Here is a 45,351-nt window from a genome sequence, read left to right on the forward strand (position 1 = left end):
CAGGTGACTGTACCACCGTGCCGTACAAGCAAATTATCATTGCAACTGGTGAAGGTGCCAAAGCCTCACTGTCTGCCTTTGATTACATGATCCGTTCAGGTGACTAAATAATCTGATAAAAAAAGCCCCAATGATTTGGGGCTTTTTTTATTGGGTTTAGTTTTTAGTCGGTTTATATAAGCCATGATCGACCAGATGTTCACGTAAAATACGGCGAAGTTCCAATACGGCTTCAGGTGTTTCCTGAATGGAATGGCCGCCGGTGAAAATCTTTTCCGATACCGCACCATCCAGATGGGCACTTTTATAAGGCACAATGCCATCGGTGATAACCTCTGGATCATTGCTTTTGGTGACATTTCCCATAATGGAATGGAAAACCAGCCCTTTTTCTGGCGGAATGGTGGCCGTTAATTCCATAAATTTGGATTTTTTACTCAGATCACTTGGGCCATTCTGGATCACGTCATTGGTCAGAGTTTTGACAAACTCCTTAAGGTCCATGTCATCGCTGGTAAGTGTATCTGCCAAAGTGGTCAAGAATGTCGCAGGGAGCTTGATAATCTTTCGGGCTGCCAAGGTAAACCAGCGATCGGCATAATCTGTACCACGATGCGGGGAGGCCAGGAAAATGGCACGATCAAAATTGGCAATCGGTTCCATTTTCAGTCGCTCGCCAATCACCGGGTGTTTGCGCAAACGTGCCTGCTGGCGGCTATTCATCATGGTTAGAGCCTCTTTGGAAATATCCGCATTGCTCACTAAAAGCCGGCTGATAATCCCACCCATACTATGACCGATTAAAACTGCATCCTGTGCAGCTGCATCTTTCGGGTTCAGTGAAGCAAAGGCTTGCTTTAACAGGGCATAGATTTGAAAACGGCTTTCCAGAATCGGCATATTGGTGGAGTAGAACACTTGCCAGACCTGATAATGCTCACGTAATACAGGGTCGCCCATAATATCGTTAGTCACCGCAATCCAGGCTTCAGGACTACTGGCCAGACCATGCACCAGTACAATCACTTTCTTGTTTGGATTATAAGGTTCAAGCATGTAGAGATGCGGCATGGTTAGATGCTGATCGCGGTCAATCAGGGTCAGGTAGGCAGCAGTGCCTAAATTATTTTCAGCTAACCATAGACCATAAGGTGCAGAGAAATTGGCTGCCAGTGAATATTCTTTTCCGGCAATACTTACTTTCTCGACACTATAGGGATCATAAACTTTGACTTCAAAGTTTGGATTATTTAAAACATCATTGATCGTTGCAGCTGCATTCTTGGGTTGAGCAATAATGGTGGCAGCCAGATAACGGGCTTTATGAATGTTCGGGTTAACACCATTGGGGTAATCAAAGCTTAACGGATCAAGAATATATTTATTGTCTCCGTGGGCAGCATTCTCTGATGAAGGGAATACCGCAACGAAATCCGAGCCGAAACCATCCCGACGGTTAATCGCTCTTAAGCCGGAAAAGTTCATGTTATAGCTGGAAATAAACTTCTCAAGCTGCATGTTTTGCAAGCGCTGATAAGACTGGATATCAATGGTATAGGTACTTTTACCAATTTTAATGGTCGGGGTAATGGTTTTAGCCGGATTTCTTAAGCTATGGACATTGACCAGCTTGGTCAAGGCCTGATTATAGAAATCCCGGATCTGAACTTGTCTGTTATCGAAAATACGCTCTTGCGGCTGACGAGCGGTTTTAAATAAATAAGCATAACTATAACGAATGCTCTTATCGAGGGCTTCAAGCTCTTGATCCAGACACTGTTCATAGGTTTTCTGAATTGTTTTTTGTTGTTCTTCGTCCTTATGTTTGCTGAGCTTGCTGACTTTACATTCAGACGAGTCAGACAAACTCATGGCTTTGGAAAGGTATAATTCACTGGAAGTCGATAACAGCTGCTCATCCTGAATCTGCGGAATTTTATGCAGATCTGCAATACATTCATCTGGTGTCTGCATGCATACTTTTGCTTCTTTGCCTGACATTGACAACACATTGAGACTGGCTTCGCTCAATTTCTTCTGGGTCAGAATACTATTACGCTCGTTCGCAATCGTGACATTCAGGTCTTGCTGTTTCAGACTGACAACTTGGCAGCCACTCATTACCATCGCACTGAGTAGGCTAATCGCAAATAAACGTTGATTCGGGGTAAATGCTAGCATTATAAATCAGCAAGTTGGCTGGGAGATGGTAGCTATAATACGAAAATCGAATGTTTTTTCAATCATCCATAAAAAAATAGACTGTACACGACAGTCTATTTTTCACTACAGCATGAGCGAGTAATTAGTTCAATACTTGCCACACATTCCAGCGTTTTCCAGATTCAACTTCCTTGATCAGACGATCAGTGACTTCAGCTTCATCTGGGTAATTGATTTTGTAGTTCTTTAAGGTTTGAAGCGCATTTTTCTTTTGCTCTAACCAGAGATAATTGTTGGCAGCAGAAAGATAAGCTTCCTGAACACCGCCTTTCATCGCCTTATCTAAATAAGGAATCGCTTCACGTTGACCGCCACCTTCAGACAGGCCAAAACCGAACCAGAAGTTTGTTTCAGCATCATTCGGGTTCATTGCCAGAATACGTTGCGCATAGTTCAATGATTTGGTGGTATAAGCGGTACCCAAATCCATATTACGTGCCATTACACTTGCTTTAAAGGCACGTGTCAGAACATCAATAGACGCATTTGGTTTTTCTGCCAAAGCATCCAGTTTTTGTGTGGTTTCTTTTAACTTGGCTTCATAGCCCTTGCGTTCTTGACGGTCAGGGAAGCGAGGTGGATAGTGACGCGCTTTACCTTCAACCAGTTGTAAGAAGTCATCAATCTCGGTCACGTCGACTTCGTTTTCACCAGCAAGAACCGCATATTTAACATTACGTTGTTTGCTGTCGATGGTCGGAACGATCAGTTTATTGATATCTAATGTGGTTGTTTTTGACGGGTCATTCTGTAATGACACCACCATTTTAGTCACAGGCTGGGCTGCAGCATCTTTAAGTGCAACTTCAAAGCTTGGCGGCGCATCATATTTGATTGGATTTAAAGCATAGAACGGTGCGGTTGGTTCTGGCTCTTTGAATACAAATGGCTCAGAAGCTTTATCTTTTTTGACAGGGGCGATGCCACAAGCGGTTAAAAAAGAAGTTGAAAGTACAAGTAATGCCAAAGGCTTAAAATTCATGCTTACATCCATTAATTTTAGTTAAATGAGAAGTAGATCGTTGGTTTCACCAGTCTAGGAAAAGCAAAACCAACTTGCAATGATAAGCTTGTTACATTTCTTATATATCTGCTTATGTTGCCGAAGTTTTGTTCTGTGCTTCGCACTCACGTCTAACTTCTTCAATAATTTTCAATTCTTCTTTACTCAATGGTTGATTTTTAGAACTTTGCGGAGCGAAACTCGGATCCAGTTCCGACAGGCGCTGACACAGCACATTCATCCGCTTTTCATTTTTTTGCATACGGTCCAGAAGGACACGAATACCTTCTAAAATAGGATCAGACTGATCCTGAGTGGTGGCATAAGGCTGGAAGCCAATACTTTCAGCATAGTCACGGCGACTGACTTCATCCTGTTCAACCTGACTTTTATCTTTGAAGATATATCGGGCAGGGTTACCAACCGCAGTCACATTTTCAGGTACTTCTTTCGTTACGACAGCATTTGAACCGACTTTGGCACCTTTATGCACGGTAAACGGTCCCAGAATTTTTGCGCCAGCACCTACCACCACACCATCTTCCAGCGTCGGATGGCGTTTGCCTTTATTCCAGGTGGTGCCGCCTAAGGTCACACCATGATAAAGCGTGACATCATTACCAATTTCAGCGGTTTCACCAATCACCACACCCATGCCGTGATCGATAAAGAAACGTTTGCCAATTTTTGCACCCGGATGAATTTCAATACCAGTAGCAAAGCGACTAAATGAAGAAAGCAGGCGAGCCGTACCCTTATATTCTTTTTTCCACAATTCATGTGCCATACGATGCATGATCAGCGCATGGATACCTGGATAGGTGGTTAGCACTTCCAGCGTGTTTCGAGCCGCAGGATCACGCGCAAACACAGCCTCGATATCTTCTTTAAGCTGTTTAATCATTTGAACGATCCTCCGTGTTTGTCTTTTTCCATGAACCATTGGCCAGTGCCTGAACGCGACTGAAGATGCCGCGTAATAAATGATACTCCATACGATCTAATTGTATCCTGCCAAATAAACGACGCAAGCGTAATGGCAATAAACGCGGATTATTCGGGTCCAAAAACTCGATTTCAGTCAGCATTTTTTCCAGATGAGGGTAGAATTCTTCCATCTGTTGCTGTGTCACCAGCGGTTCATCCCATTCCATGCTTTGCTGTTGTTTCAGTTGCATGTGATCGCTTGGCGTATCTTCAGTCTGGGTATTTTGTTCAAGCGCAGCCATTCTCAATTCATAACAGACCACCTGAATGGCTTGTGCGACATTCAGCACCCCATACTCAGGATTGACCGGAATGGTTAAGTGGTAATTGGCCAAGGCCAGTTCTTCGTTGGTCAGGCCTCGATCTTCACGACCAAACACGATGGCAATATGTTGTGCTTTGCTAGCCGCCTGTAAGGCCTCTTTTGCCGCAGGCCGAACATCAAGCAAGGGCCATGGAATAGTACGACTACGGGCACTGGTGCCGAAGACAATATGACAATCCTGAATGGCCTGTTCTAAAGTCTCAACAATTTCAATTTGTGCAATCAAATCCTGTGCACCCGCTGCCAAAGCATCAATATCGGGATGCGGATAGGTTTTCGGTGCAACCAGTACCAGCTTGGATAAGCCCATGGTTTTCATTGCACGTAATGCACTACCAATATTGGCGGGTAGGGTGGTATTGACCATGACAATACGGACATGATCCAAATGTTTGGACACGTTATTTGAGTCAAACTGGTTCATATATTATCCAGAATTAAGAGTATTGAGAGACTTCTGCCTGATAGAGATCAAGCGCTTCATCCATTGACATATTATCCGGCGGCGGTGCGATGTTTGCCACTTTAGGCGCTTCAGCCACTCTGGCCGCTTTAGATTTCACCTGATATTCGATCGCAATGGCTTCTTTACCGAAATAATCCCGCAACTTGCTGAGCAGCTCATCCAGTGGTGCAACTTTCCATTGCGGGCCAAGTTGTAGCTCGGCAGTTGCAAAACTCTGGTCAAGCTGGATGTGCAGTCCGATATGCTGGCACATATCCACATTACAATAAGGTAGAAGAATGGCCTGCAAATCTTTCGCCAGCGTTTTGCTCATCAGCTCTTGAGCCAGACGAACCTGAATGCTTTGGGCACGTTTCTGGCGAATTTCATTTAGACTGAATGCCTTGCTTAAGCGTGCCATTGGTCGGTCAAAACCTTCACGTTCGTAGATTTCACCTTCAACCACCACCACTTGTTCTAAGCGAACCACCTCTTTATAGCGCTGGAAACGCTCATGGTTGCAACTGATTTCGACACGGGCTGTACCATCATCCAGTGTGATCATAATCCGGTTTGGGAAGTTGGCAATATCGACCACTAAACCTGCAAAAACAGTGGTTACACCGCGACGGGTCGGGGTCAGTTCATTCAGTTTTGCAGAAATAAATGATTTCAATTCCGGGCGATAGACATCAATCGGGTGACCTGTGAGATAAAGTCCAAGCGTATCTTTTTCACCTTTCAGGCGAACTTCATCTGACCAAGGTTTTACTGGTTTGGCCGGTTTGCGTTGAACTTCTTCGACTTCACCAAACAGGTCCATAATCCCTGTTTCACGGTTACTACGTGCTTGCTCGGCTGCCTGTACGGCTTCTGGCAATTGTGCCATCAAACTGGAACGTTCAATGCCGAGACAATCCAGCGCACCGGCACGAATCAGAGCTTCTAAGGTCCGTTTATTGATTTTTTTCAGATCAATACGATGACAGAAGTCGAATAAATCCTTATACGGACCTTCGTTGATGCGTGAGTCGATGACCGATTGCATGGCCTGCTCACCGACACCTTTAATGGCACCCAGACCATACACAATGGTGGCTTCATCGCTGGCATGGAAATGATACAAAGACATATTCACTGAAGGTGGCAGTACTTCCAGTTTATTATTACGGCAGTCATCAATCAGGAACACGATACTGTCGGTATTCTGCATTTCCGAAGATAAAACCGCCGCCATAAATTCAGCAGGATAATGTGCTTTTAACCAGGCGGTGTGGTAGGCAACCAGAGCATAGGCTGCGGCATGCGATTTGTTAAAACCATAGCCTGCGAACTTTTCCATATAGTCAAAGATATGGTTGGCGGTGGCTTCATCAATATCTTTTTTCGCAGCACCTTCAATAAAGATCTGGCGCTGTTTGACCATTTCTTCAGGTTTCTTTTTACCCATGGCACGACGAAGTAAGTCTGCGCCACCAAGGGTATAGCCTGCACAGAACTGTGCAGCCTGCATTACCTGTTCCTGATAAACCATAATCCCGTAGGTCGGTTCCAGCACGCCTTCAAGTAGCGGATGAAGATACTCGAATTCTCCGCCATGCATACGATGGATAAAGTCGGGAATCAGGTCCATCGGACCCGGACGATACAAGGAAACGAAGGCGATAATTTCTTCAAATTTGCTTGGTCGTGCTTCCTTCAACATCTTTTTCATGCCGACGGATTCAAACTGGAATACCGCTGTGGTATTTGCTTCAGCAAACACCAGATAAGCATCTTTGTCGTCTAAAGGGACATTGGAAATGTTCAGGGGGATCTCGGATTTGATCCGTTTATTGATATTCTGAACCGCATCTTCAATGACCGTCAGGTTACGTAAGCCCAAAAAGTCGAACTTAACCAGACCTGCGGCTTCAACATCGTCCTTATCATATTGTGCAACACGGTTGGTCCCATCAGGATCACACAATACTGCCGAGTAATCGGTAATTTTACCCGGTGCAATGACCACACCGCCGGCATGTTTACCAGTATTACGTGTAATCCCTTCCAGCTTGAGTGCCATTTCCCAGATTTCAGCAGCATCATCGTTGTCCGGATTGGACGGGTTGGTGACGATATCCTTGAGCTGCGGTTCCATATCAATCGCAGTGGCCAGATCAACACCCAGTGGCTTGGTCGGTACCATTTTGGAAATACGGTCAGCCAGACCATAAGATTTACCCAAGACACGAGCGACATCCCGGATCGCACCTTTTGCCGCCATGGTACCGAAGGTGGCAATCTGTGAAACCGCTTGACGACCATAATTTTGTGCCACGTATTCAATTACACGGTCACGGCCTGCAATACAGAAATCGACGTCAAAGTCGGGCATCGAGACACGTTCCGGATTTAAGAAACGTTCAAACAGCAGGTCATAACGGAGTGGGTCAAGATCGGTAATTTTTAAGCTATAGGCCACCAGTGAGCCTGCACCTGAACCACGGCCCGGACCGACAGGCACGCCATTATTTTTGGCCCATTGAATGAAGTCCATGACGATCAGGAAGTAACCCGGGAATCCCATCTTGAGAATAATGTCGACTTCATATTTGATTCGCTCATCATACGGTTTGCGAATCTCAGCCCAGTCTTCGTCACGTTCAGCAACCGGATAAAGTACATTTAAACGTTCTTCTAAACCTTCACGAGACAAATGCTCGAAATAGGTGTCGATGGTATAGCCATCTGGAATCGGGAAATCAGGTAAGAAATAAGTCCCGAGCTGTAAAGCGACATTACAACGTCTTGCAATATGGTAAGTATTTTCAATCGCACTCGGAATGTCTAAAAACAGCTCAGACATTTGTTCGCCCGTTTTAAAATATTGTTCAGGGCTATAGTTTTTGGGGCGTTTAGTATCGCCAAGGACATAACCATCCGCAATACAGACACGCGCTTCATGCGCGTCAAAATCTATTTGTTCAACAAAGTGAACATCGTTATGGGCAACAACACCAATCTGATATTTGGCAGCGAGTTTGACCGCTTGCTGAATAAAATCTTCTTCACCGACACGTTCAGTACGGGTTAAGGCCAGATAGACGCGATTACCAAACTTCTCAATCCATGCTTCCAGTAAAGGTTCGGCTTTTTGTGGATTGGAAGAGCAGAGCATTTTGCCCACATCGCTATGTTGACCCAGCATGACAATCAAGTCTTCAGCCTGTTCAAGTATCCACTCTTTTTGTACGCATGGAATACTTAACTGTTGGCCTTCGATAAAACCGCGAGACACAATTTCAGTCAGGTTACGCCAGCCGGTATTGCTCATGGCCAGTAGGGTAGCGCGATGTTCGGCATCGTTGAGGCGAATGACACTGCCTAAAACCGGTTTAATACCTTTTTTTAGGCAGGCTTCATAAAATTTTACTGCGGCATGCAGGTTGGATAAGTCTGTGAGTGCCAGCGCAGGCATCTCATCTTTTACGGCAGCCTTGACCAAATCAGGTATGCGAACAATCGATTCCGTGATCGAGAATTCTGTATGGATACCGAGATGAACAAACCGCATAGAAGGACTATCCTTTTTCAAACCAACGCATAGTTTAGCATGCAAACCGAAAATGGCATGCTTAATATTTTGGCAAACCGTATCTTTGCTTTATTATTTCGCTGAAAAGATAAAAATTAGTTTTTGATTTCCTTACATATATCAATATCGATTTACATCATTGGTTTTATCGCTAGAATGTGATCGCATAAAAATATAGCAATATGAGTTAGATAATGAGATTTAAAAATATTGTGCTTGCAATATTGTTGACCAGCAGTTGGGTAAATTTATCTTATGCCGATGACGCGCCAGCCCGACAAGCTTTAATGGTACAGGCTCAGTCTGGTGATGTGAATGCGCAATATGAGCTGGCCAAAGCCTATTATTTTGCTGAAGGCTTAGAATGGAATTATGATGAAGCCTTGACGTGGTTTAAAAGAGCTGCTGCACAAGGAAATGCGGATGCAATGTACCAGGTCGGTTATATGTATGATCTGGGAGAGGGTATTGAAGAAGATAACCTGACTGCCATGAAATGGTATGCCCAAGCTGCAGAAAAAGGGCAATTACGAGCTCAATATAGTTTGGGTTATCTTTATCTTTCTGATGAAGACGGGGTGGTAACCAACCTTAAAAAGGGCGTGGAATGGATTACGCGAGCTGCAGATGCCGGATTTGATGTGGCTCAGACGACGGTAGGGCGTATGTATGAGGCAGGGCTGAAAGGTCTGCCGCAAGATCTTGGGAAGGCAAGACACTATTTACAGTTGGCTGCTCAGCAAGGCGATGCTACAGCAATGAATGCCTTGGCCTTTTTTTATATTGAAGGGACAGGAGGCGTCGAGAAAGATAATAAAGAGGCTTTGCGGTTATTTAGCTTGGCTTCTGAGGCATCCGGTCTTGCTTCTTTTAGTGCAGGACTGATGCATGAGTATGGTGAAGGAACCATTAAAAACTATAAAAAGGCAGCCGAGTTTTATGAACGTGCCTTAGAGCAGGATAATGAGGAAGGCTGGCAGGGACTTGCGCGTCTATACAAAACTGGTGGTTTCGGTCTGGCCAAAAACCTGAAAAAATCGCAAGAATATGAAAGGATATGGCGGGAAGCTCAAAGCGAGAACAATGCATCGGAATAAATATAAAAAAATCCCCCTTTACTGAGAGGGGGATTTTTTTATTAACGCATTTTTGCTAGGAAGCGACCGAGGCGATTGATCGCTTCGCGCAGCTCATTTTCCGCAGGCAGGAATACCACACGGAAGTGGTCAGGTGTTGGCCAGTTAAAGCCGGTGCCTTGTACCAATAATACCTTTTCAGCTTTTAGCAGATCCAGCATCAGTTTTTCGTCATCTTCAACTGGATAAACCGCTGGATCAAGTTTAGGGAAGCAGTACATTGCGCCATCAGGCTTCACACAGCTGAGGCCGGGAATTTCATTCAGCATTTCCCAAGCAATATTTCGCTGCTCATATAAACGCCCACCCGGGCGAATCAGGTCATTAATCGACTGATAACCGCCTAAGGCTGTTTGAATTGCATATTGTGCTTGGTGGTTGGCACATAAGCGCATTGAAGCCAGCATATCCAGACCTTCGATATAGTCTGCAGCACGTGCTTTATTGCCTGTAATTGCCATCCAGCCCGCGCGATAACCGGCAATCCGGTAGGCTTTGGACAAGCCATTGAATGAAATACACAACTGGTCGCCAGCCAATGCTGCGACAGCGACATGTTCAATGCCGTCATATACGATTTTGTCGTAGATTTCATCAGCAAATAAAATTAGGTCGTGCTTTTTCGCCAATGCCACAATTTGCTCTAACACATGGCGTGGATAAACAGAACCTGTCGGGTTGTTCGGGTTAATAATCACGATACCACGGGTATTTGGCGTGATTTTGCTTTCCATATCCGTGATATCTGGATACCAGTAGTTCTCCGAATCACATTTATAATGAACTGCGGTACCGCCAGAAAGATTTACCGCTGCTGTCCATAACGGATAGTCGGGCATCGGTACCAGCATTTCATCGCCATCGTCCAGCAGACCTTGCATGGCCATCACGATCAGTTCAGACACGCCGTTGCCGACATAGACATCATTCACATGCATATCGAAGATGCCTTTCTGCTGGTAGTACTGGCAGATGGCTTTACGTGCAGGGAAGATCCCCTTTGAATCAGTGTAGCCAATCGCATTCGGCAGGTTTAAAGCGACATCATTAATAATTTCTTGAGGGGCTTCAAAGCCAAACGGGGCAGGATTACCGATATTCAGTTTGATAATCTTGTGTCCTTGCTCTTCCATTTCATTGGCGGCTCGTAGTACAGGTCCACGGATGTCATAACAAACATGCTCAAGCTTAGATGATTTTTTAATTTCTCGGCTTGATGGATGAGACTGGGGAACAACTGTACTTTTAGACATAGCAGGATTCACTTTTGCATATCGGTATAAATAACTTTTAAAGGTTTCCACTGTGACCAGATTAAGATCATGCTGATCTCTCAGCAATTCAACAATCTTTTCATGGGTAAAACCCGATTGTTGATATTGTCTGATGGTTGGCAATAAGTTCTGGAACACCACACTTTTCTTCTGAGACATTTCTTGTCCTATACAACCGTGCGAAACAAGAATATCACTATATTTGCTCACGCAAAAGACAATATTGTTAAAATTTGCTTACTATTAAAATTTAATTTGCTTTCTTTTTGCTATTTTTAGGTTTAGATGCTTAAACTTCAACAAATTATACGATCTGAGACTAGAGTTTTTTTTGCGAATGGCGTAAATATAAAATCTGATCATCAAGATATTTTTAACATCAGAATAAAAGGTGCAGGTTATGGGAAAAGTGAATAAAACAGACCGAGAATGGCAAAGAGAGTTATCCGCAGAGGAATATCGCATCACCCGTCAAAAAGGCACAGAACCCGCATTTACAGGACAATATTGGAATAACAAGCAACAGGGTACCTATGTGTGTCGTTGTTGTGGTGCGGAATTGTTTTCTTCCGATACAAAATACGATAGCGGCTGTGGCTGGCCAAGCTTCTTTAAGCCGATTGATAGTGTTGCAATAGAAGAACATGAAGATTTATCGCATGGTATGGTCAGAACAGAAATTGTCTGCCATGATTGCGATGCACATTTGGGCCATGTGTTTGAGGATGGCCCACAGCCGACAGGACTGCGTTATTGCGTGAATTCGGCATCATTACAACTTAAAACAGATGAGAAGAATGACGAGGAAACTTATCCATGAGTAACATTTATCAGTTTGAAGCTGAGTTGTTAGAGGGAGAAACAAAAGCGCTCGCTGATTATAAAGGCAAGGTCATGCTGATTGTAAATACTGCAAGTAAGTGTGGCTTTACCCCGCAGTTTGCCGGATTAGAAAAACTTTATGAAAAATATAAATCTCAGGGACTTGAAGTATTAGGATTTCCTTGCAATCAGTTTGGAGGACAGGACCCGGGCACCAATAAAGAAATCGGGACCTTTTGCCAGCGTAATTATGGTGTCAGTTTTCCCATGTTTGCCAAGGTAGATGTTAAAGGACCTGAAGCCCATGTGATTTTCCGTTATTTAACCCGTGAGGCAAAAGGGCTTTTGGGTAGTCGTAATATCAAATGGAATTTCACCAAGTTTCTGGTTGGCCGTAATGGTGAGGTGTTGGAGCGTTATGCCCCAACTACTAAACCAGAGGCCTTAGAAGCAGATATTGAAAAAGCTTTAGCGCAGAAATGATCGGGATACCGGTTAAAGGTATAAGTTATTTTGAACTCAAGCGTTGAGTTTTGGAGCCATCCTGACATGCCGTACGTTGAAACACGTAGGGCATGTCAAAGCCGGATCTGTTATAAATCGCATAGCCATCCTACCTTTTCAATCGGGGCTGTTGATGCGGGGCGGAGTCATTTTTCCAGTTCCTTTGCTTCTGAACAGTTGATTCAGGCGGGTAGCATCGTGGTTATTCCAGCCCATGTAGAGCATGCTTGTAATCCTTTACCGCAACAGGTCTGGAGTTACCAGATGATGCATCTTGATGCAACATGGTTCGCTGGGCTGCTTGATGAGCTTCAACAGGAAATGAATCTGCATTTGGATTTAAACACCTCCTATGTGCCGCAATTAAGACCCACGATTCTCCATGACCTCCATCTTTACACTGCATTTACTGCATTAAATCAGTTGTTATTTGATCCTCAGATTTCACGCTTGGAAAAAGAACAATATTTGATTAACACCTTAACCGAAATGCTCATACCGAATTTTCATTGGGAAAATATTGGGGAGGTAGGTTATTTTCAGTCGTATTTACCCCGTTTGATCGAGTGTCTGGCGAGTGATATTGAGGATTTATCGCTCCAGCAACTGGCTGAAAAATTACAGATCAGCCGTTATGCGTTAATTCGGCTGTTTAAACAGTATTTGGGTTTAACCCCACATGCTTATCAATTAAATCAAAAGATCAATCAGGCACGTTTACGTTTGCGTCAGGGCTGTGATCTGGCCCAGCTGGCATATGAGTTAGCGTTTACTGACCAAAGTCATTTCCATCGTGTATTTAAACAATATACGGGGGTAACCCCAAAACAATATGCTAAAAAATCTTAGTGCTCGCAATTTTGTACAAGAATAAAGCTTTAAGCTTTTTTAAGCTGGCTCTCCTTCATCTGGAGAGAGGCTATGGAGCTTTTTTTAACGATTGTTGTGACGCATTTTATTGCTTTGCTGACGCCTGGGGCTGATTTCTTCTTAATTTTAAAAACCTTGATGCAAAGCCAAATAAAGGCAGCACGCTTGACGTGTATGGGGATTGCATTGGGGAATGCCATTATTCTGCTGGTGACTTATAGCAGTCTGTTCTTGCTGGGCAAAGTCAATACCGAACTACTGGTCGTCATGAAATGGTTGGGTGTGCTTTATTTTGCTTATCTGGCAGTTCAATGTTTTCGTGCTGCACGTTCTGCACAGATATTGACTAAAGCCGAACCGGAACATGATGCCGGGTCAACAGAACAGGCACCGTTCAGGCACTTTTTACTGGGTTTGGGTTCGAGTCTGCTCAATCCCAAGAACCTGATGTTTTATTCGGTGTTGGTGATCCTGATCTATCCTCAATACAATGTAATGCAAAATATTCTGGTCTGTGGCTGGATGGTGGGCGTGGTGCTGATCTGGAATCTGGCGATGGTTAAATTGATGAGCGCAACCATGTATCTGTCATGGTTAAATCAGCAGATGCATTATTTGTATTATCTGGCGGGCTGTAGCTTTATCTTTTTTATGCTGGCACTGATATTATCCTGAACATAAAAAAGACGATCATATGACCGTCTTTTTTAACTCCGACCTATTGAGAGGGTTCAATCGATGGAGGCTGGGTTTTCCTGAAACTGTGGATTTTGTGATTAATATCATCAATAAAAGTATACACCACCGGAATCACCAGTAAGGACAAGAAGGTACTGGTAATCAAGCCGCCAATCACCGAAATTGCCATCGGTGCACGGAAACTCGGATCAGTACCAATGCCTAAGGCAATCGGCAACATCCCTGCACCCATGGCCAGCGTGGTCATGATAATCGGACGTGCCCGTTTATGGCAGGCATCCAGCAAGGCATTGAAGCGGGAGTAATGTTTTTCATCTCTGGCAATAATGGCGTAATCCACCAGTAGAATCGAGTTCTTGCTGGCGATCCCCATCAGCATAATCAGACCAATCAGGCTTGGCATCGAAAAACTGCTTTTCGCCAATAGCAGCATCACAAATGCACCGCCAAGCGATAAAGGTAGGGCCACCAGAATGGTAATCGGTTGCAGGAAGTCTTTGAATAACAGCACCAGCACTACATAGATACACAATACGCCGGTTAACATGGCCAGTCCAAAGCTTGAGAACAGTTCCTGCATGACTTCGGCATCACCAATATTGGTACGTTTCACCGTCGGTGGCAGATTCTTCATGGTCGGAAGCTGGTCAACTTTTGCGGCGATATCGCCCAGCGGCTGGTTATTCAGCTCGATGGTAAAGTTGATGTTGCGTAGTCGGTTAAAGCGGTCAATCTGCGATGGACCACTTTCAATATTGACATCGGCAATGGTACCTAACATGACAGGGCCATGACTGCCTTTGACCATTAAGCGTTTCATCAACTCCTGATCCTGACGTGCGGATAGCGGTAGCTTGATCACCACAGGAACCTGACGTTGCGACAGGTTTAACTTGGCCAGATTCTGGTCGAAATCACCTGCAGTCGCTATACGCAAAGTCTCTGCAATATCATAGGTGGTGACGCCTAAATCGGCTGCTTTGGCAAAATCTGGACGAATCACCAGTTCAGGACGAATCAGGGCGGCACTTGAAGTGATACTTCCTACATTGGGAACCGTTCGTAATTCACGTTCAAGGCTCCGTGCGGTTGCCATAAGTGTATCTGGATCATCCCCCGACAGTGCAATCTGATATTGGCTATTGTTACCTGCAAGCCCGACCTGTATACGTGCACCAGGAAGTGGGGCAAGGCGTTGGCGCAGTTCATCTTCAATGTCTTGCAAACTGGCACTACGCTCAGAGCGTTCCGTGGTCTGAATTGTGAGGGTGGCTTTACGCGGTTCACTGGATGCGCCACCTGAAAACGGATCTGATCCTGCAGCACCGCCACCAATGGTGGTATAGATGCTTTTGATTTCAGGATGGTCTTTAATCAGGTTGCGTGCATATTCGGCAGTTTTAAGGGTATCCCCGAATTGAGAACCAGGTGTTAGCTCCAGACGGACCTGTGTTTGACCTGTATCCGGTGGCGGTACAAATCCTGTCGGTAATAAGGGAATCAGCATGACCGAGGCAATAAAGAAGGCAATTGCACCACCTAAGGTGATCCAGCGGTGATTGAGACACCAAGTGACCAGACGCATATAACCACGCATGACTTTGCCATCTTTGGCGCGGTCTTTGGCTAAACGGGCTGTGCCTTGATCAGCCGCCGTTTTGGCATCTGAAGCATCGTCCTGCTGTTCAACTTTGCCGATCCACGGTTTCAGGATATAAGCAGACATCATCGGGGTAAGCAAACGTGCAACCAAGAGGGAAGCAAAAATTGCCAATGCTGCTGTCCAGCCAAACTGAACAAAGAATTTTCCTGCAATGCCATTCATAAAGGCGGTCGGCAGGAATACGGCAATCAGGGTGAAAGTAGTTGCAATCACGGCCAGACCAATTTCATCGGCAGCTTCCATCGCAGCTTCATAGGGGGTCTTGCCCATGCGCAGATGCCGTATGATATTTTCAATTTCTACAATCGCATCATCGACCAGAATCCCCACCACCAGTGACATGGCCAGTAGTGTTACGGTATTGAGGGTAAAGCCAAAGAAATACATGCCAATCATGGCAGGTAAAATGGACAATGGCAGGGCAGTTGCGGCAATAATCGTGGCACGCCAGTCACGTAAGAATAACCACACCACCAAAATCGCCAGAATAGCGCCTTCATATAGCAGCGACATTGAGCCTTCGTAATTGTCAACCACAGGATTGACGAAGTTAAACGCTTCGGTGATCTTGATATCCGGATGTGCCGTTTTCAGTTTATCCAGTGCTTCAGCGACACCTTTTTGAACATCAACCTCACTGGCCCCTTTACTGCGGGTGATTTCAAAACCAATGACGGGTTGTCCATTTAACAGTGCAGCTGAACGTCTTTCGGCAATCCCGTCATGAACCGTGGCCACCTGATCCAGACGAATATGCCGACCATCACTTAAGGCAATATCCATTGCACCAATTTCATCTGCTGTCTTGACCGTGGCAATGGTCCGAATCGATTGTTCACTGCCCCCAATTTTGGTTTGGCCACCGGAAGCATCTTGCTGGACTAAACGCAGTTGACGGGTAATATCGGTCGCCGTTGCATTCAGTGCCAAGAGTTTTTCAGGATCGAGTTCAACATCAACCTGACGTGTCACACCACCTACACGTGCCACTGCACCGACCCCTTTGACCTGGAGCATGGCACGGGCAATGTCGTAATCCACAAACCATGACAGCGCTTCTTCATCCATTTTTGGCGACTGGATGGTATAAGTCAGAATCGGAGAGCCAGACAGGTTAATCTTGCTGACAATGGGGTCGCGTAGATCAGCGGGTAAATCGGAACGAACCTGTGACACTGCATTACGCACGTCATCCACCGCTTCCTGCAAGGGCTTTTCCAGCTGGAATTCTGCGGTGACCGTCACTACACCATCCTGAATATTGGTGTACTGGTTTCTGAGTCCTTGCAGGGTGGCAATCGAGTTTTCGATTTTACGTGCCACTTCGGTCTCAAGTTGTGGCGGCGCAGCACCGGGAAGGGCTGCGGTGACCGTGACCATCGGCAGTTCAATATCAGGGAACTGCTGGATCTTCATCCATTTAAAGCATAATAATCCCGCCAGACCCAGCATAATAAATAACAGGATGCCGGGAATAGGATTACGGATCGACCAGGCGGAGAAATTCATATCATTTCTCCTGTGTAGTCACGAGCTGTTTGGTGAGTGGTGTGTCGGGAATATCTTTGGCAATACTGACCAGATCACCGTCTGCCAAGAAACCTGTACCAGAAGACACTACTTTGACATTCGGGGCCAAATCTAAAATTTCGACCCGATCGCCCAGACGGCGTCCCACACTGACTTTCCGTTGAGTGACACGATTGTTGTCATTGACAATAAACACATAAGAAAAACCATCACGTAACAACAACGCAGTTTGCGGAACGGTTAATGCGGCTTTCTGGCCTAAATCAAATTCACCTTTAACAAACATGCCCATGCGTACAGCCTGCGTGGTTGGAATATCCACATATACCAGTCCATAACGGGTCTGTGGATCAATCACGGGTGCGATCATTCTGACTTTACCTGTCACTGCAGGCTGAGCTGGATCAGGTGAAAAGATATGCGCTGTCATGCCTTGTTTGAGCTTATACAAATCAGAGGTGGTCACTTCTGCGCGCCATTCCAGACGGTGATCGCGAATCAGGCGGAACAGTTCCTGTCCGGTTTGGGCCAAAGAACCGACCGTGGCAGTACGTGCCGAAATGACCCCATTGTCAGGCGAGACCACTCTGGTCTGAGCTAAACGTAACTGATTACTTTCAATCTGTGCCTTGGCTGCATCCAGTTTGGCTTGCGCAGTGGATTGGGAGGTTTGATATTGGGTGGCTTCCTGAGCCGAGATTGCACCTGTATTTTTGAGTTGCTGAATACGTCTATTATTGGTCACGGCATCGGCAAGCACTGCCTGTGCTTCGGCATAACTGGCTTTTGCTGCGGCAAGGTCGGCACGAATGGTGTCGCTGTTAATCTCTGCCAGAACCTGACCACGTCGAACCTCATCACCGACGTTGACATTGACCCGAGTCAGACGCTGGCCTGAGAGTTCGCTGCCAATCACTACTTCTTGCCATGCCGCAATATTGCCATTGGCGGTAAATGTCTGTTTCCAGTTTTGCTGTTGAGGTGATACCACCGTAACGGTCAGCGCAGCTTTTTGTGCAGTAGTATCGGCATTTTTTTGCTGATTCGTCGCTGTAGTTTTTTGAGCAGTTTTAGTCTGCCAAACCACAATTACAATAATTAAAAGTACAACCACGATTGCTAAAATGAGCCAACCCTTTTTCTTTATTTTCTTGGGATTTTGAGAAGTCATCTTTCCATAGTCATCAAGTCTTGATGGCTAATAAGTATAGTGTGAGTTTATTCACATTGATACATTTTAGGCTAGCCCAAAATGATAATGCCTTTTTATAAAGGCAGAAGCCGGTTGGACACCACATTTTTCATGACAATGGTTGAGGTCAGGCGTTGCACATTGGGTAGGGCGGAGAGGCTGTCATCATAGAGCTTCTGGAAACTTGCCAGGTCTTTTGCAACCACATGCAGTAAATAATCCGGATTGCCAAATAAGCGCTGTGCCTGAATGACATTGGGAATGTCGATGACTTTTTCTTCAAAGCTGGACAGGGCGGTTTTATCTCCGTCTTTTAAGGTCACAAAGATAATTGCCGAGAAATTAAGGCCGATTTTTGAGGCTTCAAGATCGGCATGATAGCCTTTGATCACGCCACTTTCTTCCAAAGCTTTGACGCGACGATGACAAGGAGACAGGCTTAAACCGATTCGTTCCGCCAGTTCTGTGATAGATAATCGTCCATTGGCCTGTAGTTCAGCAATAATTTTCTTATCAATGCGGTCCACTTGGAAGAATCTCCCTGTTGGCTTAAAAGAAATAGAAGTATTTAGAATAACATTTTCACCATTAAAGCATATCCTTTCTCAACAATCTTCACCGAATGGTGAAAAAGCAGGCGATTAAAAATAGCGTTGACGATGCAGGAAGGGCTTGGCGTATGGAACTTAGTGTAATTTTTGCATTCTGGTGTGTTTCGATCTTATTTGTGCTAACACCTGGTGCAGATTGGGCCTATGCCATTCTTGCGGGCATTCAAGGTAAATTCGTACTGAATGCCGTGACTGGCCTGATCTTGGGGCATTCTATCGCCATCTTGTGTGTGGCGGCTGGGGTAGGTGCATTATTGCAACATTATCCAATATTGTTAACCACGATGACGATTTTAGGTGCCTGTTATTTATTATGGATGGGTGCAAATTTATTACTTCATCCTGCCACCATTTCCAGTGATCACAATGAAACGCAAACACTCGATTCTGCACGATCATGGTTACTGAAAGGCGTGGGGATTAGTGGGTTAAATCCTAAAGTCTTGCTGTTGTTTTTTGCTTTATTGCCACCGTTTATTCATCCGGAAATGAATTTTGCACCGACTACCCAGATTATGTTACTGGGCATGATTCATCTGTTGAGTTGTGCGGTGGTTTATGTGCTGGTGGGAATTGCCGCCAATAAATTGTTGGCAACGCGCCCACAGGCTGTAAAAGTTGTGAGTCGGGTTTCTGGTAGCTTGATGATAGGCATTGCAGTCATCTTATTTGTTGGGCAAATTTGAATGAATAGGATGCTTTGAACTGAAAATCAGACATTAGAATTTATATTGATTGAATTCAGTCTGTTAATTTTAATAGCCTTAAGTCCGGAAAAATCATGAAATTATAGAATGGCATATATAGATAAAAAATAGTGTAAATCGTATTAATTCTCATTTATTATGCGGTTTTTTAAAGCCGGCTGAAATAAATCATGGGTAGAAAACTTAAACCATTAGTATTGATGATGACATGCGCTTCGATGGGGACAACGGCCGTTTTTGCAGATGAACTACAACAGGGGCAAGCAGCGGATGCAAGCGTGACATTAAATACAATTCGTATTACTGCCAGTGCGGATGCATCAGCAGACGGTTTAATGGAGCCTTTTGCGGGTGGGCAAGTTGCCAGTGGTGGTCGGGTCGGGATCTTTGGTAATCAGAAGAATCTGGATACACCATTCAACTTAACCAGTTATACCAATGCATATATTCAGTCCAAGCAAGCTAAAAGTGTGGGGGATGTTCTACAAGCTGACCCAAGTGTGCGAGTTGCGAGAGGGTTTGGTAATTTTCAGGAATCTTATTTTATTCGTGGTTTTATCTTAGGTTCAGATGATACGGCTTATAATGGCCTCTATTCAATTTTGCCACGTCAATATATTCCAACAGAATTGTTTGAGCGAGTTGAGCTATTAAAAGGTGCATCTGCGTTTTTAAATGGAGCAACACCAAGTAGCGGTGGTATTGGTGGTGCAATTAATCTGTTACCAAAGCGTGCTGGTAATGAACCATTAAATAGAATCACTGTAGGCACAGATTTTAATGGTGGTCAGATTGCAAATGATATTTCTCGTCGTTTTGGTGAAAATCAGGAATTCGGTGTACGTATAAATACGGCATATCGTGGCGGCAATACTAGTATAGACGATGAAAAAGCTTCGCTAGGTCTAGCTGCGATTGGACTGGATTATCGTGGTGATCGCTTACGCTTGTCTGGGGATATGGGCTATAGCAATAACCGCTTAGATGCAACCCGCCCAAATATTACTTTGGATGGTGTAAGTCGTGTTCCTAAACCAATCGATTCTTCAAGTAATTACGCGCAAAAGTGGACCTACTCCAATGAAGAAGACGTGTTTGGTAGTTACCGTGCAGAATATGATTTAAGCGATGCAGTGACTGCCTATGCAGCCTATGGCTTCCGTCATGGGGAAGAAAGCAATAGCTTGGCGAACTTTACACTCAACAATGCAGCAACTGGAGATGGCACCTCATATCGTTTTGATAATGCGCGTGTAGATATGGTCAATACAGGCGAAATTGGCATACGCGCAAAGTTGAATACTGGTACTGTTGAACATAATCTTGTACTTTCAGGCTCAGCTTTTCAGCAGAATAGCCGTAATGCCTATGTAATGGATTATTCAAATACATTTGATGGAAATATCTATAGACCAACGCAGTATGATAAACCTGCCATTTCTTCTTCAGCGCTAATTGGTGGTCAGTTAAATAAACCTACGCTAACCGCTCGTACTCGTTTAAGAAGTATTGCGATTGGTGATAATTTAAAAGCATTTGATGAGCGCTTATCCGTCATGCTTGGGGCACGTTATCAGCAACTAAAACAAGAAAATTATAATTATGATACTCAAGTCATTAAATCTGCTTATGATGATCATAAGGTTACACCAGCATTGGGGGTAAGTTATAAGCTGATGCCTGAATTAGCAATATATGCTAATTATGTTGAAGCGCTTTCACAGGGCTCATCAGCAACGTCAAGTGCTGAAAAAATTGTTACTAACACTGGTGAAGCTTTAGCGCCTTATATCTCTAAGCAAAAAGAAGTGGGATTAAAGTATGAAAGTGAAAACATTGGGGCGACATTAAGTTATTTTAATACGAATCGTCAACGAGGCGTGCTTGTTAAAAATGCTGATGAAAGCTATACCTTTACTAATCAAGGTGAAAACCTGCATCAAGGCATTGAGTTGCAAACCTATGGCCAACTTACCGATACAGTTAAAGTATTAGGAGGTGTGACTTGGTTAGATGCAAAACAGAAAGATACAGAAAATGGATTATATGACAATAATGACGTGATTGGAGTTCCTCAGTTCCAAGCTAATCTTGGCGCAGACTGGCAGTTACCGACCGAGCAAGATATTTCTGTAAACGGTCGCATAATTTACACAGGCTCTAGCTATGCCAATAATGCAAATACGTTAAAAGTAAATGATTGGACTCGCTTGGATTTGGGTGCGAGTTATAAAACTCAGCTTAATCAAATTCCAACGGTATTGAACCTAACCATCAACAATGTATTTGATAAAAACTATTGGGGATCTGTGGGGGGCTATGATGATTCAGGTTATTTAAATGCTGGTCTACCGCGTACCTTTATGCTCAGTGCAAGTTTTGATTTCTAATTTATAGCGCTAAAAAAATCCCCGAATATTCGGGGATTTTTTATTTATAGAATGGCTTTGAGGCGTTTCACTACTTCTTCACACTGGGCTAAATCTGCAACCAGTGCCATACGCACATGACCTTCACCCGGATTGCCTTGTTCCGTCTCACGAGACAGATAACGACCCGGCAATACTTTAATATGTGCTTTTTCCATCAACATCTTGGCAAAAGTTTCATCATTATCCACTTTTAACCAATAATAGAAGCCCGCATCCGGTTTTTGTAATGGCAATACATGACCGAGTTCTGACTGGAACAAATCAAATTTGGCACGGTATTGCTGACGGTTTTCTTCAACGTGCGCTTCATCATTCCATGCTGCGATTGAAGCTAGTTGATTTTGTACCGGCATTGCAGCGCCATGATAGGTGCGGTATTGCAAATAAGGTTTTAATAAAGCCGCATCACCAGCAACAAAACCAGAACGCATGCCCGGTAAATTTGAACGTTTAGAAAGTGAATGGAACACGATACAGTTTTTATAATCGTCACGGCCCATTTCCGCACAAACTTCGAGTAGACCAACCGGAGCCTGATCAAACCAGAGTTCTGAATAACATTCATCTGATGCAATTACAAAATCATATTGATCAGACAGAGCAATCAACTTTTTAAACTGTTCTTTTGACAATACAGTACCCGTTGGGTTGCCGGGAGTGCATACAAACAGTAATGCCGTTTTTTCCCACACTTCCGCAGGAACCGCATCAAAATCACCCAAGTAACCATTGTCTTCGGTACAGTTGATGAAATAAGGTTTTGCACCTGCCAGTAAGGCTGCCCCTTCATAAATCTGATAGAACGGATTTGGCATCACCACATAAGGTGCATCTTCACGCTTAATCAAGGCCTGCACAAAAGAGAAAATACCTTCGCGTGTGCCAGAAACGGGCAGAATATGATCCTCTGCACTGATCTGGTTCAGCTTAAAGCGGTTGCTGAGCCATTGTGCAATACTTTGGCGCAGCTCAGATAAGCCTTTACTGTTTGGGTAGGTCGATAAATGGGCAAAATTATCAATAATTGCCTGCTTTACAAACTCTGGCGCCGGATGTTTCGGTTCACCAATTGACAGGGGAATCAACGGTAAATTGGCAGGTTGTATCTCTTTAAACAGTTGGTTTAACTTTTCAAAAGGATAGGGATGCAATAACGACAAGCTAGAGTTCATTTAAACAGTTACCAAACAATAAAATTTAAGATGGATTACAAATTTGATTTGATGCTTCGTCTAAAGCCGCTTTGAGGGTTTCCACAAAAGTTTTGACTTCTTCATCGCTGAGCAAGACACCATTTTTCTTGGTGACAAAGAAAATATCTTCTGCACGTTCGCCCAAGGTGGCAATTCTGGCCGAATGGATATCCAGACCTTGCAGCATGAACAAGCCACCGATACGTGCCAGCAGGCCGGGTTGATCCAGTGTGGAAATCTCGACCATATGTTGCTGTAAGGTTGGGTTCAGCACGATATCTACGGTATTTTGTACATCAAAGTGACGTAAATGACGTGGGATACGGCGTTGCATGATCCCCGGATACTGGTCGGAATGACTTAAGGCATCGACCAGAGCTGCTTTCACTTTGCGTTCACGTTCTGGGTCAGTCAACAAGGTGCCAAAACGATCCAGTACCAGATAAGTGTCCAGACTGAATGAGGTTGAGGCGGTAATAATACGCGCGTCCTGAACATCCAGATTCATACGGTCTAATACGGCCACCGTTGTGGCAAATAGGTTGGGCTGATCACGAGTATAGATAAAGATCTGCACCGCATCATCTGCTGCATTACGATGTGCACGTAATAACACCAAAGGTTCGGGATTATCGCCGTGTTGCAGAATGGCTTGGGTATGCCATGCAATTTCATTGGCTGATTCTTTGACGAAGTATTCATCGCCCAGCTCTTGCCAGACTTTCTCTACTTCAGCAAGGGAGAAGTCATTGACCAACAGTTCGCTGGCCGCAAATTTGGTGTCTTCAATCAGCATTTGATAGTCGACTGGACGACCCAAGCCCGAACGGATCACATCACGCGCATAGGTATACAGTTGACGCATCAATGAGGCACGCCATGTATTCCAGAGTTTAGGATTCGTGGCATTAATGTCGGCCACCGTCAGGGTATAGAGATAATCGAGATGCTCCATATCCCCGACTTTTTCAGCAAAGTCTTTGACTTCATCCGGATCGGAAATATCTTTTTTCTGAGCCGTCAGTGACATCAACAGGTGATTGTTGATCAGCCATGCCACCAGCTTGCATTCACGTTCGGTAAAACCATGGGTGCGACAGAATTCAATGGCATCGATCGCGCCGAGTTCACTGTGATCACCGCCACGGCCTTTGGCAATATCATGGAAAATCGCAGCCATATATACGATGTCATGGCGGGCAATACGCTGGAACACGGAACTGACCACAGGAAATTCTTTGGCAAATTCAGGTTCTTTGAAACGGCTTAAATTACGGAGTAACAATAAGGTATGCGCATCGACCGTATAAATATGGAACAGATCGTATTGCATCAAGCCGGTGATCTGTCCAAATGCGGGAATGTAATTGCCCAACACACCGTAACGTTTCATTGCCACCATGGTGTTATACAGATGCGGTGAACGGATAATTGACATAAACAAGGCTTGATGTTCTGGATTGTCGCGGAAACGCTGATCAATCCGTTTCGCAGCAAGCACCAGCAGGCGCAAGGTACGGGCACGAATCCCCGTAATTTCAGGTCGATTTGCCAACAGATAGAATAACTCTAAGATGGCAATCGGTTCTTCTGAAAATACTTTATGATGCTGAACCGCAAGTTTGCCGTCGACAATTTTAAAACGCTCATTAATATCAATAATGTGGCGTTCATAATCCGGCAGACGAGGCGTAATCACCGATTCATTGAAATAGGCCAGTAGCATTTCATTCAGGGTTGAGACCTGTTGCGCGGTACGGTAATAGCGCTTCATAAACTGTTCAACGGCAAAATTAACCGGTTGACCTTCTTCACGGACATAGCCAAATTTTGCGGCAATATCGCGCTGGTATTCAAACAAGAGTCGGTTTTCATCGCGTTTGGCTAGACGGTGTAACTGGGTGCGGATTTCCCATAAAAAGCTTTCTGCTTCTTCAAGTACCCCAAGTTCAAACTCGGTAATAAAACCTAAATGCACCAGATCATAAATGCGATTGACACGGAAATGACGTTTGGCAATCCAGCCGATCTGGTTGATATCGCGAATACCACCCGGGGCATTTTTAATATCAGGTTCCAGATTGCTTTCCGTGTTGTTGTGTTGTGCGTAGCGTTTGGCCTGTTCAGCCATTTTGGCATCATAGAAGGTTTGATCCGTCCGTGTCTGTGCCACGATACGACGTGGCCACTTTGCCAGTTGCGGATTGCCTGTGATCAGACGCGCTTCAATCAGCGTGGTCGCAACGGTCAAGTCATTAATCGCCTGTTCAACACAGTTTTGAATGGTCCGAACGCTGATGCCGGGTTTGAAATTACCGACATCCCATAAAGAAGAAATAAAGGTCGAAATGAGTTTTTCTTGTTCTTCACTGATTTCATCCTCAGACAAAATCATGATATCGGTATCTGAATAGGGCAGCATTTCATGACGGCCATAGCCACCCACTGCAAATAGGCCCAATTCAGTCTGGTTTAAACCCGCATGATTCCATAGAAAGATTAGTGCTTCGTCAATCGAGTCGGAACGCGCACCAATCACTTCACGAATGGGTTGCCCATTTTCATAACTCTCCTGTAATTGCTTTTCTACATCCGTTCGCCATTGATTAATGGCTTGAATATCATGATGACTGGTGACGTAGTTCAACAATGGAGATGTATTGATCATGAAAATGGGTCTACTCAATTCAGGTTAAGAGTTAGTGTGTACGCTCACTTGGTCTGCGGCATGTTGGGCCAATTCACGCGCAAGGTCTGTGGTCTCAGCACGTGCAGTAGCAACACCCATACGACGGCGCTTAAAACCTTCCGGTTTTCCAAATAGGCGTAAGTCTGTATCTGGATTAGCTAAAGCAAGATTCAAGCCAGCAAAGCTGAGATTTTTGGCATCCACTCCCGCATAGATCACCGCACTTGCCGCCACACTGTGACGGGCAGTATTCACAGGCAAACCTAAAATGGCACGGGCATGCAGTTCAAATTCGCTTTGGAATTGTGAAGCCAGCGTCACCAAACCGGTGTCATGTGGACGAGGAGAAACTTCACTAAACCAGACTTTATCGCCCTTAATAAATAACTCAACCCCGAAAATACCACAGCCACCTAATGCAACAGTGACCTTATTGGCAATACGCTCGGCTTCTTGTAGCGCAGCAGGCGTCATCGCTTGGGGCTGCCAGCTTTCGACATAATCACCTGCATCTTGACGATGTCCAATCGGATCACAGAAATGCGTTTCAACTTCGCCTGTTTCCGGATTTTTGGCTCGGACAGTGAGTAAGGTAATTTCAAAATCGAAATCAATTTGCGATTCAATAATCACGGTACCCTGATTCACGCGGCCGCCTTGCATGGCATATTCCCAAGCGGCATCCACCTCATCGAAGCTTTTTACACGAGACTGGCCTTTACCAGAAGATGACATCACCGGTTTAACAAAGTTTGGATAACCAATATCGTCACAGGCAGCGCGGAAACTTTCTAAAGTGCTGGCAAAGCGATAAGCCGAAGTCGGGAGGCCAAGCTCTTCAGCAGCTAAACGACGAATCCCTTCACGGTTCATGGTCAGGTTGACCGCTTTGGCCGAAGGAATTACGGTGGCGGTTTTATTTTGTTCAATTTCAAGCAAGACTTCAGTGGCAATCGCTTCAATTTCAGGAACAATCAGGTTTGGTCTGATGTTTTCAATCAGTTGTTTTAATTCGGCTGGATCTGCCATATTCAGGGTATAAGCATAATGAGCGACTTGCATGGCCGGGGCATGATCATAACGATCCGCAGCATGAACCTCGACACCCAGACGTTGTAAAGAAATCACCACTTCTTTACCCAGCTCTCCAGAACCTAACAGTAAAACCTTAAATGCAGAAGATTGAAGTGGAGTTCCAAGAGTGACGCTCATGCGAATAATCCTATCCTGAGTAATTTGTGTTTAAGCATAGCAGAACTTTTTACGGAATTAAGCCCATATATCACAAAAAAACCTGCTTTTTGTCAGACAAAAATAACGGTTAAACAGCCTTTTGATTGATTTAGACATTGACTTGGTAATTTAGTTTTAATTCATCAGCATGCTGCCCACGAATGCCCCAGTTCACTTTTGGTGTTTCAAAAATGGTGATTTCAACGTCGTGGGGAGAGATTCCGCAGTGTTGTTGAATATAAGTAAAAAGTAACCGGATTAAACGTTTTTTTGCTTCATTGCTGCGGCCTTCAAACATGGAGATTTCAATAATCAGGTAATTTTCACTGCGATCTTCTGGATAAATAAAATCACGGGTCGCAAGACTGATAAAACGCTGGAATTTCTTTTCGACCGAGTAATTCAGACTATCTACCAGCGCCTGATGAATGGCATGGGAAAGCTGGTTTCTAAACTGCTCAATGGTGTGCTGTAATGCATAAATTTTAACTTGCGACATGAATGTTTTACTTCCTGATATATTGTTTATTTGACTGTTCACAATATAAAGCAAATAGTTCGCGAGAAAACCATGCCTCTGCATTGAATTAGCCTGCATGCTATGCATGTTAAAATGTCACAATGATTGAGAATTATTCCCAAATTGACTAGCATAATGGCCTTATGTTTCATCGGCGATCTGATATGACGAATCTAAATACGCGTGTAACAGCAATTCTGTTGTGTAGTGCCTTTTTATTGGCAGCTTGTGGTAACTCAGGCGATGAGCCAAAACAGAAGGTAGAGATCAAGCCAGCGCCAAAACTGAATAATGATGCAACCAGCTATGCCAATGCCGCATGGAAACTGATTAATGAAATTGATCCAATTGTTTATAACAAGCAAAAGGCTGAAATTGAAGAGAAGGTCAGAAAGCCATTACGCCAGCTCAGTACCGATTGGCGTATCAATGTCAAAATGACCGATTCGGTGACTGAAGGGAAATATGCGTTGTGCCGTAAGGCATTAACCAGTCTGGATACCTGGGCACGTGATGTTAAAGATAAAGACAATGTATCTGCCCAAAAGCAGGCAGACTATGAGCGTGATAAAGCACAATGTAAAGATGCGATTGATAATCCGGCTTTAGGGAATACCTCTCCAAAGTAGGAGTGAAAAATGTATTTTCGTATCTTATCGGTTTTCTTGATGCTATTTGGTTTACTGGGAATAAATACCAGTTATGCGCAAGTAGAGTTCCATCTTGCCTATCAGCTGCAAATGCCGAAGACCAAGCCTGTACATTTTTCTAATGATAGTTCATTTCAATTTGTTAGTTTGTCTCCCTTTTTTACTGCCAATGAACTAGTCAATGCAAAAGCGATTCTTGTTGATGGAAGCGCAGTTGTTGAAATTGAAATTTCAGCTTCTGCACAGAAAAAGTTTAATCAGTTGGCCAACAAAAATACGCAAAGCCAAGATCAAGGTCTATTTAATCAGTTGATTGGTTTAGGCGTTATGATTGATGAACAGCCAGCAACGGTTATACAAGGAGTTTATAGACCTATTTCAGATCGAAAATTATGGTGTTACCTAGTAGATGATCGCTTGCCCGCCAAGGAGCAATTGCGTCAGGCTAATAATATTGTCAAAAAAATGAAATTGGCCAAAGCTTTACATTGAAATCATCTCATTAGCAATTTATCCCAGCTTGGATTGGTAGCTTTGGATGACAGGATGTTATTTCAATAAAAAAGCGAGATCATTGATCTCGCTTTTTTATGGTTAAAGTCATCAAACAGTTATGAGGTTTTGACTGTTTTTGCGGCTTCCTGTTTGGCTTTGCTTGCTGTGGTGCTGGCTACTTTTTTGCTGTCTGTTGCTGCCTTCATTGTATCATGTTTGGTCGTATCTTTCATTTTCGTCATGTCATGTTTGGCGGTTTGAGTGGTTTTGGCTGCTGCTTTCTTGATTTTTACCACACTTGTTGCAACACATTTACCACCTTTGTGATTTGGTCCTGTACCGCCCTGGAGTTGAGTTCCTTTCGGGCAGGCAAATGCGCTAGCGCTAAGTACGGTAAATAAGCCAGTTGTTAGAATCGTTGCAATTTTTCTCATGATTGTCATCTGCATCGGGTAAGTGATAGTGCTTAGCCTTAATGTAAGCGTTTTGAGGAGAGGAAAGCAGACTGATTTTGTGAAATATTTTAGAGCATGCGTAGCATTTTATAGTGAGAGTTTGTCTTTTAATTTAGGTTTAAGTTTAAAAGCATATTGCAAAAAATGCGGCGCTTATCAATTTAAAATACAAAAGATCAGGTTTACTCTTTTAAATAACCGACTGTGGCCAATTTTCTGAGACCGTCTAAATCGAGTACTGCAATTTTTTTAAAGCCCAACTGAATCACACCTTGCTTTTCAAACTGATTCAGTTCGTGATTGATGGTTTGCCTAGAAACAGTCAGCATATTGGCCAGCTGGTCCTGTGAGATCTGAATGTTGAAGTCCTGAATCGATGAACGGTTACCATAACCTTCCAAAATAAATAACAGCCGCTGCGCCAGACGCTGGCCAATACTTTGGGTTTGAATCGCAATATGTTCTAAAAATACATAGCGTAATTTTTGACTGGTGAGCAGGGCAAAGTAATACCAGTAATAGGGATTTTGTAGCAAGAAATCATGAAGTGGCTGCGCAGGTATTTGTAGTACCACACTTTTCTTCAATGCAATCGCGTCATGCGAGCGGGGTTGCCGGTCAATCAGGGAAATTTCGCCAAACCACATGATCGGTTCAGCAATTGCAGCGATGGCTTCGTTACCATTGACATCGATATAACCCAGACTAATCGAGCCTTCCAGCACACCATAGACCCCATCAAAACGATCTTGTGCGCTAAAAACAGCCGCATTTTTCTCAACAGTGTATTTTTTGCCATGTTCAAGAATAAAATTTTGAAAAGGCTCTGCTAAGTGGCTAAACCATGCGTTTTGTTTTAAATGCTGAATATAAAGCGGCTCTAACACGATTGTTCCTTGTTTAGAAAGATATCCATTTGTCAGCTAAGTGACAACTTGTTCACACTATTTGTTATAGATTAACAGCATAAACGAATGATATGAGGAAAGAAAAATGACAAATCTGGAACGTCTACTCAGCCAGTATGCAGCTTATCATCTGGATCGAAATAATATTGTGACCCATTTTGTGGGTATTCCTTTAATTGTTTTTTCTATTTTGTGTTTAACGGCACGTGCAGGTATCGAAATTTCTGGCTTTTCAATCACATTAGCCATGCTGCTCATCGTAGTCAGTAGTATTTACTATATTTCACTGGATAAGCTGTTTGGTGGCCTGATGTTGATTCTTTTTGTCTTGGCTTATCCCTGGGCCGTAAAAATTGCCGCTTTATCCATGTGGAGCTGGCTAGGGGCCAGTATCAGTATTTTTGTGGTGGGCTGGGTGTTTCAATTCGTGGGGCATTATTTTGAAAAGAAAAAGCCTGCTTTTGTTGATGATGTGATTGGTTTGGCCATTGGACCTTTATTTGTACTGGCTGAATTCGTCTTCTTGCTTGGCTTTCGTAAACCGTTACACCAGCGGATTTTAAAAGAAGCCCACATCAAGCGTGCTGAAATGGATATGAAGCCGCAGACCATATCTTGATGTGCTTAAATCAAATATCCAAAGCCAAGCCAAACAAGCTTGGCTTTTTCATTTATTAGATTTAAGGATTCTAAAAAAGTCATTCAGTTGCTAATCTATATTTATTCAAATGTGGTGGTCAGAATTAAAGAACACATGACAGGAATCTATGAATATTGGTCATTACCTTCCAAATTAAATATTAAATGTCCCGCATGTCAGGCCAGGGCAGATTTTGAATTTGCACGATTGGCAAAGATACATCTGAAAAAAGATGTGGGTTACTTTCAATCTCATTCAGATTTTGAATATGCACGTTTTCAGGACTATTGCGGTAGTTATTGGCATGCTGCATTTTATTATCCGAATCTTTCTAGCAGAATTGAGCAAATTCAAGATATGCCAGAAGGCTATGATTCAACGGCTTGGAACACACGCTATTCGATGCAAAGTCGGGGTGGGGTAATCTGTGAGTCTTGTGGTTACAAACAAAAGCATGAACTGAACTGGCCGAATGATGCCTATTATGTGGTTATGTATAGGCATCAGCCCTTATGGGCATTTCATCGCGAAGCGGCAGTAGAGCTTTATGAGTATTTAAGTGAATCCTTACGGGATCACAAAAATATCGCTATTCTTTCTTTTTATTACATATTCCGACAATCTTTAAGCAAAAAAAAGCGCGTCAATATGTAATTCGACAATTGCAAAAATTATTGAATTAATGGGCTATTAAAATTTTAGTTATTATTGTGCAAATAAAAAAAACCGCCAATAAATTCCTCATTGGCGGTTTTTCTTATCAAAATACTGAATTAAACGTTAAAACGGAAGTGTAATACGTCGCCATCTTGAACGATATAAGTTTTACCTTCCAAACGCCATTTACCCGCTTCTTTGGCACCATTCTCACCGTTAAATTGAATGAAGTCATCGTAGGCAACACATTCAGCACGGATAAAGCCTTTTTCAAAGTCAGTGTGAATCACACCAGCTGCTTGTGGTGCAGTTGCACCAACTTTAACTGTCCAGGCACGAACTTCTTGTACACCCGCAGTGAAGTAAGTTTGTAGACCAAGCAGTTTATAACCAGCACGAATTACTACGTTTAGGCCTGGTTCTTCCATATCCATTGCTTCAAGGAATTCAGCACGATCTTCATCTTCAAGCAATGAAATTTCAGCTTCGATCTGGTTGCAAAGTGGCACAACAATCGCATTTTCTTCAGCAGCGAGCTTTTGTACTGCTTCAAGATGCGGATTGTTTTCAAAACCGTCTTCAGCGACGTTGGCAATATACATGGTTGGTTTAAGGGTCATTAAACCAAAACCACGCACTGCTTTACGCTCATCATCAGAAAGGTCAGCGGCACGTGCCGGTTTACCTTCATCAAGTAAAGGCTGGATTTTTTCTAGCACGGCTTTGGTTGCAAGCGCTTCTTTATCGCCACCTTTTGCCGCTTTAGTTAAGCGTAACAATGCTTTAGCAACGGTATCAAGGTCAGCTAATGCAAGTTCGGTATTGATGGTTGCGATATCATCTAATGGATCAATTTTACCATTTACGTGAATGACGTTCTCATCTTCGAAGCAACGAACCACGTGTGCAATCGCATCTGTTTCACGGATATTGGCAAGGAACTGGTTACCCAAACCTTCACCTTTAGATGCGCCTGCAACCAGACCGGCGATGTCAACGAATTCCATCGTGGTTGGTAAAATACGTTGTGGTTTTACGATCGCAGCAAGTTTGTCCAAACGTGGATCTGGTACGGGTACGATGCCTGTGTTCGGTTCAATGGTACAGAACGGAAAGTTTTCAGCAGCAATCGCTGCCTTTGTTAATGCATTAAATAATGTAGATTTACCTACGTTTGGCAGACCAACAATACCGCAATTAAAACCCATGAAACCACTCACAAATGTGTAATATAAAAAATTGCTGCTGATTTTACATGAAAGCCATGACAAAGTCATGGCTAGAGTGGATGATCCATTCGGGCTTAAACTTTGCGTTTATCCAGTTGTTGGGCAATGTGATCGCCAGTGGCCTGCACCAACATGACCAAAACGATCAGGACCAGAATCACAGCAAGCATCACTTGCATATCAAAACGCTGGTAGCCATAACGATAGGCGATATCGCCTAGACCGCCTGCACCTATTGCACCGGCAATGGCAGAAGAGCTGATCATGGTGACAATAGTCACGGTAAAACCTGCGATAATTCCGGGTAATGCTTCTGGGAGCAGCACGTGCCAAAGAATCTGCTTGCGATTACAGCCCATTGCTTGTGCTGCCTCAATCAGCCCTTGATCGACTTCGCGTAGGCTGACTTCGGCAATACGGGCAAAGAACGGAATCGCGGCGATAGTCAAAGGTACAATTGCGGCGAGCACACCATAACTGGTGCCGACGATCCAGCGGGTAAAAGGAATCAAAGCCACCATTAAAATCAGGAAGGGGACTGATCGAGTGATGTTAATGATCCAGCCTAAGGACTGATTGATTCTCCTGGACGGATAAATGCCAAAATCGGCGGTGCTGACCAGAATCAAGGCAATCGGCAAACCAATCAAAAAGGCGAGAATCGCAGAAACACCAACCATAATCAGGGTATCAGTGGTGCCTGTCAGTAACAGATCAATGAGTTGATTGTACATAACCGATCACCTCAAGTTGTGTTATGGCTGGATGTTTTGCAAATTGGGGGCTGTTCAGATCAAATTCGAGATTGCCAATCCCAATGACTAAGCAACCAATGCTATGCTGCTGAATGGTATCAATCTGACTGTAATACACCTGAACAGGGCTGTTAAATCCATCCAGTAATTCATATAAATCAGGTACCGATTTTGATTCACTGACATACTTCAATTTTAAAATCTGATGGGTAGTCTGAGGCAGAATGGTTGGACTCAGTTCAAAAGGTAAATTCACCTGTTCAAAGTTGAGTAGTTCCTGTGTGATCTGTTGTTGCGGATTGGAAAATACCGACCAGACTTGCCCCGACTCAACGATTTCACCCTGATCAATCACGACCACCTGATCACAAATTTCTTGGATGACCTGCATTTCATGGGTGATCAAAACAATGGTTAAACCAAGGTCTTGGTTAATCTGTTTCAGCAAAGCCAAAATATTGGCGGTACTTTCCGGGTCGAGTGCAGAAGTGGCTTCATCACACAGCAGGATTTCAGGTTGCGACACCAAAGCACGTGCGATACCGACACGTTGTTTCTGTCCTCCCGACAGTTGCGAGGGATAATCATGTCGTTTTGCATCCAAACCTACCAGTGTCAGGACATCACTGACCCGTTGCTCAATCTCAGCCTTGTCATAAGCTGCGATCCGCAATGGTAGAGCCACATTTTCCCACACCGTTTTGGCAGACATTAAATTAAAATGCTGAAAAATCATACCGATTTTCTGCCGGGTCTTGATCAGCTCGGCATGGCTGAGTTCAGCAATATTTTGCTGATGAATCAGGATGCTGCCGGTATCAATTGACTCCAGTCCATTTAGGGTGCGGAGCAGGGAAGATTTACCTGCTCCGCTTTTTCCGATAATCCCGACAATTTGTGCTTTGGGAATATCGAGATGAATGTCTTTTAAGGCATGTAAGCGTTGGCCCTGTACATCATAAAACTTATTTAAACCGCGTATTTTCAGATGTGGAACTGAAAAATCGACTTGTGAACCAAAACTCACCATCATTGTTCTCCTTATTTCCAGCCAGGGAACCACAACGTTGGACCGAAATCGCTATCCAAGGCCGCTTTGACTTTTGGCGAGTTTTGATAAATCTCGACAAATTTCTGTAGCTTGTTGTCTTTGTCCTGATAGTCATCACGCACCACAAATAAAATCGCATAACGCTTATTGGTGTTGTCATCAAACAACAAGGCACTTTCAGGATCAGCCGTTTTGGCTAAACGTAAGTAATGCGGATAGCCAAAAGCGAGATCAACATCATCAATGGCACGTGCAGTTTGCGGTCCTTCAACTTCAGTAAATTTGAGGTTTTTCGGATTTGCGGTAATGTCTTTCAGTGCAGAAAGATGATTATTGCTGTCTTTCAGTTCAATCAGCTTGGCTTGCTGTAAAAGGAGTAGTGCACGCCCTTGATTAACGGGATCATTCGGAATCGCAACAGTGGCACCATTTGGCAGTTCATCAAAGCTTTTATATTTTTTTGAATACAGCCCCACATGCGACGCTGCACCTGCAGCAAAGGATTTTAATTTAAAGCCAGTTTCTTTAATGGCATTATCCAGAAAGGGCTGATGCTGGAAAAAGTTGGCATCAATATCGCCATGACTAAGCGTAATATTAGGCGTGTTCCAATCAGAAAACTCTACTAATTTCACATTGAGATCTTGTTGTTTGGCTTCATCTGCTGCGATTTGAAGCGGATGAGCAAAAGAAGGACTGATTCCAATCACGAGTTCACTATTACTGCTTTGTCTGTGTTTATTCCAGATCAATAAGGCAATAATCGCAACAACAACGACCAGGCCAATACCGAGCCATTTTTTAGAGGCTGTTTGAGCCATATATTTCTCCAATTTTTTCTTTAATGTTAAGCACTCATTTCTTCAATTATTTTTAGGGTATCTGTGTTGTTATGCGGTCTACATCGGAACTGATCGGCAGGATGGCTGGCAGCTAAATGATCGCCTTGGGCAAAAAGCTTATTGCGGAATGAACCTGTGGCATATTCAGTTTTATACCGCCCACGTTGTTGTAACTCTGGAATGACCAGTCGAATGAAATCATGGTGTGATTCAGGTGCAACGTTACGGGTCAGGTTAAAACCATCAATACCGGTCTGGTCAAGCAGATCAATCAGGTATTCTGCAACCTCAGCACCACTCCCTACAATCAGGGGATAACGTCCACCCAGCACATGTTGGGCTTTTAGATCATTTTTGCTGATGCGCTGTTCTTTAAATTTCTCATTGACGGAAGCAATGCTATTGCTCTTTTGATACGGAATCGCTTCATCATCTGCAAACTTGGCAAGATCAATTCCGACTGAGCTGGCATAATGTGCAAGTCCAGCCTCAGGGCTGGCATACTGACGGTATTCAGCCAGTTTTTGCTGGGCAAGTTCATGTGTTTCAGCCACGACCACGGTAATGCCGACAAAGATTTTAATTGCATCTTCATCTCGACCTTGTTGCTGTGCTTGTAGTCGTATTTTATTGACTTGCTGACGAATCTTTTCGGGTTGATCACCGCCAATAAAAATACATTCGGCATGACGTGTGGCAAACTGTAGTCCTTTTGGTGAAGCGCCTGCCTGAAACAGAGTTGGTATGCGCTGTACTGACGGCGCAACCTGAAATACACCTTGGCTTTGGTAATATTGCCCTTGATGATTGATCGAGTGGACTTTATTGGGGTCAGTAAAAACACGCTGTTGTTTATCTTTCTTTAAGGCGTCATTTTCCCAGGAACCTTCCCAATATTGATAGCAAAGCTGTAGAAATTCTTCGGCCTGATCGTAACGTGCATCATGATCTTTTAAGCCTTTTTGCCCAATCAGGCGTTCAGCACTGTCCAGATAGCCAGTGACAATATTCCAGCCGAGACGGCCTTGGGTTAAATGATCGAGACTGGCAAAACGCCGTGCAAATTGATAGGGCTGCTCATAGCTGAGATTGACTGTGACACCAAAACTCAAATTCTTTGTGACCAAAGCCATGGCTGAAATCAGGGTGGAAGGGTCATGGCTTGGCAGTTGGATCGATTCTTTCAGGGTCAGCTCGATGCCATTCTGATAGACATCATAAACACCGGTAATATCGGCAAGGAATAAGCCATCAAACAGACCCTGTTCCAAGGTCTGTGCCAATTCAGTCCAATAATTCAGCTCATTAAAGCGATGTGACTGATCACGCGGATGTGTCCATAGGCCATGATTGATATGACCGACGCAGTTCATATCAAAGGCGTTCAGTAAAATTTTCTTTGCTGTGGTTTGCGTCATTACAATGTCCCCCGACGTGGAGGCAGAATGCCATTCAACACATAATTACCGATGAAGTAATATTTCCAGCGTGCCGCATCATGCAAGGTGTGTACACGCACATTACGCCAGTGACGGTCTAGCCCATCGGCACGTTGACTACCACGACTGCCCGCCAGTTCAATCAGTTTCGATGATGCCTTTAATGCAGTTTCGCTACTATGCGCACGAACTTTGGCAACATCAATTGAGGCTTTGGCTAAGCTTTCTGGATTGAGCTCCTGTTTGGCAGCGTCAACAGATCGAGCTGCCTGTTTGAGGAGTAATTCACTGGCTTTGACATCGGTTGCGACACGACCCAATTCAGATAGGGTTAACGGATCTTGGGTTGCTGATTCAATATTGGCATCAATCCAGGGGCGAGCGACACGCACGCGTTGCAATGTTTCCTCAAAGGCCGCGCGAGCAATCCCGACTTCGATTGCAGCATGCATGATTTGCGCAAATGGGCCGACCAAAGACAATTGCCTAAAGGCGGTATCAAACGGAATCACATCTTCTTTGGCAACGAAGACCTGATTAAACTTGACTGTGCCGCTGCCTGTAGTCCGTTGCCCAAAACCAGACCAATCATCAGTCAGCTCCAAACCTTGACTGTCACGCTGCACAAAAGCCAGAAATTCGCGTCCAGATTCATCCACCACTAAGGTTGGAATACGATGGGCAAACAGGCTACCCGTGCAATAAAACTTTTCCCCTTGAATCAGATAACCATTTTCGCTTGGGATTAGGGTGCTTTGCTTATGTGCAGAGGTACGGGTTTTAAATTCTGCCAGCGCATTACCAAAACGTGCACCTTGTAATACTTCTTGATACAGACGCTGCTTTTGTGCTTCGGTACCGGTATTGCGTAAAACTTCCAATGCATAAAAATGGTTTTGTGGAATTTGACCGATTGAACCATCCGCACCACTAAATAGGGCAATCACTTTGGCAACGGTGTGGCTGGAAACCTCTGCACCGCCATACTGTTTAGGTACGGTAATCGCCCATAAACCTGACTGGCTATAGGCTTCGATTTCGGTAAACGGCAAGTTTCGATTGGCATCGCGTTCAATGGCTGCCTGTCTGAACTGCTGACTGAGTTGTGTGGCAATCTCCAATGCTTCTGCATCGCTTTGAATAATATGTGCCGCTTTTAAATGGGGCTTGGCAAAACCTTGTAATTCTTGGTATGAGGTCATGATTTACTCCTTAAATCCAAGCATGGCGGGCAGGGTGTGTACCATTGAGGTAATAGTCGCCAATCGCATGAAATTTCCAGCGCACAGGATCGTGTAGGGTATGCACACGGGCATTGCGCCAGTGCTGATCAAGATTATGTTGGTTCAGGCTGGCTCGGCTACCACCAAGTTCGAGTAGTTTTTCGGAGATGTGCAGGGCCGCATCATTGGCATAGATTTTCGCCTCCGCGACCAAAATCGAAGCGCGAGCGGCTTGCTCGGCAGAAATCTTTGGGAATTGATCCAGTTTATCCAGATATTCTGCTGCCTCATCCAGCAATAAAATGGCTGCATCAAGCAGGATATTGAGCTTGCCGACCTCTTGCAGGGTGTAATGTTCCTCACTGGCTTTTTCTACGCCTGCATCAATAACCGGACGCGCTTTACGCACGCTGGACAAGGTGTCATCAAAGGCAGCCTCGGCAATGCCAACATCAATCGCGACTTGCAACAGTTGAGAATAGGCACCCCGGACATTTGGAGTATCCGCGATAATGCGTTCATCAAAAAATAGGGCTGGATCAGCGATGACGTTGTGAAGTTTGACTGTTCCACTGGCTGTGGTGCGTTGACCGAAGCCGTTCCAGTCATTAATGACCTCAACGCCCGCCGTATGTCGGTCAATGATCGTCAATACGGTATAACCGTCTGGATGTAAGGCACGGATGGCTAGCCAATCTGCAAAGCTGGTGCCAGTCGAGTAAAATTTTTCCCCGTTTAAAAGATATTGACCATTTTGCAACGTTAATGTGGTTTGAATGGCTTTGGTATCTTTAGCGTTTTTTTCAGGCCCGCCATTTGCAATCCGTTTACCCGCAAGGACTTCAGTATAGATAAACTGCTTTTGGGCATCTGAACCGGTGATATTGATAAAATTGAGTAGCCCAAACTGGTTTTGAGGAATCTGTCCAACATTGGCATCGGCTTTACTTAAAATACGGAACACGTGGGCCAAGGTTTTATTGGAAACAAAAGCGCCACCATATTGCTGTGGTACACGGATTCCACCAAGACCCTTTTGGCTAAACTGGATGATTTGTTCTGTGGGTAGAATACGGTTTTGATCACGTATATTGCGCTCTTCTAAGGCAAAGTCAGCAACTTGATAGGCAGCATTAATGGCCTGCTGATCATTTGAAATCAGTTGTATTTGCGCGTGGATCACTGATTGATTACTGGACATGTGAGCACCTCTAATAGATAAGAGGAACTTTACAAAAGTTTTACTTTTCCACTAAACCATCAGTTGTGGCTTAATTATCATAATAATTATTAAGCATTTTTTATGAGAAAAATAACAGAAAAACAGATATGTAATGTTGATTAAAAACAGCTACTTATCTTTGTTTGGTTTTTTATTGCTCAAAGGGAAGCCGTATTTTCTATGAAAGAAATGAATAATCTCAACAGGAATATTTATAAAGCAAACTCGCCAAAATTAAAAAAGATCGAGCAAAAAGGACATTGTATTCATTGGCTTTTACTTCTAAAGTATGAAAAACCTTATGTTTGATCGAGTAGAAAAATAAATCTGGAGAGTCTATGCGGGTTTTATACCAATTTCCTTTATCTCACTATTGTGAAAAAGCTCGCTGGTTGTTAGATCATAAGGAATTGGACTATGTTGCACATAATTTGATTCCTGGTTTTCATCGCGCCTTTACCTTTCTTAAATCGGGGCAGTATTTACTGCCGATGTTGAAGGATGATAAACACTGGATTGCTGATTCAACCCAAATCGCTTTATATCTTGATACGACCTATCCTGAACATGCATTACTCAGACGTGATGAACAGTTGCGTGAACAGGCCTTGGAGATTGACAAGCTGGCTGATGAGCTGGGTGTACATGTCCGGCGCTGGTCTTTGGCGCATGCCTTATCAGTGGGTGATCATCCACTTGAAATCATGATGGGGGAGCAGGGCTATTTACGACAGTTTGAAAAAATTTCCAAGCCGATCTTAAAAAGTCTGGTGTCAACCAATTATAAGTTAAGTCCTGAAAAAGTAGCGCAATCCAAGTTACGCATGACCGAGCTGATTACCGATCTCAACCAGCGTCTGATTGATAATCAAGGGCGTTATCTGGTGGGTGATCGTCTGGGGCTGGCTGATATTGCAGTCTGTTCAATTCTCGCCCCTTTACTGATGGTTAAAGGCACCCCTTGGGAGCTGGAGAATGATGATGTTGAACAGTTCAGTGGTGAGTTGAAACAATATTATGACGATTTGTCTGATTTACCGATTGGACAATATGTACAGCGTATTTATGCCACGGAGCGTAATGCACGCGTCGATTGGCGTGGGTTATAAGTAAATGATGCTGTAAAAAAGCCCTGATGCAATCATCGGGGCTTTTTTATGAGAAAGAAAATAGAAAAACTGTCGAAAAAGTAAAAAATTATTAGTGAATAAAATTAATTTTTAAAAGAAAATTCGTTTTAAGCTGAAAATAGTAGAAATTATTGCCAAATTTACTTTAAAAAAACTGAAAAGAGGGAAATAATTATAAAACGGCTTTGTTATCTTATGTTTCAGGGTGTGATGGGGATCGAAACGAGTTGTTCAGCTATTGGGAGATCAGTTGAACAGTTGCTCAAAAGGTCTTGTTTCGGCTTTGAGACAAAGATAAACCACAAGTTTATCGGAATCATGTTTGCGTTATCCATGCAGCATTGTCAAAAGTTAAACGAATGTTTTCCCTTGACCCTTAAAAATTACTGGTGGTAAACAGTTCCGAAAAAACCGAGATAACACATGAGGACTGTAAAATGGAATTGGACCGTTTTGATAAACAAATTCTTGAAATTTTGACCCATGAAGATGTCAATCTGAATGAGCTATCAGAACGTATTAACCTTTCGGTTAGTTCAGTGCATAGACGCATTAAAAATCTGATCGAATCCCAGGTCATGGGACAGCTCAAACGAGAAATCAATTTTAATAAACTGGGCTTTAGCCTACATATTCTTTTGCAGGTTTCATTGAGCAAACACGATAGTGAAACTTTTGATAAGTTCTTACAGGAATTGGAAGATATTCCGGAAGTGACCAATGCATTCCTGGTGACCGGGCAGAGCGCTGATTTTATCCTGGAACTGGTGGCCCGCAATATGGATGACTATAGTGAAATCCTGTTACGCCGTATTGGAAAGATCGACAGTGTGGTGGCGCTGCATTCCAGCTTTGTGATTAAGGAATATAATGTCTTTAACTGCTATAAACTTTTAAATAAGTTATAAAAAATGCATCTAAACAGATGCATTTTTGACTCGGCAGAAAGATTTAGGCATCAAGTTGCGCTAAAACCTCTTCAGAGAATTCAACGTTGGTATACACGTTTTGAACATCATCAAGATCTTCAAGCATATCAATCATTTTCATGATTTGTTTAGCTTGATCAATATCGGTGATTTCAGCTTTAGTCGATGGGCTCATCACAACTTCAGCGTTGTCAGATTTTAAACCTGCAGCTGTAAGTGCATCCTGAACGTCACCAAAGCTTTCCGGGCTGGTAATTACCAAGATACTGTCTTCATCAATCTCGATATCGTCAGCACCTGCTTCTAAAGCAACTTCCATGACTTTATCTTCTAAAGACACATCGTCAAAAGAAATTTCGCCACGTTTGGTGAACAGATAAGCCACTGAACCATTGGTACCCAAGTTACCATTGGTTTTTGAGAAACAGTGACGAACGTCTGGAACGGTACGGTTCAGGTTGTCGGTCATGGTTTCAACAATAACGGCCACACCGCCAACACCATAACCTTCATAGGTTACTTCTTTTAAATCATCATTATCTTCGCCGCCAGCACCACGCTGGATCGCACGGTTAATGGTGTCGCGTGTCATATTGACTGAAAGTGCTTTTTCAACAACAGCACGTAAACGTGGGTTGCTTGCAGCATCTGGTCCGCCTAAACGCGCAGCAGTTACGATTTCGCGGATATATTTAGTAAAAACCTTACCGCGACTTGCATCTTGTTTAGCTTTACGATGCTTAATATTGGCCCATTTAGAATGACCCGCCATGGAAGTAACTCCAAAAAAAATTAAAACTCAAAAAAGTGCAGGAATATTAGCATAGCCAAGGTTTTGTTGAAAACTGCCCGAACTGATATTCAAAATTTAAAATCTTGCTTAAGTATCAAAGATTGAACAAATAGACAGGGTCCATTAGCTAATTTTTACATCTATGTCATATTCCGCATATAGCGCCTTGATTTTTTCCAGATCCTGTTGCAGTTCGGTCGGGTAGATTTTCCCCAGGATGCCACCTTGTTTGGTTCGGGCATTGGCATACATCAGAATGATCGGCACATTGGCTGCTTTGGCGATATGCCAGAAACCGGTACGGATCGGTTTACGCGCTTCACCATCTTTAGCACGGGTTGCTTCCGGTGCAATCACCAGATTAAAACGATCATTCTGGTTAAATAGCTCCACCATTTGCGTGACAATATCTTTACTGGCTTTGCGATCTACAGGAATGCCACCTAAACGTTGTAAAATTGGTTTTAATGGACCTTTAAATAATTCTTTTTTGATAAGCGTATGAATTTTAATCTCTAAAATATCAAACAAAGCCAGAGAGAGGATGGTATCGAGATTAGAGGTATGCTCAAAACCGATAATGACTTGTTTATTCTCTAAGATTGCTGGATCAACATTATATGTCCAACCTGTTGCTTTAAAAATAGATTTTCCTAAAAACTTTTTCATATCCATGATCATTGGCTGTGCGTGGTCGCAGTTTAATACGAGTTTTGAGGAAAATACATATCCGAAAACACCAGATAACAGTAATTTGGATGGCTTTAAAATGATCAAAACCGTGCAATATTTACTTTACTCATTATAGGCAGATCAGATAGAATCAGCGCAGTTTATGATTTTTAACACTTTTTTAGGTGGTTTGATAAAATCATGTGCTTGTAATTGAAGTTAAATTTGACTAAGATCAAGCAGCATTCATCATATCAATATGATTGAAATTTATAGGGCCTATAGCTCAGTTGGTTAGAGCAGCGGACTCATAATCCGTTGGTCCACAGTTCAAGTCTGTGTGGGCCCACCATATATATCAAGCACTTACATGTATTTATTGTAAGTGCTTTTTTAATAATAAAATCTATGTAATCACTATGTAATCATTAATTAATAAATTTATTACAACAGAGACGAGGAAGAAATGAAACAAGCATTATTAAAAGCTAAAAATTATTTTGAGGAGCAGCTTAAGGAGGCTTCTTTTGATATAACCATACCTGACTCTAATATTAAAATTCAGCAGGTTATAAATGAAATCGTAGATTCTTTAGAAGGGGAGTCTAAAGAATTATCGAATAAGCTTCAAGATTCCTTCGATGAATTTTTGGTGATACTCGACAATGCAGATGTTCAAACAAATAATACATCAGATATGGATGAAGAGGATGAAGAGTATTCAGATCAAATTTTGATGGGTGCATTTCCTATTCCAAAACATCCACGAGATATCCAAGATAAAGCTCAAGAGGTTTTAGATTTAATTGAAATAATTATAAAAGGGGCATCTAAGCCCCAATAAGATTTCGGATATCCGTTAACCGCCATCTTGCACCATTTTTTGTTAGTACAGGTTTAAGATCACCTTTTCCTGTACTCGCCCAAACGCGAAGTGTATTTGGCTTATAACCAAGGATAGTTGCAGCGTCTATTGAATTCACTAAGCTTGCTCCTGATTCAATTAATTGCTGCAATTTTTCTTCTGGTTTTAATTGGATTTTTTGCATCTTCACCCCTCCGCATCCGCTTTTACTTCTTCAACTTCATCCCACTTCACGTAGGCATAATCGGCATCACATCCGATTATGCCTTCATGATTACACTTAGGGCACTTAACTTTATCGTCAGTAAATAGCATGCATCCAATGCCGCGCTCAGTAGTTACCTCAGCATAATCACCGAAGCCGCATTTTGGGCATGAGTCTAACCATGTAATTTTCAATGTTTTCATCCTGCAGCCCTCTTTTGAAGGAAGCGTTTATTGCGCTTTGCCAATGTGCCCCGATTCAGGCTGATTAATTCAGCTGCACGGGTCATATTGCCATTGGTAATAACCAGGGCTTTTTGGGCAATGATATCTTCCAGATGTTCAATTAAATTTTTGGTTTTGCCTTCTTTAATTGCCTGTTCAATATCATCTTCACGAAGCACTGATGTGTGCTGAGAAAACAGGAGGTTTTAACTTGGTAAACTATAGACACTCATCAGGAGTTTACCATGAGCAAGAAACAGAAGACTTACACCGCAGAATTTAAAGTTGAAGCAATAAAATTGATTGAAGCCAATCAAGGCAATGTATCGGAAACAGCCAGACAACTTGGCATTTCAATGCAAACTCTTTCAAATTGGAATAATAAAGCAAAGACTGGCACCTTAGCAGGCACTAAACAATATTCACCTGATCTAAATGCCTTACTCGAAGAAAATAAAAAGCTCAAACAACAGCTCAAAACAGCTGAAATGGAACGTGAATTTCTAAAAAAGGCAGCAGCGTACTTTGCGAAAGAAAGTCAGTAAGGTACGCCTATATGAAACAGCAAAGATATTTATTCCCGATTAGCTTTATGGCTAGATTACTTCACGTTTCAGTGTCACGATTTTATGATTGGCTAAAACGAGGCATGAATAAAAGATTGGTTCAGCGAAATCAACAGACAATTTTGGTCAAAATAGCTCATGAGGAAACTAAACAAAGCTATGGCTATATTCGATTAACTAAGCATTTACAAGCGCAAGGTATCAAAATCAGTACGTATGCTGTACGTCAAATAAAAAAGCTCAACCAGCTGTATTGTAAGCGTCATAAGCGTTTCAAAAGAACTACGAAGAGTGATCATAATCGAGCGATCTACGCAAATTTACTAGAGCAACAGTTTTCAATGACTAAGCCCAATCTTGCATGGTCAAGCGATATTACATACATTTGGACTGCTGAAGGTTGGTTATACTTGGCAGCAGTAAAAGACCTGTACACGAAACAAGTGGTTGGCTATAGCTTAAATGAGCGTATGACCGCACAACTTGTTTGCAATGCACTGACTATGGCGATTCGTAATCAAAAACCAACGAAAGGCTTAATTATTCATTCGGACAGAGGCAGCCAATATTGCAGCCATGAATATCGAAAGATACTGGAAAAATGTGATTTTCAAGGTTCAATGAGCAAACGTGGGGACTGTTACGATAATGCACCGATTGAAAGTTTCTGGGGCATACTCAAGAATGAATTAGTGCATCATTGCAACTATAAAACCAGAGATGAAGCTAAAGCAGATATTACAGAATACATTGTGTTATTTTATAA

General features: G+C 43.3%; 41 protein-coding genes, 1 tRNA gene and 2 pseudogenes. 17 read left to right on the plus strand and 27 right to left on the minus strand.

What is annotated here, in order from left to right:
• Positions 1–107: pseudogene (locus tag ACINWC323_RS20100) on the plus strand (FAD-dependent oxidoreductase); the annotation flags it as partial.
• A gap of 49 nt (positions 108–156) precedes the next feature.
• On the opposite strand, the gene ACINWC323_RS02440 reads toward ACINWC323_RS20100, so the two are convergent.
• From ACINWC323_RS02440 to dnaE, 5 genes are all read right to left on the minus strand, one after another.
• A complete protein-coding gene (locus ACINWC323_RS02440; RefSeq protein WP_009515270.1) occupies positions 157–2,181 on the minus strand; it encodes an esterase/lipase family protein in 2,025 nt (674 codons plus the stop codon).
• Positions 2,182–2,305: 124 nt separating this feature from the next.
• Positions 2,306–3,205, minus strand: coding sequence for an ABUW_2363 family tetratricopeptide repeat lipoprotein (locus ACINWC323_RS02435; RefSeq protein ID WP_009515275.1), 900 nt, complete (start codon positions 3,203–3,205; stop codon positions 2,306–2,308).
• A gap of 112 nt (positions 3,206–3,317) precedes the next feature.
• On the minus strand, positions 3,318–4,130 hold the full coding sequence (cysE, locus tag ACINWC323_RS02430) for a serine O-acetyltransferase (protein ID WP_005229844.1): 813 nt from the start codon (positions 4,128–4,130) through the stop codon (positions 3,318–3,320).
• Positions 4,123–4,962, minus strand: a complete 840-nt coding sequence (locus tag ACINWC323_RS02425) for an RNA methyltransferase (protein ID WP_009515269.1) — start codon at positions 4,960–4,962, stop codon at positions 4,123–4,125. The genes cysE and ACINWC323_RS02425 overlap by 8 nt, the downstream gene beginning before the upstream one ends.
• A 13-nt stretch (positions 4,963–4,975) precedes the next feature.
• Positions 4,976–8,539 (minus strand): DNA polymerase III subunit alpha, encoded by a 3,564-nt coding sequence (dnaE, locus tag ACINWC323_RS02420; protein ID WP_009515296.1) that lies wholly within the window; start codon positions 8,537–8,539, stop codon positions 4,976–4,978.
• Positions 8,540–8,754: 215 nt separating this feature from the next.
• Here dnaE and ACINWC323_RS02415 point away from each other — a divergent pair, with 215 nt between their 5' ends.
• Positions 8,755–9,657, plus strand: coding sequence for a tetratricopeptide repeat protein (locus tag ACINWC323_RS02415; protein ID WP_009515279.1), 903 nt, complete (start codon positions 8,755–8,757; stop codon positions 9,655–9,657).
• Positions 9,658–9,698: 41 nt separating this feature from the next.
• Here ACINWC323_RS02415 and ACINWC323_RS02410 read toward each other — a convergent pair whose 3' ends face one another.
• Positions 9,699–11,129 (minus strand): pyridoxal phosphate-dependent aminotransferase, encoded by a 1,431-nt coding sequence (locus tag ACINWC323_RS02410; protein WP_009515253.1) that lies wholly within the window; start codon positions 11,127–11,129, stop codon positions 9,699–9,701.
• A gap of 241 nt (positions 11,130–11,370) precedes the next feature.
• Between ACINWC323_RS02410 and msrB the strand changes: the two genes are divergently transcribed.
• The 4 genes from msrB (at position 11,371) to ACINWC323_RS02390 (ending at position 13,841) form a co-directional block, all read left to right on the plus strand.
• A complete protein-coding gene (gene msrB / locus ACINWC323_RS02405) occupies positions 11,371–11,790 on the plus strand; it encodes a peptide-methionine (R)-S-oxide reductase MsrB (protein ID WP_005285097.1) in 420 nt (139 codons plus the stop codon).
• Positions 11,787–12,275: a glutathione peroxidase gene (locus ACINWC323_RS02400; protein ID WP_005229853.1), complete on the plus strand. Its 489-nt coding sequence runs from the start codon at positions 11,787–11,789 to the stop codon at positions 12,273–12,275. Before msrB ends, ACINWC323_RS02400 begins: the two co-directional genes overlap by 4 nt.
• Before the next feature lie 66 nt (positions 12,276–12,341).
• Positions 12,342–13,145: a helix-turn-helix transcriptional regulator gene (locus ACINWC323_RS02395; RefSeq protein ID WP_009515273.1), complete on the plus strand. Its 804-nt coding sequence runs from the start codon at positions 12,342–12,344 to the stop codon at positions 13,143–13,145.
• A 72-nt stretch (positions 13,146–13,217) separates the two neighbouring features.
• Complete coding sequence (locus ACINWC323_RS02390; protein WP_009515268.1) at positions 13,218–13,841, plus strand: LysE family translocator; 624 nt, start codon at positions 13,218–13,220, stop codon at positions 13,839–13,841.
• A 43-nt stretch (positions 13,842–13,884) separates the two neighbouring features.
• Here ACINWC323_RS02390 and ACINWC323_RS02385 read toward each other — a convergent pair whose 3' ends face one another.
• The 3 genes from ACINWC323_RS02385 to ACINWC323_RS02375 all read right to left on the minus strand — a co-directional run bounded on the left by ACINWC323_RS02385 (position 13,885) and on the right by ACINWC323_RS02375 (position 18,777).
• Entirely contained in the window at positions 13,885–17,037 is a 3,153-nt protein-coding gene (locus tag ACINWC323_RS02385; protein ID WP_009515244.1) for an efflux RND transporter permease subunit, read from the minus strand.
• Position 17,038: 1 nt separating this feature from the next.
• Positions 17,039–18,229 carry an efflux RND transporter periplasmic adaptor subunit gene (locus tag ACINWC323_RS02380; RefSeq protein WP_009515298.1) on the minus strand — a complete coding sequence of 397 codons (1,191 nt, stop codon included), beginning with the start codon at positions 18,227–18,229 and terminating at the stop codon, positions 17,039–17,041.
• 95 nt (positions 18,230–18,324) lie between these two features.
• Positions 18,325–18,777, minus strand: coding sequence for an Lrp/AsnC family transcriptional regulator (locus tag ACINWC323_RS02375; protein WP_005229861.1), 453 nt, complete (start codon positions 18,775–18,777; stop codon positions 18,325–18,327).
• Positions 18,778–18,929: 152 nt separating this feature from the next.
• Here ACINWC323_RS02375 and ACINWC323_RS02370 point away from each other — a divergent pair, with 152 nt between their 5' ends.
• On the plus strand, positions 18,930–19,547 hold the full coding sequence (locus ACINWC323_RS02370) for a LysE family translocator (RefSeq protein WP_009515243.1): 618 nt from the start codon (positions 18,930–18,932) through the stop codon (positions 19,545–19,547).
• Between the two features lie 191 nt (positions 19,548–19,738).
• Positions 19,739–21,958: a TonB-dependent receptor gene (locus ACINWC323_RS02365; protein ID WP_032881724.1), complete on the plus strand. Its 2,220-nt coding sequence runs from the start codon at positions 19,739–19,741 to the stop codon at positions 21,956–21,958.
• Between the two features lie 44 nt (positions 21,959–22,002).
• Here ACINWC323_RS02365 and dapC read toward each other — a convergent pair whose 3' ends face one another.
• From dapC to ACINWC323_RS02345, 4 genes are all read right to left on the minus strand, one after another.
• Positions 22,003–23,172 (minus strand): succinyldiaminopimelate transaminase, encoded by a 1,170-nt coding sequence (gene dapC, locus ACINWC323_RS02360; RefSeq protein ID WP_009515251.1) that lies wholly within the window; start codon positions 23,170–23,172, stop codon positions 22,003–22,005.
• A gap of 25 nt (positions 23,173–23,197) precedes the next feature.
• On the minus strand, positions 23,198–25,861 hold the full coding sequence (gene glnD / locus ACINWC323_RS02355; protein ID WP_009515248.1) for a [protein-PII] uridylyltransferase: 2,664 nt from the start codon (positions 25,859–25,861) through the stop codon (positions 23,198–23,200).
• Between the two features lie 24 nt (positions 25,862–25,885).
• Entirely contained in the window at positions 25,886–27,103 is a 1,218-nt protein-coding gene (gene purT, locus ACINWC323_RS02350) for a formate-dependent phosphoribosylglycinamide formyltransferase (protein WP_171062227.1), read from the minus strand.
• Positions 27,104–27,224: 121 nt separating this feature from the next.
• Positions 27,225–27,614 (minus strand): tautomerase family protein, encoded by a 390-nt coding sequence (locus ACINWC323_RS02345; RefSeq protein WP_009515288.1) that lies wholly within the window; start codon positions 27,612–27,614, stop codon positions 27,225–27,227.
• 185 nt (positions 27,615–27,799) lie between these two features.
• Here ACINWC323_RS02345 and ACINWC323_RS02340 point away from each other — a divergent pair, with 185 nt between their 5' ends.
• Positions 27,800–28,264 (plus strand): hypothetical protein, encoded by a 465-nt coding sequence (locus tag ACINWC323_RS02340; protein ID WP_009515271.1) that lies wholly within the window; start codon positions 27,800–27,802, stop codon positions 28,262–28,264.
• 9 nt (positions 28,265–28,273) lie between these two features.
• Positions 28,274–28,777, plus strand: coding sequence for a hypothetical protein (locus ACINWC323_RS02335; protein WP_009515257.1), 504 nt, complete (start codon positions 28,274–28,276; stop codon positions 28,775–28,777).
• 119 nt (positions 28,778–28,896) lie between these two features.
• Here ACINWC323_RS02335 and ACINWC323_RS02330 read toward each other — a convergent pair whose 3' ends face one another.
• Positions 28,897–29,214 (minus strand): hypothetical protein, encoded by a 318-nt coding sequence (locus ACINWC323_RS02330; protein ID WP_009515292.1) that lies wholly within the window; start codon positions 29,212–29,214, stop codon positions 28,897–28,899.
• Positions 29,215–29,417: 203 nt separating this feature from the next.
• Entirely contained in the window at positions 29,418–30,122 is a 705-nt protein-coding gene (locus ACINWC323_RS02325) for a Crp/Fnr family transcriptional regulator (RefSeq protein ID WP_009515300.1), read from the minus strand.
• A gap of 106 nt (positions 30,123–30,228) precedes the next feature.
• Here ACINWC323_RS02325 and ACINWC323_RS02320 point away from each other — a divergent pair, with 106 nt between their 5' ends.
• Together ACINWC323_RS02320 and ACINWC323_RS0119350 are read left to right on the plus strand one after the other, a co-directional pair.
• The gene (locus tag ACINWC323_RS02320; protein WP_009515282.1) at positions 30,229–30,762 is read left to right on the plus strand and encodes an Mpo1 family 2-hydroxy fatty acid dioxygenase; all 534 of its coding nucleotides are present in this window, start codon (positions 30,229–30,231) and stop codon (positions 30,760–30,762) included.
• Positions 30,763–30,897: 135 nt separating this feature from the next.
• Positions 30,898–31,466 (plus strand): annotated as a pseudogene (locus ACINWC323_RS0119350) (hypothetical protein).
• 90 nt (positions 31,467–31,556) lie between these two features.
• On the opposite strand, the gene ychF reads toward ACINWC323_RS0119350, so the two are convergent.
• The 7 genes from ychF to ACINWC323_RS02285 all read right to left on the minus strand — a co-directional run bounded on the left by ychF (position 31,557) and on the right by ACINWC323_RS02285 (position 39,180).
• The gene (ychF, locus tag ACINWC323_RS02315) at positions 31,557–32,648 is read right to left on the minus strand and encodes a redox-regulated ATPase YchF (RefSeq protein WP_009515284.1); all 1,092 of its coding nucleotides are present in this window, start codon (positions 32,646–32,648) and stop codon (positions 31,557–31,559) included.
• Between the two features lie 95 nt (positions 32,649–32,743).
• Positions 32,744–33,403 carry a methionine ABC transporter permease gene (locus ACINWC323_RS02310; protein ID WP_009515246.1) on the minus strand — a complete coding sequence of 220 codons (660 nt, stop codon included), beginning with the start codon at positions 33,401–33,403 and terminating at the stop codon, positions 32,744–32,746.
• Positions 33,384–34,454: a methionine ABC transporter ATP-binding protein gene (locus ACINWC323_RS02305; RefSeq protein ID WP_009515261.1), complete on the minus strand. Its 1,071-nt coding sequence runs from the start codon at positions 34,452–34,454 to the stop codon at positions 33,384–33,386. Before ACINWC323_RS02305 ends, ACINWC323_RS02310 begins: the two co-directional genes overlap by 20 nt.
• A gap of 11 nt (positions 34,455–34,465) precedes the next feature.
• Positions 34,466–35,296 (minus strand): MetQ/NlpA family ABC transporter substrate-binding protein, encoded by an 831-nt coding sequence (locus ACINWC323_RS02300; RefSeq protein WP_009515293.1) that lies wholly within the window; start codon positions 35,294–35,296, stop codon positions 34,466–34,468.
• Between the two features lie 26 nt (positions 35,297–35,322).
• Positions 35,323–36,735, minus strand: a complete 1,413-nt coding sequence (locus ACINWC323_RS02295) for an LLM class flavin-dependent oxidoreductase (protein ID WP_009515302.1) — start codon at positions 36,733–36,735, stop codon at positions 35,323–35,325.
• Positions 36,735–37,958: an SfnB family sulfur acquisition oxidoreductase gene (locus ACINWC323_RS02290; RefSeq protein ID WP_009515255.1), complete on the minus strand. Its 1,224-nt coding sequence runs from the start codon at positions 37,956–37,958 to the stop codon at positions 36,735–36,737. The genes ACINWC323_RS02295 and ACINWC323_RS02290 overlap by 1 nt, the downstream gene beginning before the upstream one ends.
• A 10-nt stretch (positions 37,959–37,968) precedes the next feature.
• Entirely contained in the window at positions 37,969–39,180 is a 1,212-nt protein-coding gene (locus ACINWC323_RS02285; RefSeq protein WP_009515259.1) for an SfnB family sulfur acquisition oxidoreductase, read from the minus strand.
• Positions 39,181–39,539: 359 nt separating this feature from the next.
• On the opposite strand from ACINWC323_RS02285, the gene ACINWC323_RS02280 reads away from it, so the two are divergent.
• Together ACINWC323_RS02280 and ACINWC323_RS02275 are read left to right on the plus strand one after the other, a co-directional pair.
• Positions 39,540–40,310: a glutathione S-transferase family protein gene (locus ACINWC323_RS02280; protein WP_009515249.1), complete on the plus strand. Its 771-nt coding sequence runs from the start codon at positions 39,540–39,542 to the stop codon at positions 40,308–40,310.
• Positions 40,311–40,768: 458 nt separating this feature from the next.
• Complete coding sequence (locus ACINWC323_RS02275) at positions 40,769–41,239, plus strand: Lrp/AsnC family transcriptional regulator (RefSeq protein WP_004771770.1); 471 nt, start codon at positions 40,769–40,771, stop codon at positions 41,237–41,239.
• Between the two features lie 43 nt (positions 41,240–41,282).
• Here the strand turns inward: ACINWC323_RS02275 and ACINWC323_RS02270 are convergent, their stop codons facing one another.
• Positions 41,283–42,032, minus strand: coding sequence for a YebC/PmpR family DNA-binding transcriptional regulator (locus tag ACINWC323_RS02270; RefSeq protein ID WP_005285173.1), 750 nt, complete (start codon positions 42,030–42,032; stop codon positions 41,283–41,285).
• A gap of 144 nt (positions 42,033–42,176) precedes the next feature.
• Positions 42,177–42,722 (minus strand): 1-acyl-sn-glycerol-3-phosphate acyltransferase, encoded by a 546-nt coding sequence (locus ACINWC323_RS02265; RefSeq protein ID WP_009515291.1) that lies wholly within the window; start codon positions 42,720–42,722, stop codon positions 42,177–42,179.
• Positions 42,723–43,000: 278 nt separating this feature from the next.
• On the opposite strand from ACINWC323_RS02265, the gene ACINWC323_RS02260 reads away from it, so the two are divergent.
• Both ACINWC323_RS02260 and ACINWC323_RS02255 read left to right on the plus strand, forming a co-directional pair.
• Positions 43,001–43,077: transfer RNA gene (locus tag ACINWC323_RS02260), tRNA-Ile, on the plus strand.
• A 114-nt stretch (positions 43,078–43,191) separates the two neighbouring features.
• Positions 43,192–43,569 (plus strand): hypothetical protein, encoded by a 378-nt coding sequence (locus ACINWC323_RS02255; protein ID WP_009515250.1) that lies wholly within the window; start codon positions 43,192–43,194, stop codon positions 43,567–43,569.
• On the opposite strand, the gene ACINWC323_RS02250 is transcribed toward ACINWC323_RS02255, so the two are convergent.
• From ACINWC323_RS02250 to ACINWC323_RS20105, 3 genes are read right to left on the minus strand one after another with little or no spacing between them, the layout of a single operon-like run.
• On the minus strand, positions 43,556–43,774 hold the full coding sequence (locus ACINWC323_RS02250; RefSeq protein WP_009515247.1) for a hypothetical protein: 219 nt from the start codon (positions 43,772–43,774) through the stop codon (positions 43,556–43,558). The genes ACINWC323_RS02255 and ACINWC323_RS02250 overlap by 14 nt on opposite strands.
• Before the next feature lie 2 nt (positions 43,775–43,776).
• Positions 43,777–43,998 (minus strand): hypothetical protein, encoded by a 222-nt coding sequence (locus ACINWC323_RS0119355; RefSeq protein ID WP_032881725.1) that lies wholly within the window; start codon positions 43,996–43,998, stop codon positions 43,777–43,779.
• Positions 43,995–44,198: a helix-turn-helix domain-containing protein gene (locus tag ACINWC323_RS20105; RefSeq protein ID WP_009515295.1), complete on the minus strand. Its 204-nt coding sequence runs from the start codon at positions 44,196–44,198 to the stop codon at positions 43,995–43,997. Before ACINWC323_RS20105 ends, ACINWC323_RS0119355 begins: the two co-directional genes overlap by 4 nt.
• A gap of 66 nt (positions 44,199–44,264) precedes the next feature.
• Here ACINWC323_RS20105 and ACINWC323_RS02235 point away from each other — a divergent pair.
• A protein-coding gene (locus tag ACINWC323_RS02235; protein WP_155758117.1) for an IS3-like element ISAba21 family transposase occupies positions 44,265–45,351 on the plus strand; the annotation gives its coding sequence in 2 pieces (ribosomal slippage) (positions 44,265–44,523 and positions 44,523–45,351; 1,088 coding nt annotated over the 2 pieces). This gene is flagged as partial in the annotation.

The sequence above is a fragment of the Acinetobacter sp. WC-323 genome (assembly GCF_000314615.1).
GTDB classification, from domain to species: Bacteria; Pseudomonadota; Gammaproteobacteria; order Pseudomonadales; family Moraxellaceae; genus Acinetobacter; species Acinetobacter courvalinii.

Excerpts from the sequence above, each read along its gene's own strand:
- ACINWC323_RS02440 (WP_009515270.1), bottom strand. The coding sequence starts at position 2,181 with ATGCTAGCATTTACCCCGAATCAACGTTTATTTGCGATTAGCCTACTC.
- ACINWC323_RS02435 (WP_009515275.1), bottom strand. The coding sequence starts at position 3,205 with ATGAATTTTAAGCCTTTGGCATTACTTGTACTTTCAACTTCTTTTTTA.
- cysE (WP_005229844.1), bottom strand. The coding sequence starts at position 4,130 with ATGATTAAACAGCTTAAAGAAGATATCGAGGCTGTGTTTGCGCGTGAT.
- ACINWC323_RS02425 (WP_009515269.1), bottom strand. The coding sequence starts at position 4,962 with ATGAACCAGTTTGACTCAAATAACGTGTCCAAACATTTGGATCATGTC.
- dnaE (WP_009515296.1), bottom strand. The coding sequence starts at position 8,539 with ATGCGGTTTGTTCATCTCGGTATCCATACAGAATTCTCGATCACGGAA.
- ACINWC323_RS02415 (WP_009515279.1), top strand. The coding sequence starts at position 8,755 with ATGAGATTTAAAAATATTGTGCTTGCAATATTGTTGACCAGCAGTTGG.
- ACINWC323_RS02410 (WP_009515253.1), bottom strand. The coding sequence starts at position 11,129 with ATGTCTCAGAAGAAAAGTGTGGTGTTCCAGAACTTATTGCCAACCATC.
- msrB (WP_005285097.1), top strand. The coding sequence starts at position 11,371 with ATGGGAAAAGTGAATAAAACAGACCGAGAATGGCAAAGAGAGTTATCC.
- ACINWC323_RS02400 (WP_005229853.1), top strand. The coding sequence starts at position 11,787 with ATGAGTAACATTTATCAGTTTGAAGCTGAGTTGTTAGAGGGAGAAACA.
- ACINWC323_RS02395 (WP_009515273.1), top strand. The coding sequence starts at position 12,342 with ATGCCGTACGTTGAAACACGTAGGGCATGTCAAAGCCGGATCTGTTAT.
- ACINWC323_RS02390 (WP_009515268.1), top strand. The coding sequence starts at position 13,218 with ATGGAGCTTTTTTTAACGATTGTTGTGACGCATTTTATTGCTTTGCTG.
- ACINWC323_RS02385 (WP_009515244.1), bottom strand. The coding sequence starts at position 17,037 with ATGAATTTCTCCGCCTGGTCGATCCGTAATCCTATTCCCGGCATCCTG.
- ACINWC323_RS02380 (WP_009515298.1), bottom strand. The coding sequence starts at position 18,229 with ATGACTTCTCAAAATCCCAAGAAAATAAAGAAAAAGGGTTGGCTCATT.
- ACINWC323_RS02370 (WP_009515243.1), top strand. The coding sequence starts at position 18,930 with ATGGAACTTAGTGTAATTTTTGCATTCTGGTGTGTTTCGATCTTATTT.
- ACINWC323_RS02365 (WP_032881724.1), top strand. The coding sequence starts at position 19,739 with ATGGGTAGAAAACTTAAACCATTAGTATTGATGATGACATGCGCTTCG.
- dapC (WP_009515251.1), bottom strand. The coding sequence starts at position 23,172 with ATGAACTCTAGCTTGTCGTTATTGCATCCCTATCCTTTTGAAAAGTTA.
- glnD (WP_009515248.1), bottom strand. The coding sequence starts at position 25,861 with ATGATCAATACATCTCCATTGTTGAACTACGTCACCAGTCATCATGAT.
- ACINWC323_RS02345 (WP_009515288.1), bottom strand. The coding sequence starts at position 27,614 with ATGTCGCAAGTTAAAATTTATGCATTACAGCACACCATTGAGCAGTTT.
- ACINWC323_RS02340 (WP_009515271.1), top strand. The coding sequence starts at position 27,800 with ATGACGAATCTAAATACGCGTGTAACAGCAATTCTGTTGTGTAGTGCC.
- ACINWC323_RS02335 (WP_009515257.1), top strand. The coding sequence starts at position 28,274 with ATGTATTTTCGTATCTTATCGGTTTTCTTGATGCTATTTGGTTTACTG.
- ACINWC323_RS02330 (WP_009515292.1), bottom strand. The coding sequence starts at position 29,214 with ATGAGAAAAATTGCAACGATTCTAACAACTGGCTTATTTACCGTACTT.
- ACINWC323_RS02320 (WP_009515282.1), top strand. The coding sequence starts at position 30,229 with ATGACAAATCTGGAACGTCTACTCAGCCAGTATGCAGCTTATCATCTG.
- ychF (WP_009515284.1), bottom strand. The coding sequence starts at position 32,648 with ATGGGTTTTAATTGCGGTATTGTTGGTCTGCCAAACGTAGGTAAATCT.
- ACINWC323_RS02310 (WP_009515246.1), bottom strand. The coding sequence starts at position 33,403 with ATGTACAATCAACTCATTGATCTGTTACTGACAGGCACCACTGATACC.
- ACINWC323_RS02305 (WP_009515261.1), bottom strand. The coding sequence starts at position 34,454 with ATGGTGAGTTTTGGTTCACAAGTCGATTTTTCAGTTCCACATCTGAAA.
- ACINWC323_RS02300 (WP_009515293.1), bottom strand. The coding sequence starts at position 35,296 with ATGGCTCAAACAGCCTCTAAAAAATGGCTCGGTATTGGCCTGGTCGTT.
- ACINWC323_RS02295 (WP_009515302.1), bottom strand. The coding sequence starts at position 36,735 with ATGACGCAAACCACAGCAAAGAAAATTTTACTGAACGCCTTTGATATG.
- ACINWC323_RS02290 (WP_009515255.1), bottom strand. The coding sequence starts at position 37,958 with ATGACCTCATACCAAGAATTACAAGGTTTTGCCAAGCCCCATTTAAAA.
- ACINWC323_RS02285 (WP_009515259.1), bottom strand. The coding sequence starts at position 39,180 with ATGTCCAGTAATCAATCAGTGATCCACGCGCAAATACAACTGATTTCA.
- ACINWC323_RS02280 (WP_009515249.1), top strand. The coding sequence starts at position 39,540 with ATGCGGGTTTTATACCAATTTCCTTTATCTCACTATTGTGAAAAAGCT.
- ACINWC323_RS02275 (WP_004771770.1), top strand. The coding sequence starts at position 40,769 with ATGGAATTGGACCGTTTTGATAAACAAATTCTTGAAATTTTGACCCAT.
- ACINWC323_RS02270 (WP_005285173.1), bottom strand. The coding sequence starts at position 42,032 with ATGGCGGGTCATTCTAAATGGGCCAATATTAAGCATCGTAAAGCTAAA.
- ACINWC323_RS02265 (WP_009515291.1), bottom strand. The coding sequence starts at position 42,722 with ATGAAAAAGTTTTTAGGAAAATCTATTTTTAAAGCAACAGGTTGGACA.
- ACINWC323_RS02255 (WP_009515250.1), top strand. The coding sequence starts at position 43,192 with ATGAAACAAGCATTATTAAAAGCTAAAAATTATTTTGAGGAGCAGCTT.
- ACINWC323_RS02250 (WP_009515247.1), bottom strand. The coding sequence starts at position 43,774 with ATGCAAAAAATCCAATTAAAACCAGAAGAAAAATTGCAGCAATTAATT.
- ACINWC323_RS0119355 (WP_032881725.1), bottom strand. The coding sequence starts at position 43,998 with ATGAAAACATTGAAAATTACATGGTTAGACTCATGCCCAAAATGCGGC.